This window comes from Streptomyces sp. PA03-6a, assembly GCF_033792765.1.
Classification (GTDB): Bacteria; Actinomycetota; Actinomycetes; order Streptomycetales; family Streptomycetaceae; genus Actinacidiphila.
The window spans coordinates 1-45,336 of record NZ_JARAVK010000050.1 but is presented as its reverse complement, the minus strand read 5'-3'; the positions used below and the strand labels follow the sequence as shown (position 1 = coordinate 45,336).

Genomic DNA, 45,336 nt, shown 5'->3' with positions numbered 1-45,336 from the left:
TCGTCCCCCGCCACACCACCGCACCCCCACCCAGCTGATCCACCTTCTGCCCGGCATCGCCGAGGCCGTCTTCGCCCGCTCCTGGTCCGGACACACCGCACTGCGCGCCATCGGCGCCACCCTGTCCGGCCCGGCGCCGACCGTCCTCGGCGTACGCGACGCCGCCCGCCTCACCGACCAGGGCGAACAGGCCCTGTACGCCTCCAAGGTCATCTCCTACGCCGCCAGGGAAATCGGCGACGCCCAACTCCCCTGGCACCTGGTCGTGGCCCACGCCACCCGCGACGGCGTCCCCGCACCCGCCTTCGCCGCCGCCCTCGCCCACTGCGACACCCTGCGCACACCCCGGCTCCCCGCAGCGTTGATCCAGGCCCAGCGCGACCACTTCGGCGCCCACACCTACCGCCGCACCGAAGAACCCGCGCTCAAGTAGGACGGAGGGGCGCTGAGGTCGCAGGGGATGCGCTACGGAGCGCGAAGCGCGCAGGGGGGCGCGCGCGTGACAGCGTGCGCACGCTCGGTGAAATTGGTGGCGTTCGGCGTGCACACTTGCGGGTCTCATTCGCTTGGCTAGGAGCAAGGCAAAAGCGCTCGGTGCCGGGCGGGGGCTGCATCGGCCGACGAAAGGACTCCAGCCAGTGGATCTCGATATGGCTGCGCACGTGGTGACCGGAGCGGTAGCGCTCCGGGTCTTCGCGGGAGACATCCGCGCCCTGGGAACGCGCCTGCTCAGCGCCGGCGTGCGGGTCGGCGCCGCCCAACTGGCCGCGCAGCACCGGCGCGGCGAGGCGGCTGCCTCGAACGAAGGTACCGACGTGCAGCCGCTGGAGCGCGACTGATGAGCGGCCACCAACCTGATCCGTGGGCCGATCAGGCCGTGCGCGATGATCTGACCGCGGTGCTGCCGGACACCTTCACCGCGTTCTACTGCCTGCACCACAAGGCCTACCTGCGGTACGCCCACCTGCAGCTGGACAGCCGGCCCGCAGCCGAGCAGGTCGTCGAGGACGTGTTCGTTCAGCTGGCCACGATGTGGCCGCACGTGCTGAAGCAGCCGAACGTGGACAGCTACGCCTGGGCGGCGCTGAAGGAAGAGGTCGCCCGGCGCCTGGAGATACAAGGCCGCGCCCCCGCGTTGGTGGAGACCGCCGCGTTCGAGCAGATCCGGCGCAAGAGCCGTAAAACCTTCGCCGTGCTGGAGTCCAGCCTCGGGCTGTACACGGCGATCGCCCGGCTTCCGGAGCGCCAGTACGACGTGATCGTGCTGCGGTTCGTGCTCGGCTACCCGATGCGGCAGGTGGCCGAGCTGATGGGCGTCACCTACGGAACGGTCCGCAGCCACGTGCGGGGCGCCCGCCGACGGCTGGCCCGGGATCTGGGGATCGACTGGGCCGCTGAAGAGATGAACGAGGAGGATTGATGAACCGGGGGAACAAGCGCACCGATCGCACCGATCGCATCGACCAGGTGCTGGCCGGCGCGGAAGTCCTGGCCGATGAGTACGCCGACTTCGATGAGCGAGCGGCTCTGGACCGCATCGCGCGGCGGGTGGTGTGGCACAGGGCCGAGTCGATGGAGAGCCGCGCACGGTGGATCCGCACCGCATCCGGCGCGTACACCCGCCAGGCCGACGCGCGGGACGGCCTACCGGCCGCTCTGCACGAGCAGGCCGCCACCGAACTGGGCCTGCTGTCCTCCCAGGTGGTCCGGGACCCGCAGGCGATCGCGGCCATGGCATTGCTCGTCGACGACCGGGCCACCATCGAGCCCACCGGCGCGCTCGCGTTCGCGTGCCTGCTGTATCTGGCCGACCGGCACGAGGCGGCGCAGTTCTGGTGGCAGTTCGCCGCCGGAGCCGACTCCCCCACCGCGGCCCACTGCCTGTTCCTGCACCATCTGCAGCACAGCGAACTCCGCGACGCCCAGCACTGGCGCGAGCAAGCTCTCCTGCTGCGGCACCTGGGCCAGGACCCCCTGGCGCACGCCGCGTGGACGCAGGCGACGACCGATCGGGCACTGACGCATTGGCTGTGGGGACCGTCGCCGTCCCGAACGGCGACAGTGCCCCAAGTCGTCACGGTCGATGTCGTTCACCGGGCGTGTCGGCCCGCCTCGTCCCTGCCGCTGTCGCACTCGATCACCAAGGCCGTCCAGCGCCTCCAGGCGCAGCCCGACGAGGACTTCGGCACCATCCCCAAGCCCGACCCCGAGCTCGCGGCCGAGCTCGTGGACCGTGCGGCTTCATGACGAGCGCCTACGTCTGCAGAGCAGTGGCGGGAGCCGCTCGCCTCCGGAGCCCGCCTGTGGTGAGCGGCGGGTCGGGCTCGAGGATTCCCCCGACATCGTGCGCCTCGGGTGGTGAAGGAAGCGGCCGAAGACGGGTGTCGGTGCTCTGGCAGGCCGGGGCCCGGCATGGTGTCCTGAGGCATGGACCAGGCTTTGTCAGCCGCGATCGCTGTCGGGGGAACGCTGCTCGGAGTGGCATTGACGTATTGGTTCCAGCGGCAGTCGGCTCGGGACGCCGAGGACAGCGCCCGGCAGCATTACCTGCGGGCTGAGCGGGCTTCGGCCTACAGCGCGTTCGCGGCCGCGGCCACCCAGCTCTCGCGAGCACAGCTCGACCGATGGCATCGACCCCGCGAGGCACCCGCAGACCCGGACAACGTCAAGGTCCGCCTCGCCGCGTTCGACCAGCGCTCCCAAGCCCGCCAGGCGTTCTTCCGCGTCCAGCTGCTGGCCGGAAGCGACGAGCTCATCGACCTCGCCCGGATCGCACTGGACTCCACCCGACCGCTTGCTCACGCCGCGGACGAGGCGGAATCCGAGCGCCTCACGCTGGAGTGCCGCGCCGCGGTCGAGGCATTCATCCAGCGCGCCGCACGAGAAGCGCAGTAGCCGAGACGGTGCGCGGCTGCGTCAACTGCGGCGCCGCGCGGAGCCGTGACGGCATCCGACCCGGGAGGTCCGGCCTGCTGCGGTGGGCGAAGGGGCCCCCTCGCCCGGTGGCGCGGGGACCACTCGCTCGTTCTTCGTCCGCCCTCGTGTGGGAGGTCGTTCCAGGTCAGACGGTGCAGCCGGGTTTGGTGCGGGGGCGGGTGCACACATTCAGTCCGGTTCCGCCGTTGTTGGTGTTCGTGCCCGGGCCGCCGTCGAGGACGTCGGCGCCGTTGTCGCCGAAGAGCGCGTCGTTGCCGTCGTCTCCGGTCAGGACGTCGGCGTCGTCGCCGCCTTCGAGGCGGTCGTCACCCGCGCCGCCGGTGATGCGGTCGGATCCGGGCCCTCCGCACAGGAGGTCGTTCCCGCCGCGACCGACGATGATGTCACTGCCGCCAAGCCGAAGATCACATCGTTCCCGGGAGTGCCGACGGGAAGAGGGATCTTCGGCGGGAGATTGCCTTTCGCCACTGTCGATCGAACGCCCCGGACCGGCAACCGATCCCACCCAGGGCCGGTTCACCCCGGCGGGCCTGCGCTTCGTTCGCAAAAGGGCGACACGGCCATGACGCCACACCCGTTCGACCGACGGCCTCATGGCGTACCGGCGATCCTGCCGATCGCGAGCGATCGGCGGCCGGACAGCGGCGGGCCAAGCCGGGAGAGGTGCTGAGCTGCCCGGGTCATGATGCAGGGAGGCTCCCTGAGGGACGAGGTCATTGCGACCTGGCAGAGGCGGGGTGAGGGTGTCGATCAGGACTCGGACAGGTAGCAGGGTGCCGTCGGTGGCGGTTCCAGGCGCCCTGGCGAGGACCTGCATGGCGGGGTCGAGTACGGCGCCAAGGCGCCCACCGATCGCCCGCTTCGGATTGCCCTGTATCTACCTCGCCCGAGTTTCCACACATTTTCGGCGTGCCCCCAGCCTTCCGTGATGCCGGTGACTCCGCCAACTGCCATCCAGGCGCAGACTCCAAACGGCACGGGAGCGCGCCCGCGCACCCCAACCGCCGGGAATGGCCGTCCGTTGCGGTGACCGACATCTGCCGTTCATACCTGTCCCACCGCTCCGGTCGACCGTGCTTCCTAGCGTCCGAGAGTGCGCGCACCGCTGACCTGCCGCAGCCCGCTGTCAGGTTCGGAGCGCTGCTGTCCGGTCGGTGTGCGACTGCACCCGACGACGCGAAAGGCCCCCGGAATGTCGCAAGAACCCAAGCAAACCAGAATCTCCCGCCGCAACGCGCTCGGCTTGTTCGGCGCGACGGTGTCCGGTGCAGCCGCCGGTCCTCTGGTCCTCGGCGCCGGAACCGCCGAGGCGGTCCCGGCGAAGTCGGAGGTCACCGGTCTCACCACCGGCTCGGCCACCACCCCCGTCCAGGGCCTGCACCTGACCTTCGGCGCCGACCCGCGCAGCCAGATGGTCGTCTCGTGGGTCACCGACGCGGCGGTCAAGAACCCCCGGGTCGTTTACGGCACGCTGAGTGGCGGCTTCGGCTCCACGGTGCACGCGAGGACGAAGACCTACGTGGACGGCACCTCCGGGCGGACCGTCTGGGTCCATCACGCGCTGCTCAGCAAGCTCAAGGCCGACACCGACTACCTGTACGCGGCCCAGCACGACGGCGCCACCCCCGACGCCGGCACCTTCCACACGGCGCCGTCCGGCCGAGCTCCGTTCACCTTCACCAGCTTCGGCGACCAGGGTGCGCCCAGTGTGACGTGGAAGACCGGAGCGAACCCGGGCGACGCCTCGGGCCGGGACTTCGAGCCCAACGCCACGCCCGCCGCTGCCGACATCGTCACCGGCGTCGAGAAGGTCGGCCCGCTGTTCCACCTCCTCAACGGTGACCTCTGCTACGCCAACACCGGGCCCGACCGCATTCGCGTCTGGCGCGACTTCCTCACCAACAACAGCCGCTCGGCGCGATTCCGTCCGTGGATGCCGTGCGCGGGCAACCATGAGATCGAGCTGGCCAACGGCAAGCTCGGTCTCGACGCGTACCAGACCTACTTCGAGCTGCCCTCGACCGAGACCCAGCCCGAGCTCGACAACCTCTGGTACTCCTTCACGGTCGGCGGGGTGAGGGTGATCGCCCTGCAGAACGACGACATCGCCCTGCAGGAGGGCGGTGACATCTACATCAAGGGCTACTCCGGCGGTCGGCAGCTCGCCTGGCTGGAGAAGGAGCTCAAGTCGGCACGGGCTTCGAAGGACATCGACTGGATCGTCGTCTGCATGCACCAGGTGATGATCAGCTCGGCGACCGCCGCGAACGGCCCCGATGTCGCGCTGCGCGCGGCGTACGGCCCGCTGTTCGACAAGTACGGCGTCGACCTGGTGGTCTGTGGCCACGAGCACGACTACGAGCGCTCGTTGGCGGTGCGTGGCGTCGTCCCCGGCAGCGTCACCCTCACACCCAACCCGAGCCAGACCGCACTCGACGTGATCGACAGTGCGCACGGCACGACGCACATGGTCCTCGGCGGTGGCGGCGTGTCCGGCATCACCAACAACAGCTTCACCACCGACGACGCCGACGGTCACGGGCATCACTCGGCATACGTCCAGATGGAGCACGTCGGCAAGTACAACTCGGTCAAGGAGAAGGAGACGGCGGTCTGGATCGGCGTCCGCGACGCGGACCATCCGTACGGCTTCGCCGAGTTCGCCGTCGACCCGGGCCGTCACCCCGGTGACATGACCCGCATCCACGTCACCTACTACAACATCATCACGCCCACAGGTGAGCTGTCGGTCTTCGAGAAGTTCACGCTCCAACGCCGCCGTAGCGACGGCGGCCACGGCCAGCACTGACCCACCGCGACCAGCCGCAGCAGTCGGCAACGCCTGGGGCCGGGACGACGTCCCGGCCCCAGGCGTTGCCGACCGGGAGCCCTTGGCGTGTGGGCGCTGGAGCACCGCGGGCGGGCACGAAGAAGGCCGCGCGGCCGGCGGGATCAGCGGGCCGCCCACGCCTCCACCGCGGTCGTCACCGGCGCCCCCGTAAGCGCCGACTCATCGATGGCCAGCGCCAGCAGATGGTCCTGGCAGCCCTCGGCCAGCGGATACGGTTCCGGGCCGGCGTCCCGGACCCACGTGCCCGTACGGCACAGCAGGTCCACCACGGCGAGGTCGTCCTCGGACAGGCTCGCGCCCAGATAGTCGTTGCGCCACACAACCCGCCCGTCGAACGAGATGTGGTGCACCTCCGCCCCTTCGAGGTTGAGGTCGGTGCCGGTGCGGCGACGCACCAGCGGGGACTCCACCGGCGTGCGCGGATCGGCCATCCGCACCACCGTGTCGTCCACGATCTCGCCGAGCGAGCCGCGCACCACGATCCGGCGGGCACGCAGCGGATTCCACCACTGGTTGTCCGTGAAGTCGTACAGGCCCGTGCGGGCCCCGCCGAAGTCCAGGAGAGCGAGAGTGGTGACGGCGTCCTTGGGCGTGAGGTCGTCCGACCAGCCGCCAGGGGACAGCGGATCGGCGAGCGGGGCGGTGAAGGCCCGGGCCGTCACCGTCACGGGCCCGCAACCGACACCCAGCGTGTGCCGGATCAGCGACATCGCGTGATACATGTGGGTCGAGGACACCTGGACGGACGTGACCTCGCCGATCACGCCTTCTCGTACGAGGGCGATACGAGCGGCATGGCCGGGCATCAGTGTGTATTGCTCCGCGACCTGGACTAGTGCGCCGCCCCCGGCGCGCGTCGCGCCTCCCACGGCATCCCACAACTCCCGAAGCCCGGTGACGTCGGGCGCCGGCGGTGTCTCCGCGAGGACCGGGACCTCGTGCTCGACGAGTTCCCGTACGACCTGGGGCGTCACCTCCCACGGCACCGACGGGATGACGAACTCCGGTTCAGTGCCGCACAGTTCATCGACCGTCCGGAAGGCGGGCACCCCCCACTCCGCCTCCACCTGGGCGGCTCGATCGGCCGAGCGCGTCACCACGCCGGCCACCGCCAGCCGTTCGGGCAGCGCCCTCGCCAGCCGGGCGAAGAACTCGGCCCGCCAGCCACTGCCCACGATGCCGAACCGTATGGGTGCTGCGCTCACGTGTCCGCTCCTTCCCGCGTCCGGGGCGCGAGTCCAACCCGGTGACCTGTACCACGCGCCGCCGTCAGCGCGCACCTGTCCGGGGCGTACAGAAGGGCCGCCGCGTTCGCCCCGACCGGGCCGTCGATGACCGAGAAGGTCATGTCGGACGCAGCCACCTGTTCGGCCTCCCGTGCAGAGCTGTTGCAGTGCGCCGCGGCCTGGTCGCCGGCCCGCGCGAACGCCGCGGCGACGGCCCGGCCAATGCCCCGGGACGCGCCCGTGACCAGCGCTCCGCGGTTCACTCGGCCACCTCCGCGACACCGTCGATCAGCCGCTGCACGTCCTCGCCGTCGACGTACGGGGCGAGCCCGGCACGCACCGCACCGGTGTCACTGAGCCCCAGCAGCCGCGATGCCTCCAGCGCGTAGAAGTTGCCCGCGGGGGCGTTCACACCGCGCCGCGCCAGCCGCTCGTAGACCTCCCGGCCGGGCACTCCCTCCACGGAGAAGAACACCGTCGGCGTACGGCGTGCCGGCGCGCCGTACAGCCGCACCCTGTCGATGCCCGACAGCCCCTCCAGCAGCCGCCCCAGCAGCTTCTGCTCGTATGCCTCGACCGCTCGCATCGACTCCAGCACCCGGCTGCGCCGGTCGCCCGCGGAGGACGCCAGTGAAGCTATGTAGTCCACGGCCGCGGTGGTACCGACGAGCATCTCGTACGGCAGAGTGCCCAGCTCGAAGCGTTCCGGCACGTCATCGGTGGAAGGCAGCAGCTTGTCCGGTCGCAATTCCTCCCACAGTCCCGGATCGGCGACCACGACACCATGGTGGGGGCCGAAGAACTTGTAGGGCGAGCACGAGAAGAAGTCGGCGCCCAGGGTGGCCAGGTCGACCGGGGCGTGCGGCGTCAGGTGCACCCCGTCCACGTACAGCAGGGCTCCGACCGCGTGGACGGCCGCGGCGATCGCCGCCACGTCGGGGCGTGTGCCCAGCACGTTCGACGCCCCGGTGACCGCCACCAGCCGGGTCCGGCCGGACAGCTGTTCCCGCAGGGCGTCGACGCTCAACTCACCACTCCGGGGATCGAACGCGGCCCACCGCACCGCCGCACCGGCGGATTCCGCGGCCTGGATCCACGGCCGGATGTTGGCATCGTGGTCCAGACGGGTGACGACGACCTCGTCACCGGCTGTCCACTGCCGCGCCAGGATTCGCGAGACGTCGTACGCCGCCTGCGTCGCCGACCGGGTGAAGACGACACCGCGCGGCTCGCAGCCGAGAAGGTCCGCCACGGCCCGCCGCGCCTCCTTGACGACGTGCTCGGCACGGCGCTCGGCAGCTGTCACCGCGCCCCGGTTGGAGATGCCCGAGCACATCGCCGCGGCCATCGCCTCGGCGACCTGGCGGGGCACCTGTGAGCCACCCGGCCCGTCGAAGTGGGCCACCTTTTCCCTCAGCGCCGGGAAGTCGTCACGGATTCGCAGGACATCGAGATGCATGCACCTATCCTGCCGGAGCGCGGATTCCGCGCGGGCCGGGTCGCACAGGACGGATCCGAATCGGTGGTTCCTTTGTGCGTGCGCTGGTCACCGGCCCGGAGCAGCATCCCGCGCGGGGACCCGCCCCGGGTTGCACGCTAACGGTATGCGCGCTGTCTTGGAGCCGGGTCCGGCCGCCGTCGGCTCCCCATCGGAAAGGAGCGGTTCATGAGCTGGGAACCGTCCTGCGAAGGCATCGTCCGAAGCACCCCGGGCGTGGACGCGGTGTTCCTCGCTGATCCCAGCGGGAGCCTCTATGGCACCAGCGACGCCGCGCACTGGCGCCCCTCGCCCCAGGAGACCAACGACATCGTGCAGACGGTCCGCGACCCCGAAGCCACTCCGCGCCTGGCGGTTCAGGGCGAGGAATACGCGCTTACAGCGCGCCAGGACGACACCGTCATCGGCAAGAACGCCGACAAGGCAATCGTCGCGGTCGCCACCAGCAAAATGGTCATCGTCGCCCGCGTCGACGAGAGCGCCGCGCCTCAAGCCCTGCGCAAGCTCCAGAGCTACGCCGCCGAGAACGCCAGCTGACGATCAGCGGCCGAGGAATGGTTCCGGGATTACATCCAGACCGGGTTCAGACCCGGCGGGCGCCGGTCCCGCGGAATGCCCGCGGGACCGGACGGGGGATCAGGACGCCGAGTTGTAGGCCGAGATCTCGGTCAGCGTCGGCGTGTACTGCTCCGTGGCGATCTGGCCGGTGAGGGCCACCCGCAGCTTGGAGGTGGTGACCGAGCCGAAGCCGGTGACGGTCAGGTCGTGACCGATGCCGGTGTCGCGGCTCGCGAAGGTGACCCAGGTGCCGGTGGTGTCGTCCCAGCGCTGCAGGTCGAAGGACTGGACGCGGGGGTTGGTGCCCGAGTCGGTGTACTCGTCCAGGTAGACCTGGTCGAAGGTGGTCGCCGCGCCGAAGTCGACGTCGAGGGTGATCGGGTAGGCGGCGTCGTCGGCGGCGGCCCAGCGGGTGCTGAGGTTGCCGTCGGTCAGCTTCTCCGCGCCGAGGGTGCCGTTCGCCCCCGGGTGGGTGGAGCTGGCGGTGACCGTCTTGCCGAGGGCGAGGTCGACGTGGTGGTCGGCCTCCTCCTCGATCGGGTCGTCGTCGACCGGGTGGGCAACCCGCTTGCCCTTGCGGGACTCGGCGATGCCGATGTCGGGCGCGGTACCGTAGTAGAGCTTGGTGCCGAGGAAGTCGGCGGTGCCCAGGTGGGTGTTGTAGCGGCCCGCGTCGATCAGGGGCGAGTTCTTGCTCAGCGAGAAGTGCGCCGCCGCGGTACGGATCTTCGCGACGCCGGCACCGGTGACGTAGGTGTCCACGCTGCCCTTGAACTGCGGGTCCACGCGCAGGCCGTCGGGGTCGGCCGGCTCCTGGGTGGAGTGCTTTCCGCTCGCCTCGTAGTAGTCGTTGTTGGAGAACACGGCCTGGCGCAGCGCTCCGGTCCGCCGGTACCAGGTCGTCTCGTCGGTCTTCGACGTGTTGTGGAAGATGTTGTTGAGGAAGTACACGCGGCTCAGGAACGTCTCGTCGTGTACGTAGTCGAGCTTGGAACCGTCGTACACGAAGGTGTTGTTGACGAAGTACGAGGGCTCGTAGTTCGACGACAGCATGTTCTTCACCAGGACGCCGTTGTCGTTGACGCTCAGGTTGTAACGCGCCACCGAGTTCGAGCTGTTGCCCATGTAGGCCATCCAGCCGGCCGCGTTGTCGTGCGAGTAGTTGTACTGGTACGTGACGTTGAAGTTGGTGTACTCCATGTCCCAGGGCGTGCCGTCGTACTCGTTGTCCGGGCCGCCGTACACCTCGTTGTACTGCATGGTCGAGTCGGCGCCCGCCCACAGGTACAGGCCGCAGGAGACCGCGTCGTAGCGCTCCAGGAAGCCGTTGACCTCGTTGTACTCGACCGTCATCCGCTCGGTGTCGGCGAGCTGGATGGCACCCTGGCCGATGCTCTCGGCGTAGTTGTGGCCGATGTAGACGTCACGGCTGTACAGGTCGCGGGTACGCACCCACAGCTGCTCCCAGCCCTCGTGGAACTTCCCGCTGTCGTCGTACTGACCCGCGGCGGTGCCGTCCGCGTTGAACCAGTTGAACCCGAACTGCACCGCGTGCAGCTCCACGTTGACGAACGTGTTGTTCTCGATCCGGACGTCCTTGAAGTAATGGCCGCCGGTCACGTAGTCCTTGTAGCTCTTGTTGCCGAAGACCTGGAAGTCCACCGCACCGTAGTGGATCTTCTGCCAGCGACTCGGACCGTCGAGGTCGTGGACGAAGATGTCCGAGATCCGGAAGTGGTCCATGATGTTGTCCTCGCCGGCCTTCAGCAGGTCGGCGTTGATCGACACCATGATTCCGTCGCGGACGTACGTGCCCGTGGTGATGTCGGTCGAGAAGTCGTCGTCGTTGGACAGCTCGACGTTGTCGATGTCCCAGTACTGCTGGTTGCGCAGCACGATGGCACCGGTGAGACCCACGGTGTCGGGGTTCTTGGTGCCGTCCGCGTTGAACGGGCTGGGGACGTTGCCGTTGGTCGCGATGTACGGGCGGCCGTCGTTCTTGTCACCGTAGGCCGAGATGGTGATCGGCTTGCCCGCGCTGCCGGAGCCCTTCGGCCACAGCTGCTCGTCCTGCCACTGCTCGCCGGCCTTCAGCAGGATGCGGTCGCCCGGCTCGAAGGTGGTCGCGTTCGCCTTGGCCAGGCTCTTCCAGGCGTGCTGCGCCGAGGTGCCGGACGCGGTGTCGTGACCGTGCGTGGCGTCGAGGTAGTAGTCGGTGCCGCCCGTCTTGTTGGGGGTGTTGCCCGGCCAGGACTTCGCGGTGGCCGCGGCCTTCGTCGCGGGCTTCGCCGCGGCGGCCGGCTCCGCGGCGGCGTACGCGGACGGCGCGAGCGAGCCCACGAGCAGCGCCGCGAGCAAAGAGGTGAGGCCGGTGCGCAGGCTCCGCCCGGTGATCCTCGGGCGCCGCGCCTTCCTGTCCTCGGGTGGGCCGACGTCGGCAGGTCTCATGGGTGCACATCCTTCGCGTTGATGGCGGCCATCGCCGAGTGGTCGACGTGCATCGAGGCGTCGTTGGCCCGGCGCTGGAGGTATCCGTCGTACTTCTTCTCGACCAGCGACTGGCGGATCCGCGACTTGTAGTCGCTGAACGCCTTGTCGTCGTCGGTCTTCTTGCCGTCGAGCTGGTAGTAGGTGATCTGTCCGCCGCCCTTCTCGGGCTCGGAGATCCCGCCCGGCTTCAGGTCGCCGAGCACGGACATCAGGTCCTGGTCGTGGGTGTTCACGCTGGTGGTGCCGTCACCGCCGTAGGTGTCGGTGGTGACCTGGGCGTCCGCCACCCCGCTCACGTCCGAGAGGTCGCCTGCGGCCTTCACCCGCCGCGCGAGCTTCGCGTCGAAGTCCGCGCCCGCCTTCGCCGGCACCTGCACCACGAGCTGTGTGTACGTGTAGGTGGTGGCGTTGGAGTTCCAGGAGTCCGGGTCGTCGTCGTACGCCTTCCGCACCTCGGCGTCGGTGACGTGCAGCGGGTCGCCCGGGCTCCTGCTCAGCTTGTCCTTGAGATCGGTGGCGAGCTCGGTCAGCCGGTGGCTGTAGTACTCGTCCAGGGAGTAGTCCGTGACGCCGTACACGGTCTGGCCGGCGGCGACGGCCTCGGCCCGGGAGGCGTTCTCGGCGGTGCGCTCGGCTTCCAGGTCCGCGAAGTCGACGGAGCCGACGAGGCCCTGCTGGTGCGCGAGCAGCAACGTGGTCTTGTCTTCGCGGATCTCGGCGAGCGCCCGCGACTCCAGACGCTGCAGCGCGGTGCGGTTCCCGGCCTCGGCGTTCCAGGAAAACGATGTCTTCAGGCCGGCGTAGGTGTTGCGCAGCTCGTTCTGCACGGTCGGCGCGAGGCGGTCCATGTGGAAGAGGAGCTCCTGCCGGGTGACAGGGTGGCCGTCCAGCGAGGCGACCTCGTCGCCGTGGTCCTGCCCTCCGAACGCGGTGACCGTGCCGGCGACCAGCGCGGCGACCGCCAGGCAGGCGGCGCCGGACACGGCGGCCACCCGCCGCGTCAGCCGTCCGCGGCCCGCCGCCGTGGGCGGGGGCGCGACCGACCGCCGGGCGGCGGAGGCCTTGCGTGCGCCAGGCTTGCGCGAACCGCCCGGCCGGCGGCCGCCCGCGCTCACGAGGACGCCCCGATCGCCGCCACCCGGGCGAGGACCGGGGTGTCCCGGGCCGCGGTGATCTGGAAGGCGATGGTGTCCACCTCGGTGGGCGGGAAGGTGAGGACGCGCTGGTAGCCGACGGCGCCGGTCTCGGCGAGCGTCGTCCAGACGCCGTCCAGGGCTCCCCGGACGACGACGTGTTCGACGCGCTGGCCCTGGGTGATGTCCTCGCCGACGACGACCGCCTCGACCGGGCGGGGGCCGCCGAAGGCGAGCGTCACGCAGGGGCGTGTGTCGTCCTCGCCCGCGCGCCAGGAGGATTTGGCCCGGCCGGGCCAGACGGTGGCGATGTCGCCCGGGGTGCCGGAGCTGACCGTGGCGGTGGCGTCGATCCGGCGGGAGCGGAAGTCCGTGATCCGTCGGCCCAGTTCCCCCAAGGCGTCCACGTCCGCCTGGTGGAGCCGGCCGTCGGCGGCCGGGGGCACGTTGAGCAGGAAGCAGGAGTTGCCGCCGACCGAGCGGAGGTAGAGCGTGAACAGCTCGTCCACCGACCGGACCTGGGAGTCCTCGGCCTCGTGGTGGAACCAGCCGGGCCGGATCGAGGTGTTGACCTCGGCCGGGAACCAGACCAGGTCGTCCTCGTGCCCGGCGAGCGCCGCCCGGCTGCCGAGGTCCTGGTCGTCGCTGCGCACCAGCCGGGCGAAGGTTCCGTCGTCGGCCTGCTGCGAGCGGGACGCGGTCCGCTCGGCGTCCTGGAGGGCGCGCGGTACGACGCTCCACTCGTCGGGGCGGGTCTCGCCGGCCTCGTTGCCGCACCAGCGGACGTCGGGGCCGCAGACGTTGATGACCGCGTCCGGCTGGAGTTCGCGGACCACCGCGTAGTATCGCTCCCAGTCGTAGGTCTGGCGCTTGCCGTTGGGGCCCTCGCCGTTGGCGCCGTCGAGCCACACCGAGAACACCGGGCCGTAGCGGGTGAGGAGTTCGGTGAGCTGGGCGACGTAGAAGTCGTCGTAGCCGGTGCCGGAGCCGTAGGAGGCCTCGGTGCGGTCCCAGGGGGAGAGGTAGACGCCGAACTTCAGGCCGTGCCGGCGGGCGGCGTCGGCCACCTCGGCGACCACGTCGCCCTTGCCGTCCTTCCACGGGGACGCCGCTACCGAGTATGCGGTGGCGTCGCTCGGCCACATGCAGAAGCCGTCGTGGTGCTTGCAGGTGAGGATGACACCGGTCATCCCGGCCGCCTTCAGCGCCCGCACCCACTGGTCGGCGTCCAGTTCGGACGGGTCGAACAGGGCCGGGTCGTCGTGTCCCTCGCCCCATTCGCGGCCGGTCATGGTGTTCATACCGAAGTGGATGAAGCCGTAGAACTCCATCTCTTGCCAAGTGAGTTGCCGCTCGCTCGGCCGGACGGCGGCCAGCGTCCGCGCGGACGCCGCGGCGGTCACCGGAACGTCCGGTTGTACGAGGCGAGCAGGGCGAGCAGTCCGCCCAGCGCGACGAGCATCACCGCGAGGTGGCCCCAGCCGACCGTCGTCCGCTCCACCACCACGAGCGCCACCAGGGCAGCCGCGATCAGGGTGCGCACGACGACGAGCAGGCCGGCACGCGTCGAGTCCTTCATCTCGGTTTGATTCCTTCCGACTTGGTTCCACGTGGGGGCGTCAGCCCTTGACTCCGCCGGACGCCATCCCCTCGATGAGCCGCTTCTGGATGAGCGCGTAGACGAGCAGCACGGGCACGATGACGATGACCATGCCGGCGTACAGACGGCCGTAGTCGGCCGCCGCCTTCTGTGCGGTGAACAGGTTGAGCAGGCCGACCTGGACGGTCTTGCCCTCGCCGGGCAGCAGGGTCAGCGAGATGATGAAGTCGTTCCAGTAGGCGAGGAAGTTGAAGAGGATCACGGTGGTCACCGCCGGGCGGGCCATCGGCAGCATGATCGTGGTCATGATCCGGAAGCGGGACGCCCCGTCCAGACCCGCCGCTTCCTCGTACTCGACCGGGATGGACCGGAAGTACGCGGTCAGCAGGTAGATGGTGAACGGGATCGAGGTGGCCGCGTACACCAGCGACAGCACGGTGGGGTTGTCGAGGAAGAAGCCGTCAGGGAAGGCGTCGACCAGCGCCTTGTCCCAGTCGACCAGCATCAGGAAGATCGGCACGACGATGTAGTTGACGTTCACGAACAGGCCGGCGAGCAGGGCCGTCTCGACGGCGCCCTTGCCGGGGAAGTCGAAGCGGGCGATGACGTAGGCGGCCGGCACCGACACCGCGAGCACGAAGACCAGGCCGAGCACGGTGACGAAGACCGAGGTCAGGAAGTACGAGCCGAGGTGGGCGTCGGTGAACGCGTCGACGTAGTTCTGCCGGCGCAGGCCCTCCGGGAGGGTCCAGGGGCTGCCGAAGAACTCGCTCTTCGCCTTCAGCGAGGCCATCAGCACCCAGGCGACCGGTACGGCGATCGCCAGCGCGAGGGCGGTGACCAGGGTGTAGGTGAGCGCGCGGCCGGTGCGGGCGGAGCCGGCGCCGGGACGGGCGGAGCCGGCGGAGGGCCCGCCGGAGCTGCGGGAGTCGATCATGGTCATGGTGTGGGGTTCCGTCCTCAGAACTGGAGGGGCTCGCGCCGCGTCGCACGGCTCACCAGCAGCGACACGAGGAACGAGAACGCGAAGATGACGACACCGATGGCCATGCCGTAGCCGTAGGACGAGTTGGTGTACGCCTGCTTGTACATGTAGCTGAGCAGCACCTCGGAGGAGCCGTCCGGGCCGCCGCCGGTCATCGCGCGGACCAGCACGAAGCTGAGGTTGACCGCGCTCATCACGAAGAAGGTCAGCGAGGTCCGCAGGTTCTGCCAGATCAGCGGCAGGGTGAGGGAGAAGAACTGCCGTACGGCGGAGGCCCCGTCGAGGGAGCTCGCCTCGTACAGCTCCTCCGGGATGCTCGCCATGGACGACATGTAGAGGACCATGTAGTAGCCCAGCGACTGCCAGACCATGGCCATCCCGACCGAGTAGAGCACCAGCTTCTGGTCGCCCAGCCAGACCTGCTGCCAGGTGTCCAGGGACACCGCCCGCAGGCTGCCGTTCAGCAGGCCGTTGTTCTGGTCGTAGACGGCGGAGAAGATCGCCGCGATCACGACCACGGAGAGGATGTTGGGGATGTAGAGGACGAACCGGAGGAGGTTGCTGCCCCGCAGCTTCTGCCGGGTCATGATCGCGGCGAGGAACAGGGCCATGCCCATGGTCACCACGGTCACCACGACCAGCAGGGCGACGGTGTTCTGGAAGGCCCGCACGAACTGCCGGTCGTCCAGCAGATGGCGGAAGTTGTCCAGCCCCACGAACTTCATGTCCGGGGAGAAGCCGCTCCAGGTGTAGAGCGACATCCGGAACACGTTCACGGTGGGGTAGACCATGAAGACCGCGAACAGGACCAGCGCGGGAAGCAGGCAGGCCAGCACGAAGCGGGTGTCGCCCCGCTTGCGGGTCCGGGCGGGGGCACCCGGCCGGGTGCGGCGGAAGGTCGTCCCGGTCTTCCTCACGGGGCGTGCCGCCGGTTGTTGGGGTGGGGTGGAGAGGGTCGTCACCGTGCCGGTCCTCCGGTCGTACGAAGTGGTGCTGGCGAACCCGGAGGTTCACCGGATGGGGAAGGCTCCGGCGGCGGCCCGGCCGGACCACGCCGCCGCCGGGCCGGTCAGTTGCCCGCCTGGCGCAGTTTCTCGCTGGCCTCGTCCAGCGCCGCCTGCCACTTGGCCTCGGTGGTGTCGCCGCTGATGATGCTGTTGGCGGTGTCGAACAGGTCCGACTTGATGTCGACACCCTCGACCGGGTTCGTCGAGGCGAAGCCGCCGACCAGCGCGGAGGCCGACGTGTCGTCGTAGAGCGAGTAGAACCCGGCGCTCTCACCGGTCAGGCTGTCCGAGAGGCCCTTGACGGGCTGGATCGCGTTCGACTTGGCGAAGATCTTCGCGGCCTCGTCCGAGTACAGGAAGGCGATGAACTCCTCCCCCGCGTCCTTGTTCTTGGCGGCACTGGGCACCCAGACCGACTCGACCGAGGTGGTCAGGTAGCGGGTGTCGCCCTCGTTCACCGAGGGCAGCGGGGTCAGGCCCCACGCGAAGCCGTCCGAACGGGGCGCGTCGGCCATCTCGCCGGTGATCCAGGTGCCGTTCGGCATGAACAGCGCCTTGTTGTCGAGGATCGACTGCTGGTTCTTGGTGAAGTCCTGCTCGTTGGCGTAGCCGACGGTGGACTTCCCGGCGTAGCCGAGCAGCCTGGTGGTGATGTCGAGGACCGTCTTGGCCTTCGCCGTCTTCCAGATGCCCTGCTTGTACGTCATGACGTCCTGGTAGAACTGCTCCCCGCCGACGTCGGCGAGCAGGGCGTAGAAGTACGAGTCGAGGTAGCCGGCGGTCGGATAGGTGAAGAGGGCGATGCCCTCCTTCTTCGCCTTGTCGCCCAGCGCGAACATCTCGTCCCAGGTGGCCGGGACGTCCCAGCCCTTCTGCTTGAACAGGCCCTTGTTGTAGAAGAGCCCGGTCGGGGAGTAGTACATCGGCATCAGGTACGTCTTGTCCGTGCCGTACGGGTTGGTGTTGAGGTTGCCGACGATGCCGTCGGTCAGCTTCTCGCCCACCGTCTGCTTCTCGCCGGGGACCTCGGTCTTCAGGACCGGGGTGAGGTCCTCCAGCGCCTTGTCCTTGATGAGGGTTTCGGTGAGACCTGCCTCGCGGCCCTGGCCGAGCACGACGACGTCCGGGTACTTGCCGGCCTTCATGTTCGGCGTGATCTCGTCCTCGATGCTCTTCGAGATCTGGAGCTGGACGTCGACGTCCGGGTGCGAGGACTCGTAGGCCTCGATGACCTGGTGGTACATGTCCTTGCCGTAGCCGCCCTCGAGAGCGGCAACCTTGAGGGTCGTCGTGCCCGAGCCGGAGTCCGAGTCACCGGCGGACGAGCAGCCGACGAGCAGCGAGAGCGCCATGACCGTGGTGCCGGCGAAGGCGACCGATCTCCTCATTTGGGGGTCCTTCCCATGGACGTACGCCCACCTGACTTGAGCGGCAGTGCGGGCCCGTCACGGACCCCGTCCGGGGCCCCTCCGCGTCGCGGGCACCACGCCACCGCACCCCGGATCCGGTGGACGTACGACCCGGCGTTGTTACGGTGGCACCGATAACATGCTGGGTACCATGGCATCGATCACATGACGGGCGCAAGGGGTCCGATGCCGTCGGATCAGCTCACAGCCGAAACGTGGCTCTTGAGCGCCACGCTGGCGCCCCTCAGACGGCGCGCGGCGGCGCCGTGGAGGCCCGCACGGAGAGCGTGGGGGTGCCCACGGCCTCCTCCGGACCCGCGTCCGCGTCCAGCAACAGCCGTACGGCCGCGGCGCCGTAGCCGAAGAAGTCCTGCCGTACGGCGGTCAGCGGCGGCGCGCAGAACGCGGCCAGGGCGATGTCGTCGACGCTCACGATGGACACGTCCTCCGGCACCGAACGGCCCCGCTCGCGCAGCGCCTTGATCACCCCGAAGGCCATCTCGTCGCTGGCCACGAAGACCGCCGTGACCTCGGGGATCATGGCGAGGATCTGCCCCTGCCGGTAGCCGGAGACGGGCGACCAATCGCCCTCCAGCGGCGGCGGCGCCTCGATCCCGGCCTGCTCCAGGCACTCCCGCCAGCCCTCCCGGCGCTGTCGGGCCTCGATCCACTCGTCCGGCCCGGAGACATGCCAGACCTGACGGTGTCCCAGGTCGAGGAGGTGCTGGGTGGCGATCCGGCCGGCCTCGCGCTGGTCGATGCCGAGCACCCGGGCACCCGCGGTCCGCGACCCGTCCAGGGTGACGGTCGGGATGTCCCGGGTGATCTCCTCCATCTTGCGGGTCACCGAGATCAGTGGCACCGCGATCACGAAGCCGTCGACGTTCTGGTCGGCGAGCTTGGCCAGGGAACGCTCCATCAGGCCCACGTCCAGAGCGGAGATGGTCGCGATGCTCACCGCGTACCCGGCCTCGCCGGCCGCCGACTCCACACCGGCGGTCACCGCCGAGCGCGAGTAGTAGCCGCCGGAGGCCAGCAGGACCAGGCCGATGGTGTGGCTGCGGCCCGAGGACAGGGTCCGCGCGGCGCTGTTGAAGCGGTAGCCGATCTGCTCGACGGCGGCCAGGACCCGCCGGTGCGTCTCCGGATTGACGTTCGGCGAGCCGCGCAGGACGCGGGAGACGGTCTGGGCCGACACTCCGGCGATCCTGGCCACGTCGGCCATGCTCGGCTGCCGCGGCCGCGAGGCGTCCTCGTTCATGGTGCTCCCTCCCCCGATCGGTTCGGAGGACCTTAGCAGGCTTGTTACTGATGTCATCGATAACATACGCTCCCCTGGTGAACGAGTCGCCCACGACGAACATCGACCCGCCGCGGCGCCCGGCCGAAGCCGCCGAGACCGACCTTGCCGCGCCCGAGGGCGCGGCGCCGACGGCCGCCTCCCCCGCACTTCTGTCCTGGCGGGACGGCCGCCTGTACCGCGACGGGATCCCTCACCGCATCCTGTCCGGGGCACTGCACTACTTCCGGGTACACCCCGATCTCTGGCGCGACCGCGTCCGCCGGATCGCCGACCTCGGGCTGAACACCGTCGACACCTACGTCGCCTGGAACTTCCACCAGCCCCGGGAGGACCGCGCGCCGCGCTTCGACGGCTGGCGGGACCTCGAGCGGTTCATCCGCACGGTGGGAGAGGAAGGCCTGGACGTCGTGGTCCGGCCCGGTCCCTACATCTGCGCCGAGTGGTCCAACGGCGGCCTGCCCAGCTGGCTGACCGGCCGGGACCTCGCGATCCGCAGCTCCGACCCGGAGTTCACCTCGGCCGTCGCCGCCTGGTTCGGCGAACTGATCCCGCGCCTGGCCGCGTTGCAGGCGTCCCAGGGCGGACCGGTCGTCGCCGTCCAAGTGGAGAACGAGTTCGGCTCCTACGGCGACGACCACGCCTACCTGCGCTGGAACCGCCAGGCCCTCACCGAACGGGGCATCGCGGAACTGCTGTTCACCGCCGACGGCCCCACCGAACTGATGCTGGACGGAGGCACGCTGCCCGGCACCCTCACCGCCGCCAACCTGGGCTCCAAGCCGAAGGCGGCCCGCGAGCTGCTGGCCGGCCGCCGGCCACAGGAGCCCTTCGTCGTCGCGGAGTTCTGGAACGGCTGGTTCGACCACTGGGGCAAACGGCACCACGTCCGCAATGTCGACAGCGCCGTCCACACCCTGAGCGGCATCCTCGACGACCACGGCAGCGTCAGCATCTACATGGCGCACGGCGGCACCAACTTCGGTCTGTGGGCCGGCGCCAACGAGACCGAGGGCCGGCTGGAGCCCGTCGTCACCAGTTACGACTCCGACGCGCCGATCGCCGAGGACGGTCGCTTCACGCCGAAGTTCCACGCGATGCGCGAGGTGCTGGGCGCGACCGGGCCGCTGCGTTCCCCCGAGCGGCTTCCCGTCCTCCCGCCGTCCCGGGTCGCGCTGGTCCGCCGGGCCGGCCTGCTCGACGGCCTCGACGCCGCGCTCCTAGCCGTACCGGTGGAGACCTTGGCCGCGCCGCGGCCCGCCACCTTCGAACGACTCGGCCTGGAGGCGGGCCTGGTGCGCTGCACCGCCCGCCCGCGCATCCCCGCCGGCGAACACCGGCTGGTCTTCACCGACGTCCGCGACCGCGCCCTGGTCTTCGCCGACGGCGTCCACCTCGGCGTTGCCGACGCGGACTCCCCCGCGCTGAAGATCACCGGTACCGGGGAGACCGTCCGTCTGGACGTCCTGGTCGAGAGCCTCGGCAGAGTCAACTACGGTCCCGGCGTGGGCCGTCCGAAGGGGCTGCTCGGTCCCGTCCTGGTCGACCGGCGCATGGTCCAGGGCTGGCAGAACACGCCGGTGGCACTCCCCGAGTGGTCCGAGCGGGAGCTGTCGGCGGCGCTGGACGCGGGCGTCAGCCCGGTCACCGGTACGGATGCCGGATTCGCCGTCGCCGAGTTCCACGCCGACGCGCCCGCCGACACGTTCCTGGCGCTGCCGGGATCGGTGCACGGACTGGTCTGGGTGAACGGCTTCCTGCTCGGCCGCCACTGGGACATCGGCCCCCAGGTCACCCTGTACTGCCCGGCGCCGCTGCTGCACGCGGGCGTCAACACCGTCACCGTCCTCGAACTCGAGGGCCTCGGGGACACCCTGGAACTCCGGGACGAGCCCGAACTGGGCCCGACCGAGGAGTACGTCGAGGAGTTCGACTGATCGGGCAGCCGGGGCGCAGCCGCTCCGCTCCCCGGCGTCGGGATCTGCTCGCGCCAGATCTTCAGCAAGCACGGGGGCCGGTCGGCGAGCAGGGCCGGTGACGGCAGTGACGATGGCCTGTGCGGCGCGGGGTCAAAGTCGCTGATCAGGTGTCACTCATAGCCGAGAAATTCCTTGGAGTGCAGGCGCCACCCGCCGTGCTGCTTGACCAGGACGAAGGCCGTGCGCTCAAAAACGTCGTAGTACCCGGATTCCGGTTCGTGGCCATATGAGAACCAGAGCGCCTCGATCCGCGCCGTCTGCGGGGTCTCGCTGACGACGGTCACCTCTTGCAGCGTGGTCACGGCGCCGAACCCATCGGTTATGTCGTGGTTGTGCGCTCTCGCGTACTCGGCGCAGAAGTCGGCAGGGCTCTGGTAGAGCATCTGAACCTCTTCGGTACAGGTTGCGGCCGGTTCGTATGAGCAGACTGTGATGGGCCTGGACACGCTGACCGGCGCGGCGGCTGTGGGTGTGCTGTCAGGGGTTCTCGCGCTGTAGTGCGTACAGCGTGGCGCCGTGCTGGTCTTCCAGTGTCTGTCCGCCGGGGCCCGGGAACGGCTGGGCCAGGATGTAGAGCGTGCGGCCGACCGGGCAGGCCACGGCTTCACCGTTGGCGGTGAGGGGGTGGTGCCAACGAGTGGTGCCGGAAGCGGGGTCCAGGAAGGTGAGCGTGCCCCGGTCGGTGTGTTTCGTGGCGCGGGTGGCCACGCAGATCGTACCGCCGGTCAGGACGGGGCCCTGTGAACTGACCTGGGTTCCCATGTCACGGCTCCAGCGGCGATGGCCGGTGGCGGCGTCGAAGACCTGGACGAGGTAGGAGCCGGTCAGTTCTGGGAACTTCCTTCCCCCGGCCAGGACACTGTCGCCGAAGACGAGGAGGGGGGTCCTCACCATGTCGATGTCGGTGTCCGCCCGCCAGCGCGCACGTCCGGTCGAGGCCTCTATCGCGACGAGGGTGCTGCGGTACTGGTCCCCGTAACGGCGAACCGCCGAGTACAGCGTGCCGCCTGCCCGCTGCATGCTCGACTCGGTCCCGACCGGCAGATTTTCCGCCCGCCGCAGGACCTTCCCCGAAGCGGCGTCGAGCGTGACGAGCGCGTTGTGCCCCTGGTCGGCGCTACCGCTGCTCGGGCTGGCGGTGATGTGGAGTTCGCCTCCGGCCAGAACCGGGGTTCCCAGGAAGCCTTCGGAAGGGAACTTCCAGCGCAGTGCGCCGGTCGCCAGGTCCACTGCCCACGCCATCGACCCCTCACTGAACACCCCGGTGGTCAGGTACACCAGGCCGTTTCCCGTCACCAGTGCCGACGGTCCCAACGTCACCGCGGGCAGTCGGGTACGCCACCTGGTCCTGCCGGACCCGGCGTCCAGCGCGTGCAGGACCGTCTCCGAAGCCACGGAGCGCTTTCCGGTCACCACGATCATGACGTCCCCGGCCGGTGCCGGGGCGTACAGGGTCAGACCGTCGAGTTCACGTTCCCACAGCACGCGGCCCGAGGACGTCTCCAGGCCGTTCACCACCGTCCGCCCGCCCGTCCGGACGCCGGTGATACAGACGACGCCGGCGCCGAACGCCGGGGCGGACTGGCTCTCAAGCCCCGACAGCGCCTGCCACCGCTTGCCGCCCCGGGACTGCTCCACCGCAGCCACCCCGCCGAAACCCGACACGTACACGACCCCGGCGTGCGCGTTCAGCGCCGACGGATACAACCCGTCCAGCGGCTCGGACCACTCTTGCTTCCACGGCCACTGCTTCACGCCGCTGTCGAAGAGCCGCCAGATGCCCACCCCACCGGCCGCGGCAGCCAGGCCACCCGCGCCCAGCACCATGAACCGCCGCCGCCCCGCGAACAGGCCTGACACCGGCCCGTCAGTTGCCGTCATCCCGTCAGCCGCCTCTGCCCCACACTGCCGCACCGACCCGCCGATCAACCATTCTCGCTCAACTAGCGCCGAAACAGCACGAGTTCGCCTAATTCCAGGCTGCGATGGCGAGGCGGCGTCCGGCCCAGCGGATGCCCTTTCATTCGTAGGATCAGCTGGACCCAGGGGTTCTGGGTACGGCTGTCAGCGGACCGCCACAAGACGGCTGGAACCGATCCGATGCCCCGGCGACCGGTACCCAGGGTGGAGTCCAGGCTCCCCACCGCACGGGTTGGGAGCCTGGAGACGCATGACGTGAGCGGTCACCTCCCCGCCGGGTTGCCCTGGGCGAGGCGGGAGATGTGGTCCCACTCCTCCAGCCCCGCGAGCCGGCCGGCGAATTCCGTGCGCGGCGCGTCGAGGCCGCCTGCGCCGAACAGCACCCGCAGCGGCGGCTTCAGGGCATCGGCCACCGCCAGCAGCGCCGCCGAGGTCGCGGCCCGATCACCCGGGACGAAACCGCTCGCACTCGCACCGGCGCACAAAGCCTCCCGGGCGTGGGTGTAGGCCGGGTTCGGCTGCGACTGCGGGGAGGCTGCGGCCAGGCCGGTGGGGAACATGATCGGCTCGATCAAAGTGACGTGGATGCCGTACACCTCGACCTCGGTGGCCAGGGACTGGCTCATGGCTTCCAGGGCCCACTTGGAGGCCTGGTAGATGCCCAGCGCCGGGTAGGCGACCAGCCCGCCGATCGAGGAGACCTGCAGGATCCGGCCGGAGCGGCGCTCGCGCATCCCGGGCAGCACGGCCCGGGTGGCCCACAGCGCACCGAAGTAGTTGACGTCCATCTGCGCCCGGGTCTGCTCGGCGCTGACCTCCTCGACGCGCCGTGGAGCATGTGCCCGGCGTTGTTGACCAGAATGTCGATGCCGCCGAACTGCTGTTCGACGGTGTGGACCGCTGCGTCGACGGCAGCCCGGTCGGTCACGTCGAGTTCCAGCGGCAGCAGCCGGCTGCCGTGGCGGTCGGCGAGCGGCTTGAATACCGCTGCGTCGCGGGCGGTGGCCGCGACCTGGTCGCCGTGCTCGAGGACCGCCTCGGCCCAGAGCGCGCCGAGCCCTCGGGAGGCGCCGGTGATGAACCATGTGCGGGCAGTAGCCATGCGATTTCTCCGTACGTGAGTCCGTGCAACCCAGCGTCGGCGGTCCGGCGCGCGGTAGGCAGAGTGAGGTTGTCCCTGGCTACCGCGTCGCCGGGAGCACAGACTTTTCGGCATGGACACCCAGCAGCTCGCCCAGTTCCTCCGCATCCGGCGCAAGGCACTCAGCCCTGCCGACGTCGGCCTGGCCGCGGCCGGGCGGCGGCGTACGCCGGGGCTGCGCCGGGAGGAGGTGGCCGGGCTCGCCGGCATCTCGACCGACTACTACACCCGCCTCGAACAGGAGCGGGCCACGGCGACGCCCTCGGAGTCGGTGCTGCGCGCGCTGACCCGCGCGCTGCGGCTGAGCCTGGACGAACGCGACCACCTCTACCGGCTCGCCGGGCTGAACGTGCCGGACCGCCGGCGCGGCGACCGGCACGTCGCCCCGGCCCTGCTGGCCGTCCTCGACCGGCTCCACGACGTGCCCGCCCAGGTGATGACCGACCTCGGTGACACGCTGGCCCAGGACCACCTCGCCCGCGCCGTGTTCGGTGACCTCACCGGCCGCAGCGGCCCCGAGGCGAGCATCATCCACCGCTGGTTCACCGACCCGGGCACGCGCTGCGGCTACCCGGTCGAGGACCACGCCAACGAGTCGCGGGCCCTGGTCGCCGACCTGCGGGCCGCCGTCGGCCGCCGCGACGACGACCCCGCCCGCACCCTGGTCGACCGGCTGCGCAGCGACAGCCCCGAGTTCGCCGCGTTGTGGGATCTCCATGGCGTCGCCGTGATGCGGTACCGACGCAAACGGATCCTGCACCCCGAGGTCGGCCTGCTCGATCTGGACTGCCAGTCCCTGATCGACGAGGACCGCACCCAGGTCCTCGCCCTGTTCTCGCCGGTCGCCCGTACCGCGACCGCCGAGCGGCTCACCCTGCTCGGCCTCACCAGCAGGCCCCACCCGTGAACCCGCACCCCAAGGCCACGACATCAAGCCCGCGGCCGGGCATCTCGGCTTGTCCGCCGACCCGCAGGGCGACCATGAACAGCACGGCCATGATGTAGCTGCGCGTGCAGTCGTGGTTTTCGTGGCCACCGAACAAGAACGCGCCGAACTGCGCCCCAGGCCGCTCATAGCTAGCTGCCCGACATCCCCGGGGTGTCACAGAACCACAGCCGCTCTGGTCGGCTACTGCGGAGCGGGCGGCCGCCCGGGGCAGAGCCCGCCGGCCTCGTGCACTGCACAAGTCTGCCGCACGCGGCTGAGGTGACGGCCTCGTGGCCACCCCGCTCCGTCGTGGTCCTCACCCCGGGACCACCCCACTTCGACGAAGGGTGACCCGACGATGACGGTACCTCCCGGTGACCTGCCCGTGCCCGAGCACGGTCTGCTCCTCACGCACTTCCTGACCGTGCGGGACGTCACGGTCTCGCGCCGCTTCTACGCCGACGTCTTCGGTGGCCAGGTCGTGATGGAGGAGAACCCGGCGATCGTCAAGATCGCCAACAGCTGGCTCATCATGAACCCAGGCGGTGGACCCACCCCCGACAAGCCGGACGTGACTCTGGAAGCGCCCCACACCGGCGACCGTGTATCCGGTTTCCTGAACGTGCGCGTCGCCGACCTCGCCGCCTTCCATGCGCACGCCGTCGCCCAGGGCGCCCGCTTCCTGACCGAACCGGTGGACCGAGGCTCGGAGCTGCGCTGCTACCTGCGGGACCCCGACGGCTACCTCATCGAGGTGGGCCAGTCCACCGGCCTGCTCCGGGGAATCCTGGCCCAGCAATAGCGCAGCAGCACACCAAGGGGGGCCACCACCAACGGACCTGGCACGTCGGCCACTTCGACGGGCCTGTGTACGGCACGCGGACGGCCACCTTGGACGAGCCCGAACTCGAGCTGGTGGCACCCACTCCGGACCTCACACGGGTGTCACCGGTCGTACTGGTCGGTGTACTGCGGCCCGTCCGTCTCGGCCTTGCATCCCTCGGCGCCCGCGGGCATGCCGTGGGAGAGCACGAGAGCGTAGGACTGAGGGACGAAGTCGCAGCCCTTGCCCGACCACTGGGACGCCAGGAAGGTCCAGCCGACGGCAGCGGCGGCGAGTGTGTACTTGGTCTTGGCGTTCATACGAGATCGCGCCTCGGTTACGTAGGGTAATCGGGACCCGACTAGGGGTTATGCGTAAGTATGAACGGATTGCACCCATACGCGCACCCCGACCTCAGGGGCAGGTGCACCCCAGGAAAGCCACCGTACGGGGGCCGTGAAAGCCGTCGCCGCAGGTCAGCCCGCGCGGCGGCACCCATTGAGGACGCCACTGGGGATGCGGGCGTGCAGGTGTCCGCAGCTTTCGAACTCGTGGACGATGAAGGGCCGCGCCAGCCGGCACCGGGCGGTGGACGGCCGCAGGGCCGCCCGGTGGGAGCGGCACCGCTTGCCACCGTGCTACCGGCAGGCGGCCAGGACGTGCCGGGCGTGGGACTCGTCCGTCGTCACGACGCGGTCACGGTCAAGGGCCTCGTGGTGATCCGGCGGGTCAGCGTGCAAGCGGGCGGTTGGCACGTCATGGCCGCCGACACACCGTGGCAGGGGGGATCGCCTCACCGGAATACATGACGCCCGATACCGGCCGGCCGCGTCGGGCACCGGGTCACCGGGCCGCCTGCTGAGCCGCCTGGTACGCATCCCACAACGGCTGCACCACCGTGCACTGACGCGCGGCCCCGTCCCGGCACGTCGGGCACGAGGTGGCGTGGTCCAGCCACGCCCGGTACGCCGCCTGAACCGCCTGGTTCACCTGCGCCACACGCGCCCGAACCACAGCACCGGGCCCCGAGCCGGTCTCCAACCAGCGCTCGGCGAACCCGGACTCCCCCATGACCAAAAGCTCCTCAACCCCGCCGGATCCCACATCCGGCCTGCCCCGACAGCCGACCCCAATGTATCCACACGCCGCACAACACACCCTGAACCGCCACATCATCAAGACAACTCCCCCAACTCGCACACACAACTGCCCCGCCGTGCAGCAACCGGTACGGAAACACGGACCCCCTGCACCCCTGAGCAAGCCCGGCTGCCGGTACCCAGGACAGGACGGCACCGGTTCTCCGAGGAACCGGCCAGGCGGAAACCCAGCGCGGTGCTGTGCGGGTGCGGTGACCGGAGCGTACGCTGACCCCCGCCATGCGGGCGCTGGACCGGCGGGAACAGGTCCCCGGTCCACGCCTCACCTCAGGGCAGGAGGCCCAGGTGACACCAGCCGAACTGTTCCGGTACGCCGACGGCACACTGGATGGTGATCCTTGGCCGCTCGTAAGGGAATTGGCCGTGAGCGGTGATCGCTCGGCGGCAGCGTCCGTACAGGCCGCGCTGGAAAGCTACGCGCGCGAGCGTAATTGGTACGGCCGGGACCTGATGGCACATGCCTTGGCCGGTCTCTCCGGGGCCGAAGCGTTCCCGCTGCTCCTGCGGGTCTTCGCCGGCGCGCTGCGCAGCGAGGACGACGATGACGGGGAACAACTGGGCATGGCGTTGAGCGCTGTCATGCGAGCCGATCGGACCGAGTGCCGGGCCGTCATACTCCCGGCGCTCGCCGGTGATGATCCCGACTTGCGCAGAGCCGCGCTATGGGCACTCCGCGACGTGTGGGAGACGCCCGACATGGGGGTACTGCGCGACGCGCTGGCCGACCCCGATGCGACGATCCGGCGAACCGCCCTCAACTCCCTGCCGAGCGTGCACAACAACCCACAGGCATACGCGCTTGTGATCACGGCCTTGCAGGATCCGGACCCCTGGGTCCGGCATGATGCCGTGCTCCTGCTGGCCTGGACCGCCCCCTCGGCGGCCGTCGACCACCTGGTTCCGCTTGCCTCCGATCCCGCCTGGTACGTCCGTTCGGTGCTGGGCGAGGCGGTCGGCCGCAGGGCCGCGAACTCCGATCGCGCCCCGGCCGCGGCTGCCGCCCTGCGTGAACTGCTCGCCGACTCCGAACCGTCCGTGCGGGCCGGGGCGGCCCGCGGCCTCGGCATGCTGGGCGTGTCGCTCGATGCCCTGCGGTCCAGGACGGACGACCCAGACTGGTGGGTACGCGCCGCAGTCGCAGGTGTCCTCGCCGCCAGTCTGCGGCACTGGCCGCCCGCACGTCCGCTACTGGCCCAACTGACCGACGACACGAATCCGACCGTGCGGGAAACAGCGACAGAAGCACTCCGCGCCTTCGAATGACACCCGCCGGAACTCGAGCGCGTGAGAGCTGGTAACACGATCACGTGGTGCAGCGCAGGTCGGCCGTAACCCCGTAAACGCCTCGACGCGCTGCTCGGCGACAAGGCGTACGACAGCGAAGTGGTCCGCCGGAGCTCAGGCGCCGATGCATCCTGCCGGTGATCCCCCGACGTGGCCACCCGGACATTCACGGCCTGGGCCGGATCCGCTACGTCGTCGAGCAGACCTTCGCTCTGCTGAACCAGTTCAAGCGCCTCGCCGTCCGCTGGGAAGGCCGCATCGACCTCCACGATGCCCTCGTCTCCCTGGGCTGCACGATCATCTGCTGGAGACGCCTCAAGAACCCATGCCCGTCGTCGTGTCATGATCCCAAAGCTTGCGGGACAGCATCGTCGGGCAGGCCGTCCAGGATCATCGCGACCGTTGTCGCCGCACCGTCCACCTCCTGAACCCGACCGTCGGCGAAGGTCACCTCGAATCGGCCGTTGCCGAGCGGTCTGGTCCGTGGCAGGTCGTGACAGATGGGCGGCGCGGCCCGGCGGCTGAAGGTCAGCCAGAACATGGAGCGTCCTGGCGACAGGACCCGCAGTCGCGGCTGTTCGAAGGCGGCTTCGATGAGGTCCTGCCAGTCAGCGTCCTGCCTGCGCACGGCGGACTCGCGCATCATCTGCCACCGAGCCGGCACGGCCTCACCGCGCTCGTGGGCTTCGGCCAGCTCCCAGGTCCTCAGGAAGGCCCACTGCGCGACGAGCTCGCGCACCCTGGCCCCCTGAATCCAGGTGCTCACTGCACCGGCCACCTCGGCCAGGTCCTGCGTGCTGCCCGAGGCCATGTGGATTTCGTGGGCCCAGCAGTCGACCAAGAACGTGCGCTCGCCGCTGGCCATCAGGACATTCGCCGAGCGATCGTCGGCTTCCATCGTCGCGGCGACGTGGCGCCAGCCCGGTGAGGACGTCAGCTCGACCGTAAGCGCACGGCCCTCACGATCGACCGTCGTCTGGAGAGCGTTCTGCAGCGAACCCGCCACCACCACCTCGGGATAGAGCGTGGCGTACTTGTGCAGGGGGTGGGTGGCATCCGTTGACGCCACATCCGGAAGCGGCGCGTACTCATGAAACGGATTGGCGACTCTGGCCGGTGTCACACCTGGAAGCTGCTCGGACATACGGCCGAGTCTGCCACCGCAGCCCCCGGATCTGAGGCCATCGACAGGATCGTGCAACGAGCTCTAAGGGTGCTGTCCGATGGAGTTTCGGGGTCGAGGGTCAGGGTCTGCCGGACGGCGAACCCGCGGCGCCGGAGAGCGTCGTGCCCTTCGCGATGCCGACCACGAAGGCCCGGCACCCGTACACGCCCCGGCGTCGCCGCCGCCGCCGGCCTGAACCCCCGCAGTCCGCGCCGGAACTCGCCGGTCCCCGATCCGGTGCAGCAGCTCAGTCAGGGCCTGCCGCACCCAGACGACAATGCGGATCCACTGTCACCTGCAACCGCAAGATCATCCCAGTGCTGGCCAGCGGTAACTCCATGTTTGCTTGCGATCGCTACATTCCGCTGAGTAAAGTTCGGTAAAGCACGGGTAATTTGAACGAGCATCAGGAAGCACCAGACATGACGAACCCGTTCGAGGACCAGGAAGCCACTTACCTGGTGCTGGTCAATGCGGAGAAGCAGCACTCGCTTTGGCCGACCTTTGTCGAAGTCCCCGAGGGCTGGGATATCGCATTCGGCGAGGCTTCACGACAGGACTGCCTGGACTACGTCGAGCGCTCTTGGACCGACATGCGGCCCAAGAGCCTGGTCGACGCCATGGGCGGCAACTGAACGCCCCGGGATGTGCGGTCCGTTGAATCGCAGCGGACCGCACTCGGGGCCGAGCAGCCCCGGGCAGGGACCGTCGCACGCGCTTCACGTCTTCGCCGCCCTCCGAGCTCCGAGGCGGCTCCCCGGTCCGCCGCCCGGGACTGAACGCAGACCACAGGTGCCCCATGCGGGCGCCGAACTGTTCACCCAGGACGGATTCACGGCAGGCGGAGACTCGTTCTTCTGATATCAGCGAGAACTCATCACATCTTCGCAGACGGTTGTTAAAGCTTCGCTGGTCGCCACCCGGGTGGGTCCAGCATGACACGGCGCTCGCGGCCGGACCTCCGAGAGCCGAAACAGGATCCGCCGGCCACTTCTGTCGCTGACGGATGCCGACTCCGCGCAGCACGGAATTTCGCGCCGATTTCTCGCTGGATATCAAGTACACGGGGTATGCAAAATGCCTAACCATGCCAAAAACGCCCTGACCGCGGCTCAAAAAGGCATCTGGTACGCCCAGGCACTGGATCCGGAGAGCCCGGCCCAGAACATGGTGGAGTACCTGGACATCGCCGGCCCTCTGCAGCTCGGCTTGCTGGAGAAGGCGTTCGGCCAGGCGCTGGCCGAGGCCGAGCTGTCGCATCGGTGGTTCGGGCAGGGCGACGATGGGCCGTGGCAGGTGGCCGAACCGCTGCCTGCCTACCGGTTGCCCGTGATCGACGTGCGGGACGAGTCCGAGCCGGTGGCGGCCGCTGAGGCATGGATGCGTGCCGACGCCGCCCGCCCCGCCGATCTCGAACACGGCGGAATCATCACCTTCACCGCGCTCCTGGTGGGCGAGGACAGGACCGTGGTGTATCTGCGGGCCCATCACATCGCGGTGGACGCCGTCGGGTACGGGGTGTGGCTGAACCGGGCGACGGAGATCTACACCGCCCTGGAGGAGGGGCAGGACTGCCCGTTCACGCCGTTCGCGACCCTCGAGGAGATCGTGGCCGACGATGAGTCGTACCGCGGGAGCGCGCAGTTCGCGCAGGACCGGGCGTACTGGGCGGAGCGGATGGGGGACGCGCCCGAGGTCGTGACCCTGGCCTCGCGGACGGCGTCGGCGTCTCGTGATTCCCACCGCCGGACCGCCGTGGTTTCGGCTGAGGTCGCCCAGTCGCTTCGACAGGTGGCCCGCGCGTCGGGCGTCGCTCTGCCCGCCCTGCTGATCGGAGCCGCCGGGCTGTACGTGCACCGGGTGGCGCAGGTGCAGGACGTCGTGCTGGGACTGACCGTCACGGCACGCAGAGGATCGCGTGTGCAGGGGGCGGTGGCGAGCATGGCCCAGGTGCTGCCGCTGCGTATGCGCATCACGGCGGGCATGACCGTGCGTGACCTGGCCAGGGAGGCGTCCGCGCGGAGCCGGGGGGTCCTGCAGCACCAGCGTTACCGGTACGAGGATCTGTATCGCGACCTGAAACTCGCCCGTACGGGCGGTCACCTGTCCGGCCCTGGTATCAACTTCCTTCCCGATGACCGGACGATGCCCCGGTTCGGGCGATGCGAGACCACCGCGCGCACCTACCTGGCGAACGGTGCGGTGGACGACCTGACGATCCTCATCTACGAGCGGGACGCGGGTCTGCGGTTGGACTTCCTGGCCAACCCCACGCTCTACACCGAAGAAGAGAACGCCGCCCACCAGGCGCGTTTCCTGCATCTGCTCGCGGCCCTGGCCGGCCTGGAGCCCGACGCGCCGATCGCCCGGCTGGATCTGGCCACCCCCGTCGAACACCAGCGCATGCTCGTGGAGTGGAACGACACCACCCGGGACGTTCCCCTCGCGACGCTTGCCGAGCTGTTCCAGTCCCAGGTCGCGCGCACGCCGGACGCGACCGCGGTGGTGTTCGGGGACACCCGGTTGACGTACGCGGAGCTGAACGCCCGGGCGAACCGTCTGGCGCGGCTGCTGGTCACCAGGGGTGTGGGGCCGGAGTGCCGGGTGGCCGTGCTGATGGACCGCTCGGTCGACCTGGTGGTCGCCCTGCTGGCGGTGGTGAAGGCGGGGGCGGCGTACGTGCCGGTCGACCCCGCCTACCCCGCCGACCGGATCGGCTACATGCTGCGGGACGCCCGACCCGGCCTCGTGCTCACCAGCGAGGTGGCGCAGGAGGGACTGCCGGATGAGGTGCCTCCGCTGGTGGTCGATGCTCCGGGTACCGTCGCGGTGCTGGGGGACCTGGGTGACACCGACCTGGTCGACGCCGAGCGGTGCGGGGTGCTGCGGTCCGCGCATCCGGCGTACGTGATCTACACCTCCGGTTCCACCGGCCGGCCCAAGGGCGTGGCGGTGCCGCACGCGGGACTGGTGAACCAGTTGGTGTGCCTGCGCGAGGCAAGCGGCACGAGGGCCGGTGACGTCGTTCTGGCACGTACGTCCGTGAGCTTCGACGCGGCCGGATGTGAGGTGTGGCTGCCGCTGGTCAGCGGCGCCGCGATGTCCCTGGTGTCCACCGAGGAGGCCAGGGATCCGCAACGGCTGATGGCTCACATCGTGGGCCACGGCGTCACAGTGGCGCAGCTGGTTCCCTCGATCCTGGACACACTCCCGCTGGAGGACGCGGGTCGTCTCCGGCTCGTCCTCGCTGGTGGCGAGGCGCTTCCCGCTCCTTTGGCGGCGCGGGTCGCCAGGGCATGGGGCGTTTCGCTGATCAATCTGTACGGGCCGACCGAGACGACCATCCAGGTCACGCATGGACGATGGAGTGCGGCAGACCGCGAGCACTCCACCGTGCCCATCGGCCGCCCGGTGTGGAACACCCAGGCGTACGTGCTCGACGGTGCGCTGCGACCGGTGCCGCCGGGTGTCGCAGGCGAGCTGTACATCGCCGGGGTGCAGCTGGCGCGGGGATACCTGGACCGTCCCGCCCTGACCGCGCAGCGGTTCGTGGCCAGCCCGTTCGCGTCGGGTGAGCGGATGTACCGCACCGGTGACCTGGCGCGATGGGGCGCCGACGGTCAGCTGGAGTATCTGGGCCGGGCGGATGACCAGGTGAAGATCCGTGGTTTCCGGATCGAGCCGGGTGAGGTCGAGGCCGCGCTGACGGCACATCCGTCCGTGGACCGGGCGGCGGTGGTCGTGCGTGAGGACCAGCCCGGCGACAAACGCCTGGTCGGATACGTCGTCCCGGCGAGCGGTCCGGACGGTATGGACATCGCGGACGTCCGTGCCGGCCTGTCAGCCGTGCTGCCCGGCTACATGATGCCGGCGGCGATCGTCGAACTGGACGCGCTCCCGCTCACGGTGAACGGCAAGCTGGACCGCAAGGCACTGCCGGCTCCGACTCACGACGCGGATGCCGGCGGCCGACGTCCTGTGACGGCACAGGAGGAGATCCTGTGCGCGCTGGTCGCCGAGGTGCTCAACCTGCCCTCCGTCGGGGTGGACCACAACTTCTTCGAGGTGGGCGGGCACTCCCTGCTCGCGACCCGTCTGGTCAGCCGCATCCGGTCGGTGTTCGGCGTGGAGATCCCGATCCGGACCCTGTTCGAGGCACCCACACTCCGTGAACTGGCGGGCCGGCTGACCACCTCCGGCGCGTCCCGGCCCCCGTTGACGCCCGCGCGGCGACCGGAGCTGGTGCCGCTGTCGTTCGCCCAGCAACGCCTGTGGTTCCTCAGCGAACTGGAAGGCCCCTCGGCCACCTACAACATCCCCATGGCGCTGCGGCTGACCGGCATGCTGGACACCGACGCCCTCCGCGCCGCGCTGCACGACGTCGTGGGCCGGCACGAGGTGCTGCGCACGATCGTCACCACCGTGGACGGCCGGCCCTACCAGCGGGTCCTTCCGTCCGAGGAGGCATGCGTCGTCCTGCCGGTCGTACCGGTGACGGAAGGCGCTCTGCAGTCGTGGGTGACCGAGGCCGCGGGGCACCGGTTCGACTTGGCCACCGACATCCCCGTCCGCGCGTCGCTGGCCGAGGTGGGGCCGGACGAGCACGTGGTGGTCCTGGTGGTGCACCACATCGCGGGTGACGGCTGGTCGCTGGGCCCGCTGGCGCGTGACCTGTCGGCCGCCTACGCCGCCCGAGCCACCGGTGAACTCCCCGCCTGGAGCGCGTTGCCGGTGCGGTACGCCGACTACGGCATGTGGCAGCGGGAGCTGCTGGGTGACGCGACCGACGCCGGCAGCCTGCTGTCGGAGCAGCTCGCCTACTGGCGCCGCACGCTGGACGGGGCGCCCGAGGAACTGGCGCTGCCCACCGACCGGCCCCGGCCACCGGTGGCCACCCACCGCGGCGGCACCGTCGACCTCCACATCGACGCCGAAGTACACCAGGCGCTGGTCGAGCTGGCCCGCGCACACGGCGTCACCGTGTTCATGGTGACGCAGGCGGCACTGGCCGTCCTCCTGCACCGCCTCGGCGCCGGGGACGACATCCCCATCGGCACCCCCATCGCCGGACGCACCGACGAGGCGGTGGAGGACCTCGTCGGATTCTTCGTCAACACCCTCGTCCTGCGATCCGATGTGTCCGGCGATCCGACGTTCCTGGACATGCTGAGCCAGGCGCGTGAGACGGCTCTGGGCGCGTACGCGCATCAGGACGTGCCGTTCGAACGCCTGGTGGAGGAGCTCACGCCGACCCGGTCGATGGCCCGCCACCCCCTGTTCCAGGTCATGCTCACCCTGCAGAACAACACGACACCGGATCTTGAGCTGCCCGGCCTGAACGTCGAGATTCTGCCCACCGGCGACGTGCCGGCCAAGTTCGACCTCGACGTCCAGCTCAGTGAGCACGTCACCGACGGAGGCGAGCCCGCGGGCCTGCACGGCGTGATCACCTATGCCGTCGACCTGTTCGACCACCACACCGCGGCCGGGATCGGCGAACGTCTGGTCCGGGTCCTGGAAACGGTGACCGCCGATCCGTCGGTCCTCGTGAGCCGGATCGACATCCTCAGCGCGGCCGAACACCACCGCATCCTGGAGCAGTGGAACGACACCGGCCGGGAGGTGCCGCCGGCCACGGTGGAGGGGTTGTTCGAGACGCAGGTCGTACGCACCCCGCACGCCACCGCCGTGGCGTTCGAGGGCGTCGAAGTGTCCTACGCGGAACTCAACGCCCGCGCCAACCGGCTCGCCCGACTGCTGGTCGGGAACGGGGCACAGCCCGAACAACTGGTCGCTCTCGCGCTGCCCCGCTCCGTCGACCTCATCGTCGCCATCCTGGCCGTACTCAAGGCAGGGGCTGCCTATCTCCCGATCGATCCCGGTCACCCGGTCGATCGCATCGCCTACGTGATGACCGACGCCCGGCCCGCGCTGGTGGTGACCACCCGTGCGGTGGCGCCGGTACTGCCCGAGGGTACGGAGCGGCTGGTCGTGGACGCCCCCGAAACCGTCGAGGCGATCTCACGTCTTGAGGACGGGGACCTGACCGCCGCCGGCCGCGGCGCGGCGCCGCTGCCCGCCCACCCCGCGTACGTGATCTACACCTCGGGCTCCACGGGCCGGCCAAAGGGCACGGTGGTCTCCCACCACGCGCTCGGCAACTTCGTCGCCGCCATGCGCGAGCACCTGACGCTGGACGCCGACGACGCCCTCGTCGCAGTGACGACGGTGGCGTTCGACATCCACACACTGGAGGTGTACGTGCCCCTGGTGTCGGGCGCCCGCGTGGTGCTCGCCGACCGGGACACCACCCGGGACCCGCGGGCGCTGGCGGAACTCATCCGCCAGTCGGCGGCCACGGTCCTGCAGGCGACGCCCGCGGTATGGCAGACCCTGGCCGTGGAGGCCCCGGACGCGATCAGCGGACTGCGGGCACTGGTCGGCGGTGAGGCACTCCCCCCGGCGCTCGCCCAGCAGTTGACGGCGACCACGACGTCGGTGACCAACCTGTACGGCCCCACCGAAACCACCGTCTGGTCGACGCTGGCGCCCCTGCATCCCGGACACCACGGCCGCATACCGATCGGACAGCCCATCTGGAACACCCGGGTATTCGTCCTGGACGCCGCGCTTCGGCCGGTACCGAGCGGCGTGCCCGGGGAGCTGTACATCTCCGGATCCGGCCTGGCCCGGGGATACCTCGCCCGGCCCGGCCTGACCGCGGAGCGCTTCGTCGCCAACCCCTACGGCGAACCGGGTGAGCGGATGTACCGGACCGGGGACCTGGTTCGCTGGACTGCCGACGGGCAGCTGGAGTATCTGGGCCGTACCGACCACCAGGTCAAGATCCGCGGCTTCCGCATCGAAATCGGCGAGGTCGAAGCCGCCCTGGCCTCCCACCCCGCCGTCACCCAGGCCGCCGTCATCGTCCGCGAGGACCAGCCCGGCGACAAGCGCCTGGTCGGATACGTCGTCCGGGCGAGCTCTCCGGACGGTGTCGACATCGCGGACGTCCGCACCGGCCTGTCAGCCGTGCTGCCGGACTACATGCTTCCGGCGGCCATCGTCGAACTGGACGCGCTCCCGCTCACGGTCAACCGCAAGCTGGACCGCAAGGCCCTGCCCGCCCCCGATTACACCGCCGGGGTCACCGGCCGAGGTCCGGCGAACGCCCAGGAAGAACTCCTGTGCGCCGTCTTCGCCGAAGTGCTCGACCTGCCGTCGGTCGGCGTCGACGACAACTTCTTCGACCTCGGCGGCCACTCCCTGCTCGCGACCCGCCTGACCAGCCGCATCCGGTCGGTATTCCGCGTGGAGATCCCGATCCGGGCGCTGTTCGAGACCCCCACCCCGGCCGCCCTCGCCGACCAGCTGACCACCTCCAACGCCTCCCGGCCCCCGCTGGCACCGGCGCAGCGCCCGGAACTGGTGCCACTGTCCTTCGCCCAGCAGCGTCTGTGGTTCCTGGGCGAGCTGGAGGGCCCGTCGGCCACCTACAACATCCCGATGGCGCTGCGGCTGACCGGCGCCCTGGACACCGACGCCCTCCACGCCGCGCTGCGCGACGTCGTGCGCCGGCACGAAGTGCTGCGCACGGTGATCACCACCGTCGACGGCCAGCCCTACCAACGAACCGTGGATGCCGACACGATCGGTGACCTGCTCACCACCGTCGACGCCGAAGGGATCGCGGAGGCCGAGCTGACCCGCCTGGTCACCGAAACGGCGGAACACCGATTCGACCTGGCAGGCGAGATCCCGCTGCGCGCCCGCCTGTTCCGGACCGGCCCCGATCACCATGTGCTGGTCGTGGTGATGCACCACATCGCCGGAGACGGCTGGTCGCTGGGCCCGCTGGCCCACGACGTATCGACCGCCTACACCGCCCGCGCCAACGTTGACGTCCCCACACGGGGGCCGTTGCCCGTGCAGTACGCCGACTACAGCCTGTGGCAGCGTCAGTTGCTGGGCGACGCGTCCGATTCCGCCAGCCTGCTGTCGGAACAGTTGGTCTACTGGCGCCACGCGCTGGACGGGGCGCCCGAGGAACTGGCGCTGCCCACCGACCGGCCCCGGCCACCAGTGGCCACCCACCGCGGCGGCACCGTCGACCTGCACATCGACGCCGAAGTGCACCAGGAGCTCGTCGAGTTGGCCCGCGCACAGGGCGTGACGGTGTTCATGGTGATGCAGGCCGCACTGACCGTCCTGCTCAACCGCCTGGGCGCCGGTGAGGACATCCCCATCGGCACCCCCATCGCCGGACGCACCGACGAAGCACTCGACGACCTCGTCGGATTCTTCGTCAACACCCTCGTCCTGCGCTCCGACCTGTCAGGGAACCCCGACTTCACGCAACTCCTCGAGCGCACTCGTGAGCACGCACTCAACGCCTACGCGCACCAGGACGTACCCTTCGAGCGCCTCGTGGAAGAGCTCACACCGACCCGGTCGATGGCCCGCCACCCCCTGTTCCAGGTGATGCTCACCCTGCAGAACAACGCGCAGGCCAAGCTCGACCTGCCCGGCTTGACCGTCGCGGCCCTGCCCACCGGCAACGGCCCCGCCAAGTTCGACCTGGACCTCCAGCTCAACGAACACCTCACCGACAGCGGAACCCCGGCGGGCCTGCACGGCGTGATCACCTACGCCACCGACCTGTTCGACCACCACACCGCGGCCGGCATCGCTGAACGATTCGTCCGAGTCCTGGAAGCGGTCACGGCACAGCCGTCCGTCCTCGTGAGCCGGATCGACATCCTCAGTCCGGCCGAACACCACCGCGTCCTGGAGGAGTGGAACGACACCACCCGGCAGGTGCCGCAGACCACGGTCACGGAGCTGTTCGAGACCCAGGTCACGCGTACTCCCTCGGCGCCGGCCGTGGTGTTCGAAGGCGTCGAAGTGTCCTACGCGGAACTCAACGCCCGCGCCAACCGTCTCGCCCGACTTCTCATCGACCGCGGCGTACGGCCTGAAGACATCGTCGCTCTCGCGCTCCCTCGGTCCGTCGACCTCATCGTCGCCATCCTGGCCGTACACAAGGCAGGGGCTGCCTACCTCCCGATCGATCCGGGTCACCCGGTCGATCGCATCACCTATGTGCTGTCTGAGGCACGGCCCACGGTCCTCATCGCCGACGATGCGACGTGGGAGAGTCTGCGGGGCGTCGACGCGGCTCGTTTGTCACTCCACGACCCCCTGTTGCGGCAGGACCTGTCGGGCCGCGCCGCGCATGATCTGTCGGACGTGGAACGGCGCAGCCCGCTGCTGCTCGACCACCGCGCGTACGTCGTCTACACCTCGGGCTCCACGGGGCGCCCCAAGGGCGTGGTGGTCACGCATCGCTCGCTCGCCAACAACATCGCCGCCGTCGCGTCGGAATACGGGATCGACGAGCGTTCGCGGGTGCTGGGGGCGACGGCGTTCAGCTTCGACGTGTCGGTGCAGGACCTTTTCATGACCCTGACCTCCGGTGCGGCTTTCGTGCTCGCTGCCGATGAGGATCGGGTCGACCTCGATCGCCTGCAGGGTCTGATGCGTGCGCAGAGCGTGTCGGTGGCGCATGTGACACCGGGGGTGGCGCGGCCGCTGGACCCCGCACGGTTGCCGGAGCTGCGGTTGCTCGTGGTGGGGGGTGAGGCGCCGGACGCGGGGCTGGTCGACCGGTGGACCACTGCAGATCGTGCGTTCTACAACAGCTACGGGCCGACGGAGACGACCATTGGGGCCACGCTCATGCGGTGTGCCGCGCCGTCGTCGGGCCGCATTCCCCCGATCGGCCGTCCGATAGCGAACACCCGCGCCTTTGTGCTGGATCGGTCGTTGCGGCCGGTGCCGCCTGGGGTGGCCGGGGAGTTGTACCTGGCCGGCGTCCAGCTGGCGCGGGGATACCTGGACCGGCCGGGCCTGACCGCCGAGCGATTCGTCGCCAACCCCTACGGCGGGCCGGGCGAGCGGATGTACCGGACCGGTGACCTGGTCCGGTGGAACGCCGAGGGCCGACTCGAGTTCCTGGGCCGTACCGACGACCAGGTCAAGATCCGCGGCTTCCGCATCGAACTCGGGGAGATCGAGACCGCCCTGCTCACCCACCCGTCCGTCGCCCAGGCGGCGGTGGTGGTGCGGGAGGACCAGCCCGGCGACAAGCGCCTGGTCGGGTACGTCGTCCCGGCGAGCGCTACGGACGGTGTGGACATCGCGGACCTCCGCACCGGCCTGTCCGCCGTGCTGCCGGACTACATGCTGCCGGCGGCGATCGTCGAACTGGACGCGCTCCCGCTCACGGTGAACCGCAAACTGGACCGCAAGGCGTTGCCCGCCCCCGACTACACCGCCACGAGCCCGGGCCGGGAACCACGGACCCTCCAGGAACAGCTCCTCAGCCAGGCGTTCGCCGACGTCCTCGGTCTCCCTTATGTCGGGGTGGACGACAACTTCTTCGACCTCGGCGGCCACTCGCTCCTGGCGACGCGCCTGGTCAGCCGCATCCGCACCACCCTCGGGGCCGAAGTCCCGGTTCGGGCCCTGTTCGAGACCCCCACCGTCGCCGGGCTCGCCCTCCGTCTCGCCAAGACCGGCTCCGACGCCGCGCGCCTGCCGCTGACGGTCCGGCCGAGGCCTGGGACGGTGCCGCTGTCGTACGCCCAGCAGCGCCTGTGGTTCCTGGAACAGCTGGAAGGACCGTCCGCGCTCTACAACATCCCCATCGCGCTCCGCCTCACCGGCGACCTCGCCCCCGATGTCCTGCGAACCGCTCTCAACGACGTCGTCACCCGCCACGAAGTCCTCCGCACCGTCTTCGGACATGTCGACGGCACACCCGAGCAGCGGGTCCTCGCCCAGCAGACGATCGACCTGCCGCTCTTCCCGGAGGAGATGACGGAGGGCGAGTTGGCGCAGGCGGTGGCGGAGGAAGCACGTCGCCCCTTCGACCTCACCGCTGAACTGCCTCTGCGAGCACGGCTGTTCACTGTCGCACCGCAGGAACACGTCCTGGTCCTGGTGCTGCACCACATCGCCGGCGACGGCTGGTCCCTCGCACCACTCGCCCGCGACATCTCCACTGCCTACACCGCCCGCGCCGACGGCCAAGCGCCGGCCTGGGAACCGCTCCCGGTCCAGTACACGGACTACACCCTCTGGCAGCGCGATCTCCTGGGCGAGGACCACGACGCGGCGAGCATCCTCAGCCACCAGCTGGACTACTGGCGCGAGGCCCTCGCCGGCCTGCCGGAGGAACTCACCCTGCCCACCGACCGGCCCCGGCCACCGGTGGCCGGCCACCGCGGCGGCACCGTCGGCGTGCGCATCGAGGACGAACTCCACCAGCGGATCAACGACCTGGCGCGCGCCGAGGGCGTCACCGTGTTCATGGTGCTCCAGGCCGCCCTCGCGGCGCTGCTCTTCCGCCTCGGCGCGGGTACCGACATCCCCATCGGGACCTCGCTGGCGGGGCGCACGGACGAAAGCCTGGACGAGCTGGTCGGGTTCTTCGTGAACACCCTGGTCATCCGCACCGACGTCTCGGGCGAACCGTCCTTCCGCGAACTGATGCACCGCGTACGCGAACGGGGTCTGGACGCCTTCGCCCACCAGGACGTGCCGTTCGAACGACTGGTGGAAGACCTGGCCCCCGCCAGGTCCATGGCCCGCCACCCCCTGTTCCAGGTCATGCTCGCCCTGCAGAACGCCGCTCCCGCGAGTCTCGATCTGCCCGGCGTCGAAACCCACCTCCTGGACACGGGCGATCAGCCCGCGAAGTTCGACCTCGACTTCCAGGTCCGTGAGACGCACGCCGGCAGCCTGATCGGGTCCATCACCTACGCCGCCGACCTGTTCGACCACGCCACGGTGGAATCGATGGCCACGCGGTTCGTCCGGGTCCTCGACACCGTGACCGCCGACCCGGCACGGCCCGTCACGGACATCGAGCTGCTCAGCCCGGACGAGCGGCACCGCGTGCTGACGGAGTGGAACGACACCGCCCACGAGGTGCCGGTGGCGACGCTTCCTGACCTCTTCCAGGCACAGGTCGCACGCACCCCCGACGCCACCGCCGTGGTCTTCGAGGACGTCCGGTTGTCCTACGCCGACCTGAACGCACGTGCCAACCGGCTCGCCCGTCTCATGGCCGGACGCGGCGCCGGTCCCGAGACCCTCGTCGCGGTGCACCTGGAACGCTCGGTCGATCTCGTCGTCACCCTGCTGGCCGTCCTCAAAACAGGCGCCGCCTACCTCCCCGTCGACCCCGACCACCCCGCCGACCGCATCACCCGTCTCCTGGACGACGCCGGACCCGTCCTTCTGCTCACCACCCATGCCCTGAAGCCGGCGAACGGCGCACAGGTCCCCTGCCTCGTCCTTGACGACCCGGAGCTGACCACCACCCTGAGCCGTCTGTCCGCGATCGACCTCGAGAACGGCGACCGCACCTGCGGCCTGCTCGTCGATCACCCGGCGTACGTCATCTACACCTCAGGCTCCACCGGACGTCCCAAGGGCGTCACGATCACCCACGGGGGCCTGGTCAACCGGCTGGCGTGGATGCAGGACGCCTACCGGCTGACGTCGGACGACCGGGTGGTGCAGAAGACGCCGTTCGGGTTCGACGTGTCGGTGTGGGAGTTCTTCTGGCCGCTCATCGAAGGTGCGACGCTGGTGGCGGCCCGTCCGGGCGGTCACCGTGACCCGGGGTACCTGGCCGGGCTGGTCCAGCGCGAGCAGGTCACCGTCGCCCACTTCGTCCCGTCGATGCTGCAGGTGTTCGTCGCCGAGCCCACCGCCCGGGATTGCTCATCCCTGCGGGCCGTGGTCTGCAGCGGCGAGGCGTTGCCGGCCTCGTTGCGCGACCAGTTCCACGCGGTGCTGCCGATCCCGCTGCACAACCTGTACGGCCCGACCGAGGCTGCCATCGACGTCACCGCCTTCACCTGCGCGCCGGGGGCCGACGCCGCCGGCGGGGTACCCATCGGACGCCCGATCTGGAACACCCGGGTGTTCGTCCTGGACGCCGCGCTGCGGCCGGTTCCGGCCGGGGTGGCGGGCGAGCTCTACCTCGCCGGCGTGCAGCTGGCCCGGGGCTATCTGGACCGGCCGGGCCTGACCGCCGAGCGGTTCGTCGCCAACCCCTACGGCGGGCCGGGCGAGCGGATGTACCGCACGGGTGACCTGGCCCGGTGGAACACCGACGGGCAACTGGAGTACCTGGGGCGTACGGACGACCAGGTCAAGATCCGCGGCTTCCGCATCGAACTCGGCGAGATCGAGGCCGCCCTGCTCACCCACGCGTCCGTCACGCAGACGGCCGTGGTGGTGCGGGAGGACCGGCCGGGTGACAAGCGCCTGGCCGGGTACGTGGTGGCAGCCGGTGACACGGACGTCGCGGAGATCCGCGCTCACTCGGCTCGGGTGTTGCCCGAGTACATGGTCCCGGCCGTGATCGTGGTGCTCGACGAACTGCCGTTGACGGTCAACGGCAAGCTCGACCGGAGGGCGCTGCCGACTCCGGATTACGGTGCGGGGGTCACCGGGCGTGGGCCGTCGACGGTGCAGGAGGAGATCCTGTGTGCGCTGTTCGCCGAGGTGCTCGGCCTGCCCTCCGTCGGTGTCGATGACGACTTCTTCGAGCTGGGCGGGCACTCCCTGCTGGCGGTGACGCTGGTGGAGCGGGCCCGGGCGGCGTGCGTCGCGGTGGATGTGCGGACGCTGTTCACCAGCCCGACCGTGGCCGGTCTGGCGGCACTGGAGGGCGCTCCGAAGGTGGTGCTGCCGGACAACGGCATCCCCGCAGGTGCCACGACGATCACGCCGGAGATGGTGACGCTGGCCGATCTCACGGCGGAGGAGATCGACGCAATCACCGCGGAGGTGCCCGGCGGTGCGGCCAACATCGCCGACATCTACCCGCTGGCCCCGCTCCAGGAGGGCATCCTCTTCCACCACCTGCTGGAGGGCGATGACGGCAGCGACCTGTACACGCTGCCGTACGTCCTCGGCTTCGACTCCCGGCAGCGGGTGGACGCCGTCCTCGCCGCCGTGCAGCAGGTGGTGGACCGGCACGACATCCTGCGGACGGCCTTCCTGTGGGAAGGGCTCCGGGAGCCCGTCCAGGTCGTCCTGCGCACCGCCCCCGTCTCGGTCCGGACCCTCCAACTGGAGGGCGCGGATGTCGTGGGCGGCCTGCTGGCCACGCGCACCGCGCCGATGGACGTCCGGCGCGCCCCCCTGCTGCAGGCCTGCGTCGCGCAGGAGGCTGACGACGGGCGGTGGTACGTCCTGCTCGAAGTGCATCACCTGGTGCAGGACCGTACGTCCCTCGCCCTGGTCTTCAAGGAGATCCGCGCGATCTCCGGCAGCGGGGACACGCTGCCGGCGCCGCTGCCGTTCCGCGAGTTCGTCGCGCGGGCACGGCTCATGATCTCGGCGCAGGAGCACGAGCGGTTCTTCGCGGAACTCCTGGGGGACGTGAGCGAGCCGACCGCGCCGTACGGGCTGCTGGACGTGCACGGCGACGGCCGCGGCGTGTCCGAGGTGCGCATGCCACTCGACGCGGATGTGGCGCGGCGATTGAGGGAGCAGGCGCGAGGCCTGGGTGTCAGCCCGGCGACGCTGTTCCACGTCGCCTGGGCGCGCGTCGTGGCGGCAACCTCCGGCCGTGACGACGTGGTGTTCGGCACCGTGCTGTTCGGCCGGATGAACGCCGGAGCCGGCGCGGACCAGGTGCCCGGTCTGTTCGTCAACACGCTGCCGGCCCGCCTCGACGTCGGCTCCGTGAGCGTGCGCGACGCTGTGCACGCCCTGCGGCGGCAGCTCGCGGACCTGCTGGTGCACGAGCACGCGCCGCTCATCCTGGCTCAGCGGGTCAGCGCTCTTCCCGCTCGGACGCCGCTGTTCACCTCGCTGTTCAACTACCGGCACGCCGAGGACACCGCCGCACCGACCCCCGAAGGCGTCGAACTGCTGCACGGGCACGAGCGCACCAACTACCCGCTGGAATTCGCCGTCAACGACCAGGACCCCCTGTTCACCTTCACCGTCCAGTCGGTGGCGCCGGTCGATCCGCGATCGGTGGGCGCCTTCATGCACACCGCGGTCGGGGATCTCGTCACGGCGCTCGAGGAGGATCCCGGGCGGCCGTTGCGTGCGATCCACGTTCTGGACGAGAAGGAGCGCCGACTGCTGGTCGAGTGGAACGACACGGCCCGCGATGTCGCTCCCGCGACGCTTCCCGAGCTGTTCCAATCGCAGGCAGCCCGGACCCCGGACGCCACCGCCGTGGCGTCCGAGGACGCCGAACTGTCTTACGCGGAGCTGAACGCGCGGGCCAACCGGCTGGCACGTCTGCTGGTGTCCCGTGGTGCGGGCCCGGAGCAGCGGGTGGCGGTGATGATGGACCGCTCGCCGGAACTCGTCGTCACGCTGCTCGCCGTGCTCAAGGCCGGTGCGGCGTACGTACCGGTCGACCCGGAGTACCCGGCGGAACGAGTGGCCTATGTGCTGCGTGACGCCACACCGGCGCTGGTGGTGACCACCCGCCAGTTCGAGGGTGCCCTGCCCGAGGACGTGGCACGCGTGGTGCTGGACGACCCCGCGGCCGTGACCGAGTTGCAGAGCCAGGGGGACACCGACCGCGACCAGGTGCCGCTGCCCGCCCACCCGGCGTACGTCATCTACACCTCCGGCTCCACCGGACGGCCCAAGGGCGTTGCGGTCCCCCACGCGGGTGTCGTGAACCGGCTCGCGTGGATGCAGGACACCTACCGGCTGACAGCGGACGACCGGGTGGTGCAGAAGACACCGTTCGGATTCGACGTGTCCGTATGGGAGTTCTTCTGGCCCCTCCTCGAAGGCGCCACCCTCGTCATGGCCCGCCCCGGCGGACACCGCGACCCCGACTACCTCGCCGACCTCATCCGCCGCGAACACGTGACCATCGCCCAC

General features: G+C 70.0%; 28 protein-coding genes and 2 pseudogenes. 13 read left to right on the top strand and 17 right to left on the bottom strand.

The genetic code is table 11. The features are described from left to right. The 5 genes and pseudogenes from PV350_RS14945 to kilB all read left to right on the top strand — a co-directional run. Positions 1 to 433 (top strand): annotated as a pseudogene (locus PV350_RS14945) (hypothetical protein); the annotation flags it as partial. A gap of 205 nt (positions 434 to 638) precedes the next feature. Beyond that, a complete protein-coding gene (locus tag PV350_RS14940) occupies positions 639 to 839 on the top strand; it encodes a hypothetical protein (RefSeq protein ID WP_500334237.1) in 201 nt (66 codons plus the stop codon). Positions 840 to 877: 38 nt separating this feature from the next. Next, complete coding sequence (locus tag PV350_RS14935) at positions 878 to 1,420, top strand: RNA polymerase sigma factor (RefSeq protein WP_500334235.1); 543 nt, start codon at positions 878 to 880, stop codon at positions 1,418 to 1,420. Beyond that, positions 1,420 to 2,247, top strand: coding sequence for a hypothetical protein (locus tag PV350_RS14930; RefSeq protein WP_500334233.1), 828 nt, complete (start codon positions 1,420 to 1,422; stop codon positions 2,245 to 2,247). The genes PV350_RS14935 and PV350_RS14930 overlap by 1 nt, the downstream gene beginning before the upstream one ends. Positions 2,248 to 2,427: 180 nt before the next feature. Further along, positions 2,428 to 2,895 carry a plasmid transfer protein KilB gene (kilB, locus tag PV350_RS14925; protein ID WP_500334231.1) on the top strand — a complete coding sequence of 156 codons (468 nt, stop codon included), beginning with the start codon at positions 2,428 to 2,430 and terminating at the stop codon, positions 2,893 to 2,895. 166 nt (positions 2,896 to 3,061) lie between these two features. Here the strand turns inward: kilB and PV350_RS14920 are convergent, their stop codons facing one another. Continuing rightward, entirely contained in the window at positions 3,062 to 3,532 is a 471-nt protein-coding gene (locus PV350_RS14920; RefSeq protein ID WP_500334230.1) for a calcium-binding protein, read from the bottom strand. Between the two features lie 597 nt (positions 3,533 to 4,129). Here PV350_RS14920 and PV350_RS14915 point away from each other — a divergent pair. Beyond that, positions 4,130 to 5,746: a purple acid phosphatase family protein gene (locus PV350_RS14915; RefSeq protein WP_500334228.1), complete on the top strand. Its 1,617-nt coding sequence runs from the start codon at positions 4,130 to 4,132 to the stop codon at positions 5,744 to 5,746. 143 nt (positions 5,747 to 5,889) lie between these two features. On the opposite strand, the gene PV350_RS14910 is transcribed toward PV350_RS14915, so the two are convergent. Genes PV350_RS14910 through PV350_RS14900 form a run of 3 tightly spaced genes read right to left on the bottom strand, consistent with a single transcriptional unit; the run spans position 5,890 to position 8,473 of the window. After that, positions 5,890 to 6,993, bottom strand: coding sequence for a Gfo/Idh/MocA family protein (locus PV350_RS14910; RefSeq protein WP_500334226.1), 1,104 nt, complete (start codon positions 6,991 to 6,993; stop codon positions 5,890 to 5,892). After that, positions 6,990 to 7,277: an SDR family NAD(P)-dependent oxidoreductase gene (locus PV350_RS14905; RefSeq protein ID WP_499516422.1), complete on the bottom strand. Its 288-nt coding sequence runs from the start codon at positions 7,275 to 7,277 to the stop codon at positions 6,990 to 6,992. The genes PV350_RS14910 and PV350_RS14905 overlap by 4 nt, the downstream gene beginning before the upstream one ends. After that, entirely contained in the window at positions 7,274 to 8,473 is a 1,200-nt protein-coding gene (locus tag PV350_RS14900; RefSeq protein ID WP_499516421.1) for a cysteine desulfurase-like protein, read from the bottom strand. The genes PV350_RS14905 and PV350_RS14900 overlap by 4 nt, the downstream gene beginning before the upstream one ends. Before the next feature lie 207 nt (positions 8,474 to 8,680). Here PV350_RS14900 and PV350_RS14895 point away from each other — a divergent pair, with 207 nt between their 5' ends. Beyond that, a complete protein-coding gene (locus tag PV350_RS14895) occupies positions 8,681 to 9,049 on the top strand; it encodes a profilin family protein (protein ID WP_499516420.1) in 369 nt (122 codons plus the stop codon). Between the two features lie 99 nt (positions 9,050 to 9,148). On the opposite strand, the gene PV350_RS14890 is transcribed toward PV350_RS14895, so the two are convergent. From PV350_RS14890 to PV350_RS14855, 8 genes are all read right to left on the bottom strand, one after another. Beyond that, positions 9,149 to 11,518 carry a discoidin domain-containing protein gene (locus PV350_RS14890; protein ID WP_500334225.1) on the bottom strand — a complete coding sequence of 790 codons (2,370 nt, stop codon included), beginning with the start codon at positions 11,516 to 11,518 and terminating at the stop codon, positions 9,149 to 9,151. After that, positions 11,515 to 12,675 carry a peptidyl-prolyl cis-trans isomerase gene (locus tag PV350_RS14885; protein ID WP_500334223.1) on the bottom strand — a complete coding sequence of 387 codons (1,161 nt, stop codon included), beginning with the start codon at positions 12,673 to 12,675 and terminating at the stop codon, positions 11,515 to 11,517. Before PV350_RS14885 ends, PV350_RS14890 begins: the two co-directional genes overlap by 4 nt. Next, positions 12,672 to 14,096: an alpha-L-fucosidase gene (locus PV350_RS14880; RefSeq protein ID WP_500334221.1), complete on the bottom strand. Its 1,425-nt coding sequence runs from the start codon at positions 14,094 to 14,096 to the stop codon at positions 12,672 to 12,674. The genes PV350_RS14885 and PV350_RS14880 overlap by 4 nt, the downstream gene beginning before the upstream one ends. Beyond that, positions 14,093 to 14,272, bottom strand: coding sequence for a DUF6903 family protein (locus PV350_RS14875; RefSeq protein ID WP_089228667.1), 180 nt, complete (start codon positions 14,270 to 14,272; stop codon positions 14,093 to 14,095). Before PV350_RS14875 ends, PV350_RS14880 begins: the two co-directional genes overlap by 4 nt. 40 nt (positions 14,273 to 14,312) lie before the next feature. After that, positions 14,313 to 15,236 carry a carbohydrate ABC transporter permease gene (locus PV350_RS14870; protein ID WP_500334219.1) on the bottom strand — a complete coding sequence of 308 codons (924 nt, stop codon included), beginning with the start codon at positions 15,234 to 15,236 and terminating at the stop codon, positions 14,313 to 14,315. A gap of 17 nt (positions 15,237 to 15,253) precedes the next feature. After that, positions 15,254 to 16,240, bottom strand: a complete 987-nt coding sequence (locus tag PV350_RS14865) for a carbohydrate ABC transporter permease (RefSeq protein WP_500334217.1) — start codon at positions 16,238 to 16,240, stop codon at positions 15,254 to 15,256. A 107-nt stretch (positions 16,241 to 16,347) separates the two neighbouring features. Continuing rightward, positions 16,348 to 17,673: a carbohydrate ABC transporter substrate-binding protein gene (locus tag PV350_RS14860; protein ID WP_500334215.1), complete on the bottom strand. Its 1,326-nt coding sequence runs from the start codon at positions 17,671 to 17,673 to the stop codon at positions 16,348 to 16,350. Between the two features lie 265 nt (positions 17,674 to 17,938). Further along, a complete protein-coding gene (locus tag PV350_RS14855; RefSeq protein ID WP_499516413.1) occupies positions 17,939 to 18,955 on the bottom strand; it encodes a LacI family DNA-binding transcriptional regulator in 1,017 nt (338 codons plus the stop codon). 50 nt (positions 18,956 to 19,005) lie between these two features. Here PV350_RS14855 and PV350_RS14850 point away from each other — a divergent pair, with 50 nt between their 5' ends. Then, positions 19,006 to 20,931 (top strand): glycoside hydrolase family 35 protein, encoded by a 1,926-nt coding sequence (locus PV350_RS14850; RefSeq protein WP_500334213.1) that lies wholly within the window; start codon positions 19,006 to 19,008, stop codon positions 20,929 to 20,931. 152 nt (positions 20,932 to 21,083) lie between these two features. Here PV350_RS14850 and PV350_RS14845 read toward each other — a convergent pair whose 3' ends face one another. The 3 genes and pseudogenes from PV350_RS14845 to PV350_RS14835 form a co-directional block, all read right to left on the bottom strand. Beyond that, entirely contained in the window at positions 21,084 to 21,356 is a 273-nt protein-coding gene (locus PV350_RS14845) for a hypothetical protein (protein ID WP_499516411.1), read from the bottom strand. Positions 21,357 to 21,450: 94 nt separating this feature from the next. Further along, complete coding sequence (locus PV350_RS14840; protein ID WP_500334211.1) at positions 21,451 to 22,854, bottom strand: outer membrane protein assembly factor BamB family protein; 1,404 nt, start codon at positions 22,852 to 22,854, stop codon at positions 21,451 to 21,453. 302 nt (positions 22,855 to 23,156) lie between these two features. Continuing rightward, positions 23,157 to 23,995: pseudogene (locus PV350_RS14835) on the bottom strand (SDR family NAD(P)-dependent oxidoreductase). Positions 23,996 to 24,107: 112 nt separating this feature from the next. Here PV350_RS14835 and PV350_RS14830 point away from each other — a divergent pair. After that, positions 24,108 to 24,941 (top strand): helix-turn-helix domain-containing protein, encoded by an 834-nt coding sequence (locus tag PV350_RS14830; protein ID WP_500334210.1) that lies wholly within the window; start codon positions 24,108 to 24,110, stop codon positions 24,939 to 24,941. A 379-nt stretch (positions 24,942 to 25,320) separates the two neighbouring features. Then, complete coding sequence (locus PV350_RS14825; protein WP_500334208.1) at positions 25,321 to 25,764, top strand: VOC family protein; 444 nt, start codon at positions 25,321 to 25,323, stop codon at positions 25,762 to 25,764. A 143-nt stretch (positions 25,765 to 25,907) separates the two neighbouring features. Here PV350_RS14825 and PV350_RS14820 read toward each other — a convergent pair whose 3' ends face one another. Next, on the bottom strand, positions 25,908 to 26,105 hold the full coding sequence (locus tag PV350_RS14820; RefSeq protein ID WP_499516406.1) for a hypothetical protein: 198 nt from the start codon (positions 26,103 to 26,105) through the stop codon (positions 25,908 to 25,910). Between the two features lie 1,059 nt (positions 26,106 to 27,164). Here PV350_RS14820 and PV350_RS14815 point away from each other — a divergent pair. Beyond that, entirely contained in the window at positions 27,165 to 28,208 is a 1,044-nt protein-coding gene (locus PV350_RS14815) for a HEAT repeat domain-containing protein (protein ID WP_500334206.1), read from the top strand. A gap of 361 nt (positions 28,209 to 28,569) precedes the next feature. Here the strand turns inward: PV350_RS14815 and PV350_RS14810 are convergent, their stop codons facing one another. Further along, positions 28,570 to 29,373, bottom strand: coding sequence for a DUF6193 family natural product biosynthesis protein (locus PV350_RS14810; protein ID WP_500334205.1), 804 nt, complete (start codon positions 29,371 to 29,373; stop codon positions 28,570 to 28,572). A 443-nt stretch (positions 29,374 to 29,816) separates the two neighbouring features. Here PV350_RS14810 and PV350_RS14805 point away from each other — a divergent pair, with 443 nt between their 5' ends. After that, positions 29,817 to 30,029 (top strand): MbtH family protein, encoded by a 213-nt coding sequence (locus tag PV350_RS14805; RefSeq protein WP_499516402.1) that lies wholly within the window; start codon positions 29,817 to 29,819, stop codon positions 30,027 to 30,029. 442 nt (positions 30,030 to 30,471) lie between these two features. Further along, positions 30,472 to 45,336, top strand: a 14,865-nt coding sequence (locus tag PV350_RS14800) for an amino acid adenylation domain-containing protein (protein ID WP_500334203.1), incomplete at its 3' end; no start/stop codon positions are given.

Bases quoted from the DNA above. Each gene is read 5' to 3' on its own strand.
- PV350_RS14850 (WP_500334213.1), top strand. From the start codon at position 19,006: ATGTCATCGATAACATACGCTCCCCTGGTGAACGAGTCGCCCACGACG.
- PV350_RS14820 (WP_499516406.1), bottom strand. From the start codon at position 26,105: ATGAACGCCAAGACCAAGTACACACTCGCCGCCGCTGCCGTCGGCTGG.
- PV350_RS14915 (WP_500334228.1), top strand. From the start codon at position 4,130: ATGTCGCAAGAACCCAAGCAAACCAGAATCTCCCGCCGCAACGCGCTC.
- PV350_RS14815 (WP_500334206.1), top strand. From the start codon at position 27,165: ATGCGGGCGCTGGACCGGCGGGAACAGGTCCCCGGTCCACGCCTCACC.
- PV350_RS14860 (WP_500334215.1), bottom strand. From the start codon at position 17,673: ATGAGGAGATCGGTCGCCTTCGCCGGCACCACGGTCATGGCGCTCTCG.
- PV350_RS14870 (WP_500334219.1), bottom strand. From the start codon at position 15,236: ATGACCATGATCGACTCCCGCAGCTCCGGCGGGCCCTCCGCCGGCTCC.
- PV350_RS14920 (WP_500334230.1), bottom strand. From the start codon at position 3,532: ATGAGGCCGTCGGTCGAACGGGTGTGGCGTCATGGCCGTGTCGCCCTT.
- PV350_RS14930 (WP_500334233.1), top strand. From the start codon at position 1,420: ATGAACCGGGGGAACAAGCGCACCGATCGCACCGATCGCATCGACCAG.
- PV350_RS14890 (WP_500334225.1), bottom strand. From the start codon at position 11,518: ATGAGACCTGCCGACGTCGGCCCACCCGAGGACAGGAAGGCGCGGCGC.
- PV350_RS14900 (WP_499516421.1), bottom strand. From the start codon at position 8,473: ATGCATCTCGATGTCCTGCGAATCCGTGACGACTTCCCGGCGCTGAGG.
- PV350_RS14825 (WP_500334208.1), top strand. From the start codon at position 25,321: ATGACGGTACCTCCCGGTGACCTGCCCGTGCCCGAGCACGGTCTGCTC.
- PV350_RS14810 (WP_500334205.1), bottom strand. From the start codon at position 29,373: ATGTCCGAGCAGCTTCCAGGTGTGACACCGGCCAGAGTCGCCAATCCG.
- PV350_RS14855 (WP_499516413.1), bottom strand. From the start codon at position 18,955: ATGAACGAGGACGCCTCGCGGCCGCGGCAGCCGAGCATGGCCGACGTG.
- PV350_RS14895 (WP_499516420.1), top strand. From the start codon at position 8,681: ATGAGCTGGGAACCGTCCTGCGAAGGCATCGTCCGAAGCACCCCGGGC.
- PV350_RS14830 (WP_500334210.1), top strand. From the start codon at position 24,108: ATGGACACCCAGCAGCTCGCCCAGTTCCTCCGCATCCGGCGCAAGGCA.
- kilB (WP_500334231.1), top strand. From the start codon at position 2,428: ATGGACCAGGCTTTGTCAGCCGCGATCGCTGTCGGGGGAACGCTGCTC.
- PV350_RS14875 (WP_089228667.1), bottom strand. From the start codon at position 14,272: ATGAAGGACTCGACGCGTGCCGGCCTGCTCGTCGTCGTGCGCACCCTG.
- PV350_RS14840 (WP_500334211.1), bottom strand. From the start codon at position 22,854: ATGACGGCAACTGACGGGCCGGTGTCAGGCCTGTTCGCGGGGCGGCGG.
- PV350_RS14805 (WP_499516402.1), top strand. From the start codon at position 29,817: ATGACGAACCCGTTCGAGGACCAGGAAGCCACTTACCTGGTGCTGGTC.
- PV350_RS14845 (WP_499516411.1), bottom strand. From the start codon at position 21,356: ATGCTCTACCAGAGCCCTGCCGACTTCTGCGCCGAGTACGCGAGAGCG.